Here is a 57,671-nt window from a genome sequence, read left to right as displayed (position 1 = left end):
GTTGGTGAAGATGCATTACGCGATCTTGATGAGCGTGGAATTATCCGTGTCGGTGCTGAAGTCGAAGATGGCGATTTATTAGTAGGTAAAGTAACACCTAAAGGGGTAACAGAACTTTCTGCTGAAGAGCGATTGTTACATGCTATTTTTGGTGAAAAAGCTCGTGAAGTTCGTGATACATCCTTACGTGTTCCGCATGGTGCAGGTGGAATAGTTCATGACGTGAAGATCTTTAACCGTGAAGACGGCGATGAATTACCACCGGGTGTAAATCAGCTTGTTCGTGTTTATATCGTTCAAAAACGTAAAATCCACGAAGGAGATAAGATGGCTGGTAGACACGGAAACAAAGGTGTTATCTCAAAAATACTTCCTGAAGAAGATATGCCATTTTTACCAGACGGTACTCCGATTGACATTATGTTGAATCCGCTAGGGGTTCCTTCACGTATGAACATCGGTCAAGTACTAGAGTTGCATTTAGGTATGGCTGCTAGACAGCTAGGCATTCATGTGGCTTCACCAGTATTTGATGGTGCTAGTGAGGAAGATGTTTGGGAAACAATCGAAGAAGCTGGAATGGCTAGAGATGCTAAAACAGTTCTTTATGATGGTAGAACAGGTGAACCGTTTGATAACCGTGTATCTGTAGGTGTCATGTATATGATTAAGCTTGCGCACATGGTTGATGATAAACTACACGCGCGTTCTACTGGACCGTACTCACTTGTAACGCAGCAACCATTAGGTGGTAAAGCGCAATTTGGTGGACAGCGTTTTGGTGAAATGGAAGTTTGGGCACTGGAAGCTTATGGTGCTGCTTATACTTTACAAGAAATTTTAACGGTTAAGTCGGATGATGTAGTAGGTCGTGTGAAGACGTATGAAGCGATTGTTAAAGGCGAAAGCGTCCCTGAACCAGGTATTCCAGAGTCGTTCAAAGTATTGATCAAGGAATTACAAAGTCTTGGTATGGACGTGAAAATGTTATCAGCTGATGAAGAAGAAATTGAATTGCGCGATATAGAGGAAGAAGAAAATCAATCTGCTGATCAATTTAATTTAGAATTAGAAGAAAGATAAATAAAGTATTATTGCTTTATTTTAAGTGAATCATTTAAAAATCAGTTGCCAAATGAAAGATGTTAACATCTTTCATTTGGTTGCTATTGGAACACATACTAAAAGGGAGGTAGGCCCCTTGCTAGATGTAAATAATTTTGAATATATGAAAATTGGGCTAGCATCACCAGACAAAATTCGTTCTTGGTCATATGGAGAGGTTAAAAAACCGGAAACCATTAATTATCGAACACTTAAGCCGGAAAAAGACGGTTTGTTTTGCGAAAGAATTTTCGGTCCGCAAAAAGATTGGGAATGTCATTGCGGTAAATACAAACGTGTACGTTACAAAGGTGTTGTCTGTGACCGTTGTGGTGTAGAGGTAACAAAATCAAAAGTACGTCGTGAGCGTATGGGTCACATAGAATTAGCCGCTCCAGTTTCGCACATATGGTATTTTAAAGGGATCCCAAGTCGAATGGGCTTAGTGTTAGATATGTCTCCTAGAGCGCTAGAAGAAGTCATTTATTTCGCTGCTTATATCGTAATAGAGCCAGGTGAGACAGCTCTTGAGAAGAAACAGCTTTTATCAGAGAAAGAATATCGTGCATACCGTGAAAAATACGGCAAAGGTTTTCAAGCCGACATGGGTGCAGAGGCAATTAAACGAATTTTAGAAGATGTCGACCTAGAGAAGGAAGTAGAAATTTTACGCGAAGAATTAAAAACTGCACAAGGTCAACGTAGAACAAGAGCGATTAAACGCTTAGAAGTATTGGAAGCATTTCGTAATTCAGGGAACCACCCTGCATGGATGATTTTAGACGTGTTACCGATTATTCCTCCTGAGCTAAGACCTATGGTTCAATTAGATGGTGGACGTTTTGCAACGTCCGATTTAAATGATCTATATCGTCGTGTTATTAATCGTAACAACCGTTTGAAGCGACTATTAGACCTTGGTGCGCCAAGTATTATCGTTCAAAACGAAAAGCGTATGCTTCAAGAAGCTGTTGATGCATTGATTGATAATGGTCGTCGTGGCCGTCCAGTGACTGGACCAGGTAACCGTCCGCTTAAATCTCTTTCACACATGTTGAAAGGTAAGCAGGGACGTTTCCGTCAAAACTTGTTAGGTAAACGTGTGGATTACTCAGGTCGTTCTGTAATTATCGTTGGTCCTAACTTGAAGATGTATCAATGTGGCCTGCCAAAAGAAATGGCTGTGGAATTATTTAAACCTTTCATTATGAAAGAGTTGGTTGAAAGAGGCTTAGCGCATAACATTAAGTCTGCTAAAAGAAAAATTGAAAGATTACACCCAGAAGTTTGGGATGTATTAGAGGACGTAATTAAGGAGCACCCAGTACTCTTAAACCGTGCACCAACACTACACCGTTTAGGAATCCAAGCGTTTGAGCCTACATTAGTAGAAGGGCGTGCAATCCGCTTGCACCCACTTGTTTGTACAGCTTATAACGCTGACTTCGATGGTGACCAAATGGCGGTTCACGTACCATTGTCTGCAGAAGCGCAAGCAGAAGCTAGAATTCTTATGCTAGCAGCGCAGAACATCTTGAATCCGAAAGATGGAAAGCCAGTAGTTACACCGTCTCAGGATATGGTATTAGGAAACTACTACTTAACAATGGAACGTAAAGGTGCTATAGGTGAAGGGATGGTCTTTAAAGATCTATCCGAGGCGTTAGTAGCATATCAAAACGGTTATGTTCACCTGCACACTCGTGTTGCTGTTCAAGCATCATCACTAAATAAAGAGAGTTTAACAGATGAACAAAAAAATCAATTATTAGTTACAACAGTAGGTAAATTAATTTTTAATGATATGTTACCAGAGTCATTCCCTTATATGAATGAACCAACACAAGAAAACCTGGAAGTTCAAACACCTGAGAAATACTTTATTGAAAAAGGTGTGAATGTGAAGGAATTCATCTCTGAGCGTGAGATTATTCTTCCATTCAAAAAAGGTATTCTAGGAAACATTATCGCAGAAGTCTTTAAGAAGTTTAAAATCAGTGAAACATCTAAAATGCTTGACCGTATGAAGGATCTTGGTTTTAAATATTCTACTAAAGCAGGAATAACTGTTGGTGTGGCTGATATTGTTGTGTTGGCTGAAAAAGAAGAAATTCTTGAAGAAGCTCAAGCTAAAGTAGATAAAGTTCTTAAAAACTTCCGTCGTGGTTTGATTACTGATGAAGAACGTTATGACCGTGTTATTTCAATTTGGTCCCAAGCTAAAGATGTTATTCAAGAGAAGTTGATGAAGACTCTTGATCCAAGAAACCCTATCTTCATGATGAGTGATTCCGGAGCTCGTGGTAACGCATCTAACTTCACCCAGTTAGCTGGTATGCGTGGTTTGATGGCTAACCCGGCAGGTAGAATTATTGAATTACCAATTAAGTCTAGCTTCCGTGAAGGGTTAACAGTATTAGAATACTTTATCTCTACCCACGGTGCGCGTAAAGGTTTAGCTGATACAGCGCTTAAGACAGCAGACTCAGGTTACTTAACTCGTCGTCTAGTTGATGTAGCACAAGATGTAATTATTCGTGAGGAAGATTGTGGAACAGATAAAGGTCTAACGGTTAGCGCGATCACAGAAGGTACTGAGTTAATTGAACCATTAGTTGACCGACTAATTGGTCGGACAGCATTCCAAACTGTGCGTCATCCGGAGACGAAAGCTCTGTTAATAGATAAAAATGAAGTGATCACAGAAGATATAGCAAAACAAATAGTTGAAGCTGGCATCGAAGAAGTGATTATACGAACAGTATTTACATGTAATACAAAACACGGCGCTTGTAAAAAGTGTTATGGCCGTAACTTAGCAACAGGCGATGAGGTTGAAGTAGGAGAAGCAGTAGGAATTATCGCTGCTCAATCCATTGGTGAGCCTGGTACACAGTTAACGATGCGTACATTCCACACGGGTGGGGTTGCCGGAAGTGATATTACACAAGGTTTACCTCGTATTCAAGAGATATTTGAAGCGAGAAATCCAAAAGGGCAAGCTGTTATCTCTGAGATTTCAGGCGTTGTTGAGGATATTACCGAAGTGAAAGACAAGAAAGAAATTGTTGTACAAGGAGCGGTAGAAAAACGCTCTTATACTACACCGTATGGCGCTCGTATAAAGATAAGCATTGGTGATAAAGTTGATGCTGGTCAAGCGCTAACTGAAGGTTCTATTGATCCGAAAGAATTATTGAAAATTCAAGGTGTAGACGGCGTTCAATCCTACTTGCTTAAAGAAGTGCAAAAAGTATACCGTATGCAAGGTGTTGAGATTGGTGATAAGCACGTCGAAGTAATGGTAAGACAAATGCTTCGTAAAGTTCGTATCGGTGATGCTGGTGATACTGATGTGTTGCCTGGTTCATTGCTAGAAATTCACCAATTCAGAGATGCAAACAAGAAGGTGCTTTCAGAAGGAAGTCAGCCTGCGGTAGGAAGACCAGTTCTACTTGGTATTACAAAAGCATCACTTGAAACAGATTCATTCTTATCTGCAGCATCTTTCCAAGAAACAACTCGTGTCTTGACTGATGCAGCAATTAAAGGTAAGAGAGATGAACTATTAGGACTTAAAGAAAATGTTATCATTGGTAAGCTGGTTCCTGCTGGTACAGGAATGCAAAAGTATCGCAAAATAAAAGCAGAAACAGAAGAGCCGATGGACCAAATCACAGAAGAAATTGAGGAAGAAGTTACACCTTAATCATTCTAGTCTGTTGAAGAGATAACAAGGTAAAAAAGAAGCGCCTGTATATAAGAAACAAACAATAAATTATTGAATATTTTATTGACATCAAGTTTCTAGAGTGGTACTATATTCAAGGTGCTTCTGTTATCCTTGTTGCTTTGGAGGATATGTAAATGTCTTATGAAAAAGTAGCTCAGGTAAAAGAACAGTTAATTATAGGCACGAAACAAACACTGAAAGCCATCCGAGATGGAGAAGTGACTGAAGTTGTTATAGCTGTTGATGCAGATCAGCAGATAACAAACAAGGTGTCGCAACTCGCAAAGGAAATGAACATACCCTGTATTCAAGTAGACTCCAAAAAGAAACTTGGTAAAGCATGTGGTATTGATGTGGGTACGGCGACTGTAGCAATAAAGCAATAAAGTTTTGATAAGTGGATCAGTCCATTTGTGAAGACTTTGTTTTTTGCTTATAAATGAACCACCTGGATGTGTGGGATTACAACTGATAGAAGAGAGGAGGAAAATTCATGCCAACTATTAACCAATTAGTGCGTAAAGGCCGTGTGAGTAAAGGCAAAAAGTCAGACTCACCAGCTTTAAATAAAGGGTATAATAGCTTTAAAAAATCTTTAACAGACCAATCTTCACCACAAAAACGTGGTGTATGTACACGTGTAGGTACACTAACTCCAAAGAAACCGAACTCTGCATTGCGTAAATATGCTCGTGTTCGTTTAACTAACGGAATTGAAGTAACTGCATATATTCCTGGAATTGGTCACAACCTTCAAGAACACAGTGTTGTACTTATCCGTGGAGGACGTGTAAAAGACTTACCTGGTGTACGTTATCACATTGTACGTGGAGCGTTAGATACAGCAGGAGTAGAAGGTCGTGCACAAGGTCGTTCTAAATATGGAACTAAAAAGCCAAAAGCTAAAAAATAAAAAAATAGTAGTATAAGAAAGGAGGTTAGACAATGCCACGTAAAGGTCCAGTAACAAAACGTGATGTCTTACCAGATCCGTTATATAACTCAAAGCTTGTTACTCGCTTAATTAACCAAATTATGGTTGATGGTAAGAGAGGTAAAGCACAAAAAATTCTTTATAAAGCATTTGAACTTGTTCAAGAGCGTAGTGGTCAACCATCTATTGATGTCTTTGACCAAGCTATGAAAAATGTAATGCCAGTTCTTGAAGTTCGTGCTCGTCGTGTTGGTGGTTCAAACTACCAAGTACCTGTTGAGGTTCGTCCAGAACGTCGTCAAGCACTAGGACTTCGATATATTGTTAATTATTCTCGCTTGCGCGGTGAAAAAACAATGGAAGAACGTCTTGCAAATGAAATTTTAGATGCTTCTAACAACACAGGTGCGTCTGTTAAAAAACGCGAAGATATGCACAAAATGGCAGAAGCAAACAAAGCATTTGCTCACTACCGTTGGTAATTTAAAAATAAAGATGATCGCTTAATCAGCGTAGTTTTTGTTTTAAGTCTATGCATAATAACATGCAAAAAATGACAAATTAAAATAGAACTCACAATCAGGAAGGAGAAAGAAATATGCCTAGAGAATTCTCCTTGGAAAAGACACGTAATATTGGGATTATGGCCCATATCGATGCGGGTAAAACAACTTGTACCGAGCGTATTCTTTTCTACACAGGACGTATCCATAAGATTGGTGAAACACACGAAGGTGCTTCCCAAATGGACTGGATGGAGCAGGAGCAAGAGCGTGGTATTACAATCACATCTGCTGCAACAACTGCTCAATGGAAAGGTCATCGTATTAACATTATTGATACTCCAGGACACGTGGACTTCACAGTTGAGGTTGAACGTTCCCTGCGCGTACTTGATGGTTCGGTAGCTGTACTTGATGCACAATCAGGGGTAGAGCCACAAACAGAAACTGTTTGGCGTCAAGCTACTACTTACGGTGTGCCAAGAGTTGTTTTTGTTAACAAAATGGATAAAACAGGTGCTGATTTCCTATATTCTGTAGGAACACTTAAAGATCGTCTGGGTGCAAATGCACATCCAGTACAACTTCCAATCGGTGCAGAAGATAATTTCGATGGAATTATCGATCTAATTGAAATGGAAGCACACTACTATATGGATGATTTAGGAACTCGTGATGAAGCGCGTGAAATTCCTGAAGAATACAAAGAGCAAGCTGAAGAATACCGTACAAACCTAATTGAGGCTGTTGCTGAAACAGATGAAGAATTAATGATGAAATATCTTGAAGGTGAAGAGATTTCTAAAGACGAATTAAAAGCTGCTGTACGTAAAGCGACTTTAAGCGTTGAATTCTATCCTGTATTCTGTGGATCAGCTTTCAAAAACAAAGGTGTACAGTTACTAATTGATGGTGTTATTGATTATTTACCAGCACCAACAGATGTACCTCCGATTGAAGGTCATGTACCACAAACAAATGAAGAAGTTACTCGTAAACCTGGAGATGATGAACCTTTCGCGGCTCTAGCGTTTAAAGTAGCAACTGACCCGTTTGTTGGTAAATTAACTTTCTTCCGTGTATATTCTGGTAAATTAGACGCTGGTTCTTATGTTAAGAACTCTACAAAAGATAAGCGTGAACGTGTAGGGCGTATCTTGCAGATGCACGCAAATTCAAGAGAAGAAATCTCTACCGTTTATTCCGGTGATATTGCAGGTGCTGTAGGTTTGAAAGATACATCTACAGGGGATACACTATGTGATGAGAAGAACCTAGTTATTCTTGAATCAATGGAGTTCCCAGAGCCGGTAATTTCAGTAGCGATCGAACCAAAATCTAAAGCAGACCAAGATAAAATGTCAATTGCTTTAGGAAAACTTGCTGAAGAAGATCCTACGTTCAAAACTGAAACTAATGTTGAAACTGGACAAACAATCATCTCTGGTATGGGTGAACTTCACCTAGACATCATTGTTGACCGTTTGAGACGTGAATTCAAAGTAGAAGCAAACGTAGGTGCTCCACAAGTATCTTACCGTGAAACATTCCGTGCTGAAGCGGAAGTTGAAGGTAAATTTGTGCGTCAGTCTGGTGGTCGTGGACAATACGGTCACGTTTGGGTTAAATTTGAACCTAACGAAGAAGGCGCTGGTTTTGAATTTGTTAACAAAATTGTCGGTGGTGCTGTACCGCGTGAATACATTGCTCCTGTTGAAGCAGGGATTAAAGAAGCAATGGAAAACGGTGTTGTTGCAGGTTATCCATTGATTGATGTTAAAGCAACATTGTTTGACGGAAGCTATCACGATGTCGATTCAAACGAAACTGCATTTAAAGTTGCGGCTTCAATGGCATTGAAAGCTGCGAAAAACAAATGTAATCCAGCCCTATTAGAACCGATGATGAAAGTGGAAGTTGTTATTCCAGAAGAGTACATGGGTGACATTATGGGTGACGTTACTTCTCGTCGTGGTCGTGTAGAAGGTATGGAAGCAAGAGGATCTGCTCAAGTTGTTAAAGCATTTGTTCCACTTGCAGAAATGTTTGGTTATGCAACTGCATTGCGTTCAAATACGCAAGGTCGTGGTGTATATACAATGCATTTTGATCACTATGAAGAAGTACCAAAGAGTATTTCAGAAGAAATTGTTAAGAAAAATACTGGAGAATAATTGATTTTTTTCTCATTCTAACGTATAACTTGTAATGTGAGCTTAGAAATAGAATGCTAATTTTGTTTCTGAGCGAACATACATGTCATATAAACACATTTTTTTAAAATTAAAGGAGGAACTATAAATGGGTAAAGAAAAATTTGACCGCTCCAAAGACCACGTTAATATTGGTACTATTGGACACGTTGACCATGGTAAAACTACACTAACTGCTGCTATTTCAACAGTACTTCACAATCGTTCTGGTTCAGGTACTGCAATGGCATATGATCAAATCGATGGTGCTCCGGAAGAGCGTGAGCGTGGAATCACTATTTCAACTGCACACGTTGAGTATGAAACTGAGAACCGTCACTATGCACACGTTGACTGCCCAGGACACGCAGACTACGTTAAAAACATGATTACAGGTGCTGCACAAATGGATGGAGCTATCCTAGTAGTATCTGCTGCTGATGGCCCAATGCCACAAACTCGTGAGCACATCTTGCTTTCTCGTCAAGTTGGTGTACCTGCAATTGTTGTATTCTTGAACAAATGTGATATGGTAGACGACGAAGAATTACTTGAACTTGTAGAAATGGAAGTTCGTGATCTTCTTTCTGAGTACGATTTCCCTGGAGACGACGTACCAGTAATTAAAGGTTCTGCTCTTAAAGCACTTGAAGGCGAAGAAAACTATGTTAATGCAATCTATGAATTAATGGATGCTGTTGACGAATATATTCCTCGTCCTGACCGTGATACTGAAAAAGATTTCATGATGCCAGTTGAGGATGTATTCTCAATCACTGGTCGTGGTACTGTTGCTACTGGACGTGTTGAGCGTGGAGTAGTTAAAGTAGGAGACGAAATTGAAATCATCGGTTTAGCTGAAGAACCATCAAAAACTACTGTTACTGGTGTTGAAATGTTCCGTAAGCTTCTTGACTATGCTGAAGCTGGAGATAACATTGGTGCACTTCTTCGTGGGGTTTCTCGTGAAGATATTAACCGTGGACAAGTACTTGCTAAGCCAGGTTCAATTACTCCACACACAAACTTCAAAGCAGAAGTTTATGTACTATCCAAAGAAGAAGGTGGACGTCACACTCCATTCTTCAACAACTACCGCCCACAGTTCTACTTCCGTACTACGGATGTAACTGGTATCATTCAACTTCCTGAAGGCGTAGAAATGGTTATGCCTGGAGATAACGTTGAAATGACTGTTGAACTTATTTCTCCAATCGCGATTGAAGATGGAACTAAGTTCTCTATCCGTGAAGGTGGACGTACAGTAGGCGCTGGTGTTGTAGCGACTATCCAAAAATAATATATTTATATAGAAAGAACAGATGGCCTAGCTATCTGTTCTTTTTTATGAATATTTGTTAAACATAAAAAAATAAAATAAATACGATAAAACCTTGCAATTTAACATACTTTTATTATATAATGAACGATGTTGGTCATAAAAGGCGATGATGCGGAAGGTTGTTGGCACACCCGGCCCCTTTGCCATGGCGGGGTGCGAAGGAATTTTCGCGGAGAATGTCTATTAAAAAATGGGCGAAAAAGGAGGGAAAGTAATGGCAAAAGAAAAAATTAGAATTCGTTTGAAAGCATACGATCACCGTATTCTTGATCAGTCTGCTGAAAAAATTGTGGATACTGCAAAACGTTCTGGTGCAGGTGTATCGGGTCCAATCCCATTACCTACTGAGAAATCAGTGTATACAGTTCTACGTGCGGTTCACAAGTACAAAGATTCACGTGAGCAATTTGAAATGCGCACACATAAACGTCTGATTGATATTGTTAGTCCTACACCACAAACAGTTGATGCTTTAATGCGTTTAGACTTACCATCAGGTGTAGATATTGAAATCAAACTATAATAGATAACATTTTAGGAGGTGTAACGGATGACGAAAGGAATCTTAGGTCGCAAAATCGGCATGACACAACTTTTCTCTGAAAACGGAGAGTTAACGCCGGTAACAGTAATTCAAGCAGAACCAAACGTAGTTCTACAAAAAAGAACTGAAGATAACGATGGCTATGAAGCTATTCAACTAGGTTTCGCTGATAAGAAAGAATCTCGTTCTAACAAACCAGCCAAAGGGCATGCTGCAAAAGCGAGCACGAACCCTAAGCGCTTCATTCGTGAATTCCGTAACGTTAACCTTGATAACTATGAAGTTGGTCAAGAAATTAGCGTAGAGGTTTTCCAAGCTGGAGATATTATTGATGTAACAGGAACTTCTAAAGGTAAAGGGTTCCAAGGTTCTATCAAACGCCACAACCAATCACGTGGTCCAATGAGTCACGGTTCTCACTATCATAGAGGCCCGGGTGCAATGGGTGTTATAGATCCAATGCATGTATTTAAAGGCAAAAAACTACCTGGACAAATGGGTGGAGAGCAAATCACTATTCAAAATCTAGAAGTAGTTAAAGTCGATGCGGAACGTAATCTTCTATTAATTAAAGGAAATGTTCCTGGAGCGAAAAAATCATTCGTAAAAATTACGGGTGCAATAAAGGCTAACTAATTATTTATTGAAGGGAGGATATGTCATGCCTAAAGTAGCACTATATAACCAAAGCGGTTCACAAGTAGGTGATGTAGAATTGAACGACGTGGTATTTGGTATTGAACCAAATGAACATGTATTACATGATGCTGTTCTTATGCAACAAGCTTCTCGTCGTCAAGGTACACACGCTGTTAAAAATCGTTCAGCAGTACGCGGTGGAGGACGTAAACCATGGCGTCAGAAAGGTACAGGCCGTGCACGTCAAGGTTCTATTCGTTCACCACAATGGGTTGGCGGTGGAGTAGTATTTGGACCGACACCACGTAGCTATAGCTATAAGTTACCTAAAAAAGTACGTCGTTTAGCTCTTCTTTCTGCACTTTCTAGTAAGGTGAAAGAAGACAATATTATTGCATTAGAAACATTAGCGTTTGATGCGCCAAAAACTAAAGAAGTGGTTAAATTATTTGATGCACTTCATGTAGATACAAAAGCGTTGATCGTTACTGCGGAAAGAGATGAAGTAATAGCTCGTTCTGCAAACAACTTACCAAACGCAAAAGTATTACCAGTAAGTGAAGTTAACGTTATTGACTTGCTTACGCATGACAAGCTGATTATTACAAAAGAAGCAGCTGAAAAAGCAGGGGAGGTGCTTTCATAATGAAAGACACACGTGATATTATTAAGCGCCCGATTATTACGGAACACTCTGCAGACCTAATGGTTGATAAGAAATATACATTTGAGGTAGATCCGAGAGCAAACAAAACAGAGATTAAACATGCTGTTGAATTAATCTTTGGAGTCAAAGTGGTTAAAGTGAACACTTTAAACCTTAAAGGTAAATTTAAGCGTATGGGTCGACACGGAGGATTTCGTCCGGACCGCAAAAAAGCTGTCGTTCAACTTTCTGAAGACAGTAAAGAACTAGAATTTTTTGAAAGTGTATAATATAACTTTATAAAAGAAGGAGGGAAACAAGATGGCGATTAAGAAGTATAAACCAACTTCAAATGGTAGACGTGGTATGTCAGGATCTGATTTTGCTGAAATCACAACTACACAACCAGAAAAAACTTTGCTTGCTCCAATTCACAAACGTGGAGGACGTAACAACCAAGGGAAATTGACTGTTCGTCATCAAGGCGGTGGACATAAGCGTCAATATCGTGTCATTGATTTTAAACGTGACAAAGATGGAATACCAGGACGCGTTGCTACAATTGAATATGATCCAAACCGTTCGGCTAACATTGCGTTAATTCACTATGCAGATGGTGAGAAGCGTTATATCTTAGCTCCAAAAGGAATTGAAGTAGGTCAAGAAATCTTATCAGGTGAAAATGCAGATATTAAATTAGGTAATGCATTACCACTTGTAAATATTCCTGTAGGTACAATCATTCATAATGTTGAACTAAAACCAGGTCGTGGAGGACAACTTGCTCGTTCTGCAGGTTCACAGGCTCAAATCCTTGGACGTGAAGATAAATATGTGCTAGTTCGTTTGACATCAGGTGAGGTTCGTTTAGTGTTAGGAACTTGCCGTGCAACAATCGGTCAAGTAGGTAACGTTGAACACGAATTAATCACTGTAGGTAAAGCTGGACGTTCTCGTTGGAAAGGTATTCGCCCAACTGTACGTGGTTCTGTAATGAACCCTAACGATCACCCTCACGGTGGTGGTGAAGGACGTGCACCAATTGGTCGTAAATCACCAATGTCTCCATGGGGTAAACCAACTCTTGGATACAAGACACGTCAACGTAATAAACCATCAGATAAATTTATTGTACGTAAACGTAAAAAATAACGGGGTTGTAAGACGAACGATTATGTTCGTCCAACAATCACGAAGGGAGGTTTATGCATGGGTCGTAGTTTAAAAAAGGGACCTTTCGTAGATGACCATTTGATGAAGAAAGTTGAAAAAATGAACGAAAGTGACAAGAAGCAAGTTGTAAAAACTTGGTCTCGTCGTTCTACTATCTTCCCTAATTTCGTAGGCCAAACAATCGCTGTATATGATGGACGTAAACACGTACCTGTTTATATTACAGAAGATATGGTTGGACATAAATTGGGTGAATTCGCGCCAACACGCTCATTTAGAGGGCACGCAGGCGATGACAAGAAAACAAAACGCTAATTATGAGAGGAGGCACTCTTGATGCAAGCAAAAGCTGTTGCAAAAACTGTTCGAATTGCTCCTCGTAAAGTTCGTTTGGTAATTGATTTAATTCGAGGAAAAAACGTTGGAGAAGCAATTGCAATTTTAAAACATACACAACGTGGTGCATCACCAGTTGTTGAAAAAGTTTTAAACTCTGCAATCGCAAATGCAGAACATAACTATGAAATGAACCCAGATGATTTATATATATCTGAAGCTTACGTGAACGAAGGCGTGACGTTGAAACGTTTCCGCCCACGCGCACAAGGTCGTGCTAGTCAAATTAACAAAAGAACAAGCCACATTACAGTGGTTGTATCAGAAAAGAAGGAGGGATAATCTGTGGGTCAAAAAGTTAATCCGATAGGACTTCGTGTCGGTGTCATCCGCGATTGGGAATCAAAGTGGTACGCTGGCAAAGATTATGCAGACTTATTACATGAAGATATTAAAATTCGTGAATATGTTGAACAACGCCTAAAAGACGCTGCTGTTTCTAAGATTGAAATTGAACGTGCAGCAAATCGCGTGAACATCTCTATTTCTACTGCAAAGCCTGGAATGGTTATTGGTAAAGGCGGTTCAGAAGTTGAAGCACTACGTAAATCACTGAACGCTCTAACTGGTAAGAAAGTTCATATCAACATTATCGAAATTAAAAAAGCTGATATTGATGCGAAATTAGTAGCTGAAAATATTGCACGTCAATTGGAGAATCGTATCTCTTTCCGTCGTGCGCAAAAACAAGTTATTCAACGTGCTATGCGAGCAGGAGCGAAAGGTATTCGCACACAAGTATCTGGTCGTCTAGGCGGAGCGGATATTGCTCGTGCAGAAAGCTATAGCGAAGGGACTGTACCACTTCATACTTTACGTGCTGATATCGATTATGGTACTGCTGAGGCAGATACAACATACGGTAAGCTTGGTGTTAAAGTGTGGATCTATCGTGGAGAAGTCCTTCCAACTAAAAACAATAAGTAAGGAAGGGGGCACGCATTATGTTAATGCCTAAACGTGTAAAACATCGTAAGCAACATCGTGGTAAAATGAGAGGTAAAGCAAAAGGCGGTACGTCTGTTGCTTTTGGTGAATATGGATTACAAGCTGTTGAAGCTTCTTGGATTACAAGCCGTCAAATCGAGTCAGCTCGTATTGCTATGACTCGTTATATGAAACGTGGCGGTAAAGTTTGGATTAAAATTTTCCCAGACAAACCTTACACTGCAAAGCCTCTAGAAGTTCGTATGGGTTCTGGTAAAGGTGCACCCGAAGGTTGGGTAGCAGTTGTAAAGCCTGGAAAAATCATGTTTGAAATTGCAGGAGTATCTGAAGAAGTAGCGCGCGAAGCACTTCGCCTTGCTTCTCACAAACTACCTATTAAAACTAAGTTTGTAAAACGTGAAGAAATTGGTGGTGAAATCAATGAAGGCTAATGAAATCAGAGAACTAACCACTGCCGAAATTGAACAAAAAATTAAGTCTTTAAAAGAAGAGCTTTTTAACTTGCGTTTTCAGTTAGCGACTGGTCAATTGGAAAACACTGCACGTCTTCGTGAAGTTCGTAAATCCATTGCACGCATGAAAACTGTTGTACGTGAAAGAGAGCTTAGTGTAAATAACTAGTTAAACCGAGAGGAGGTTAACCTCAAATGACTGAGCGTAATGATCGTAAAGTTTACACAGGTCGTGTTGTTTCAGATAAGATGGACAAAACGATTACTGTACTAGTAGAAACTTATAAGTTCCATAAGCTTTATGGAAAACGTGTTAAATATTCAAAGAAATTCAAAACGCATGATGAAAATAACCAAGCTAAGATCGGTGATATTGTTTCAATCATGGAAACTCGCCCGCTATCAGCAACAAAGCGTTTCCGTCTTGTTGAAGTAGTGGAAGAGGCAGTAATTATTTAATTTAAGTAAAGTTCACTCGGATTGATTCCGAAGGGAGGTAACGACAGTATGATTCAGCAAGAGACTCGTTTGAAAGTTGCAGATAACTCTGGTGCACGTGAAGTACAAGCTATTAAAGTACTAGGTGGATCTGGACGTAAAACTGCTAATATTGGTGATGTAATTGTGTGTTCGGTGAAACAAGCAACACCTGGTGGCGTTGTCAAAAAAGGTGAAGTGGTAAGAGCTGTTATCGTACGTACGAAAAGCGGTGCGCGTCGTAAAGACGGTTCATATATCCGCTTCGACGAAAACGCAGCAGTAATTATACGTGAAGATAAAAGCCCAAGAGGTACTCGTATCTTTGGTCCAGTAGCACGTGAATTACGTGATGCGAAATTTATGAAAATTGTATCTCTGGCTCCAGAGGTACTATAATAAAACATTTAAAACAGTAGCGGTATGATCTGTTATTACTCAGAGAAATAATAAATCAACCTTACTAGTTTTAATGTTAACAAGATCGTAATGATTAGCCTTGTAAGGAGGTGCGTTTAGCATGCATGTAAAAAAAGGTGATAAAGTACAAGTAATCTCTGGTAAAGATAAAGGGAAACAAGGCACAATTTTAGTTGCTTACCCTAAAAAAGATCGAGTGCTTGTAGAAGGTGTGAACATGGTTAAAAAACACGCAAAACCTTCTCAAGACAATCCGCAAGGCGGAATTATAGAACAAGAAGCATCAATTCATGTTTCTAATGTATTGCCGATTGATCCGAAGTCTGGCGAACCAACTCGTGTAGGATATGAAGACCGTGATGGTAAAAAAGTCCGTATCGCTAAAAAATCCGGTGAAGCGTTAGATAAATAACTTGTGCTGTGAAAGGAGGGCTACTCGATGAATGAACTAAAGAATAGATATCAAAATGACATTGCTTCATCATTAGTTGAGAAATTCAATTATGATTCAGTAATGCAAGTACCAAAAGTTGAAAAAATCGTAATTAACATGGGTGTTGGAGATGCAGTGCAAAATTCAAAAGCATTAGATAGTGCGGTTGAAGAATTAGCATTAATCTCAGGTCAACAACCTTTAATAACTAAAGCGAAAAAATCAATTGCAGGCTTTCGTTTACGTGAGGGGATGCCTATTGGGGCAAAAGTAACCCTTCGTGGTGAGCGTATGTATGAATTCTTGCAAAAGCTTGTTGATGTATCACTTCCACGTGTTCGTGATTTCCGTGGTATTTCAAAGAAAGCTTTTGATGGAAGAGGAAACTACACACTAGGTGTGAAAGAACAATTGATTTTCCCAGAAATAAATTATGACCAAGTAAATAAAGTTCGCGGTATGGATATTGTTATTGTTACAACTGCTAACAGTGATGAAGAAGCACGTGAATTATTATCTCAACTTGGCATGCCTTTCCAAAAATAAGCTATAAAGCTAATACAAGGAGGGAAAATAGTGGCTAAAAAATCAATGATTGCGAAACAAAAACGCACACCGAAGTATAAGGTGCAAGAATATACACGTTGTGAGCGTTGTGGACGTCCACACTCTGTAATTCGTAAATTTAAACTTTGCCGTATTTGTTTCCGTGAACTTGCCTATAAAGGTCAAATTCCTGGTGTCAAAAAAGCAAGCTGGTAAACCCCGATCAGGGAAGGAGGTAATATTTAATGGTTATGACAGATCCAATTGCAGATATGTTAACGCGTATTCGTAACGCAAACATGGTTCGCCATGAGAAGCTAGAACTTCCTGCATCAAAGCTAAAGGCTGAAGTTGCAGATATCCTTAAGCGTGAGGGCTTTGTTCGTGATTATGAATACATTGCAGATAATAAACAAGGTGTACTTCGTATTTTCTTAAAATATGGTACAAATGAAGAGCGTGTAATTTCTGGGCTGAAACGTATAAGTAAGCCAGGACTACGTGTTTATGCTAAATCAGATGAAATTCCTAAAGTATTAAACGGTTTAGGAATTGCGATCATTTCTACTTCAAAAGGTGTACTATCAGATAAAGAAGCACGTGAGCAAGCTATTGGCGGCGAAGTGCTAGCATACGTTTGGTAATAAATAGTTAACAAGATAGGAGGTGCACAATAAATGTCTCGTATAGGTTTAAAGATTATTGAAATCCCTGCAGGCGTTGAAATCAAAAATGATAACAACAAAATAACTGTAAAAGGGCCTAAAGGTGAGTTAACTCGTCAATTTCATGAAGATATGAAGATTAATATAGAAGACAACACAGTAACAGTTGCAAGACCAAGTGATCATAAGGAACACCGTGCGTTACATGGAACAACACGTAGCCTTATTAACAACATGGTTGAGGGAGTACACAAAGGTTTTGAGAAAGCTCTTGAAATTCAAGGTGTAGGTTACCGTGCGCAAAAGCAAGGTAAGAAACTTGTTGTTAACGCTGGGTATTCTCATCCGGTTGAAATCGATGAGGAAGACGGTATTGAAATCGAAGTACCTTCAAACACACGTGTTGTTGTAAAAGGTATTGACAAAGAATTAGTTGGAGCAATCTCTGCAAACATTCGTGCTATTCGTCCACCTGAACCATACAAAGGTAAAGGTATTCGTTACGAAAATGAATATGTACGTCGTAAAGAAGGTAAAACAGCTAAGTAAGGTTAGTTAACCGAAAACAGGTTAGTTAGGTAACAGAAAGGAGTGACCTAGATGATCACAAAACCAGACAAAAATGTCGTACGTAAAAAGAGACATCGTCGTGTGCGTAGAACACTTTTTGGAACGGCTGAGCGTCCTCGTTTAAACGTATACCGTTCTAACAAACACATTTATGCTCAATTAATTGATGATGTTGCTGGTGTAACACTAGTAAGTGCATCAACTGTAGATAAAGATTTCAGTTTAGATACAACTGGAAACATTGAAGCAGCGAAAAAAGTTGGAGAACTTGTCGCTACTCGTGCAACAGAAAAAGGCCACAAAAACGTGGTATTTGACCGTGGAGGATACCTATATCACGGACGTGTAAAAGCTTTAGCAGATGCTGCCCGTGAGGCAGGTCTTGAATTTTAATTGTAAAAGGAGGGACATACATTGCGTACTAATATTGACCCAAACAAATTAGACTTAGAAGAACGCGTAGTTACAATTAATCGTGTAGCAAAAGTTGTAAAAGGTGGACGTCGTTTCCGTTTTGCAGCATTAGTTGTTGTCGGTGATAAGAATGGACACGTTGGTTTCGGTACCGGTAAAGCACAAGAAGTACCAGAAGCAATTAAGAAAGCCATTGACGATGCGAAGAAAAACTTAGTTACTGTACCAATCGTAGGTACTACAATTCCACACGAAACAATTGGTGAATTTGGTGCAGGAAGCATTTTAATGAAACCTGCAGCAGAAGGTACTGGAGTTATCTCTGGTGGACCTGTTCGTGCGGTACTAGAACTTGCGGGTGTTGGTGATATTCTATCTAAATCATTAGGATCAAACACACCAATTAACATGGTTCGTGCAACAATCAGTGGTCTTGCAGGTTTAAAACGTGCAGAAGATGTAGCGAAATTACGTGGTAAATCAGTAGAAGAACTGTTAGGATAAGGAGGGAAATCACATGGCTAAAAAGTTAGAAATTACCCTCACGCGCAGTGTCATCGGCAGATCTGAAGTGCAAAAAGCAACGGTTCAAACATTAGGATTAAAAAAAATCCATCAATCTGTAGTCCGTGAAGATACGCCTGCGGTAAGAGGCATGATAAACAAAGTATCACATTTAGTAGCGGTTAAAGAAGTATAAAACATTAGCGCAAAGAGGAGGTGCTCGCATGAAACTTCATGAATTAGAGCCATCACAAGCTCGTAAAAAGCGAAATCGTGTAGGTCGTGGAATGTCCTCCGGTAACGGAAAAACATCAGGACGTGGTCATAAAGGTCAAAAAGCACGTTCAGGTGGAGGCGTTCGCCTTGGATTTGAAGGTGGACAAATGCCATTATTCCAACGATTACCAAAACGTGGATTTACAAATATTCACCGTAAGGAATTCGCGATCGTTAATCTTGACACTTTAAATAAATTTGAAGAAGGTACAGAAGTAACACCTGAGCTTTTGCTTGAAACAGGATTAGTTAGCAAGTTAAAAGCCGGCATTAAAGTTCTTGGAAATGGTACTATGGAAAAGAAACTTACTGTAAAAGCTCACAAGTTCTCTGCTTCAGCTAAAGAAGCAATAGAAGCAGCGGGCGGTAAAATAGAGGTGATCTAATGTTCCGTACAATCTCCAATTTTGTGCGTGTGAAGGATATCAGAAATAAAATTGTTTTTACACTTTTAATGCTGATTGTTTTTCGGTTAGGGACGTTTATTCCGGTTCCTTTTTCTAACCGAGACGTGATCAGTTTTATGGATGATCAACAGAGCGTTTTTGGTTTCTTAAACACATTTGGAGGCGGGGCATTACAGAATTTTTCCATTTTTGCAATGGGGATTATGCCGTATATTACCGCTTCTATCATTATGCAATTATTGCAAATGGACGTTGTGCCAAAGTTTACTGAATGGAAGAAGCAAGGGGAAGTTGGTCGACGTAAGCTAGCGCAATTCACTAGATACGCAACTATTGTTCTTGCCTTTATTCAAGCAATTGCTATGTCTATTGGTTTCAACGCTATGGCTGGAGGTCAACTAATCTCTAATCCTGGTATTGGAAAATATATTGTCATTGCGATTGTATTAACAAGTGGAACGGCTTTTCTTATGTGGCTAGGAGAGCAAATTACTGCGCATGGAGTTGGTAATGGAATATCTATTATCATCTTCGCAGGTATCGTTGCTGCGATACCAAATGGCGTAAATCAATTATTTGAACAATATTTCGGTGCGAATACCGGTGATGATTTGTTCATTAATATTGTTATTGTTTCTCTAATTGTATTGGTTGTACTAGCGGTGGTAGTGGGTGTTATTTTCATCCAGCAAGCCCTACGTAAAATACCGATTCAATATGCTAAACGTCTAGTAAATCGTTCTCCGGTAGGTGGGCATTCTACTCACCTTCCACTAAAAGTGAATGCAGCCGGTGTTATACCAGTTATTTTTGCTGTATCATTTATCATGGCACCTAGAACAATTGCTAGCTTTTTCGATGGAAAAGTGGCAAACACCATTGAAGCGATTTTTGATTATACACAGCCAATTGGCATGGTTATATATGTAGCGTTAATTATTGCATTTACCTATTTTTATACATTTGTGCAGGTTAATCCTGAGCAGATGGCTGAAAATCTTAAAAAGCAAGGTGGATATATTCCTGGGATACGTCCTGGACAAAAAACAGAAACGTATCTTACCCGTGTAATGTATCGCTTAACTTTTGTTGGCTCCATATTCTTAGCTGCTGTAGCTGTGCTACCATTAGTACTAGGCAGTATGGCTAATTTACCACAATCGGTTCAAATTGGCGGAACTAGCTTACTAATTGTAGTAGGGGTTGCATTGCAAACGATGAAACAATTGGAAAGCCAACTAGTGAAACGACATTATAAAGGATTTATCAAATAATTTGTGATTGGTTTAGCTTAATTACAAATAAGAGCGAGGGGAATTGAAGTGAATTTAATTCTAATGGGTCTTCCTGGTGCAGGAAAAGGCACACAGGCTGAAAAGATAGTAGAAAAATATCAGATCCCTCATATATCAACTGGAGATATGTTCCGACTTGCTATTAAAGAAGGAACAGATCTTGGAAAAAAAGCGAAAGCATTTATGGATCAGGGCGATTTAGTACCTGATGAAGTAACAATTGGAATTGTGCGTGAACGATTAAGTAAAGCAGACTGTAAAAGTGGATTTTTACTTGATGGTTTCCCAAGAACAATCGCACAAGCTGAATCGTTAGAGAACCTCCTTCAGGAGATGGAGCGCTCATTAGATTTTGTCTTACATGTGGATGTTCCTCAAGAGCAATTGATGGAACGTTTGACAGGTCGTCGTATCTGTCCAACATGTGGTGCAACCTACCATGTCGTATTTAACCCACCAAAACAGGATGGTATTTGCGACAATGATGGTACGGAGCTAATACAGCGTGAGGATGATTCTGAAGAAACGGTAGCAAGACGATTAGAAGTAAATGTGAAACAAACACAACCAATGTTAGACTTTTATCATGACAAAGGATACCTTGTCTCCATAAATGGTTCACAAGATATTGATAAGGTTTTTGAAGATATTGATCAAAAACTTCAAACGTTAGTGTAGGTAATTTGTGCAAATACGATAGAAGATGTTGATGTGAAACGGTTCTGTGTGTTTGCACATCAATACCAATTAATGTATAAATAACTTATGAACTGTTTTAAGCATATGTAACGCTTTGAAAATTTAATGTGCATATACTAATAGTGAATAAAGTTATTTCATTTTCAAATCAAGCAAAACCAGGTGCCCGCCTTTCCAATATATCGCATCTAATGATTACAAGTTGTGTAATTGAAGATTACACATAGTAATTTAATCATGGATAATTACATTTTTCATGATTAAAAGCGGGATATGTCAGATAGCAGCTTTTGCGGATAGTTGGACGGTAGTCACAAAACATGGTAGAATATCTGTTTGTTTTCAATATATTTTAGAACAATAATAGGATTTGTTATTATTAGCAAATCGGTAAGTGAAGGTGATCATGTTTGAATGATGCGGATTCGTATCCCCAGATAGGTCAAGTTGTTCAAATTTTACAAGGGCGAGAAGCTGGTCAATATGCTATTGTTATTGGTATAGTTGATGATCGCTTTGCTTTACTTGCTGACGGAGAGAAACGGAAGTATGATCGACCAAAGAAAAAGAATTTAAATCATGTTCTGCCGATAAACTTTATTTCTCCCGAGGTTCAAAATAGCCTTCTAGAAACTGGTCGCGTTACAAATGGTAAGCTGCGTTTTGCTATATCAAAATTTGTCAATGAAGTAGTGACTGATTTGAAGAAGGGAGATCAACTCGATGGCGAAAGACGATGCAATTGAAGTAGAAGGTACTGTTACTGACACATTACCGAATGCAATGTTTAAAGTTGAATTAGAGAATGGTCACACCGTTTTAGCTCATGTTTCTGGTAAGATTCGTATGCACTACATCCGAATTCTTCCGGGAGATAAGGTTACGGTTGAACTTTCTCCATATGATTTAACAAGAGGACGTATTACGTACCGTTATAAATAATGATAAGCTCCGATACAAGAGGAGGTATGGATGATGAAGGTAAGACCATCTGTAAAACCAATATGCGAAAAATGTAAGGTTATTCGTCGTAAAGGGAAAGTTATGGTAATCTGCGAAAACCCGAAGCATAAACAAAAACAAGGTTAATCAATAAGGAGGTGCACAACAAGTATGGCACGTATTGCAGGTATTGATATTCCACGTGAAAAACGTATAGTAATTTCTTTAACTTATATCTACGGCATTGGTAAATCTGCTGCTAAAGAAGTTTTGGCAGAAGCTGGTGTTTCTGAAGATACTCGTGTTCGTGATTTAACTGAAGATGAATTAGCAAAAATTCGTACTGCAGTTGATAAACGTACTGTAGAAGGAGATCTTCGTCGTGAAGTTTCTTTAAACATTAAACGTCTAATTGAAATTGGATCATATAGAGGTCTTCGTCACCGTAGAGGTCTACCGGTTCGTGGACAAAAGACAAAGAATAACTCTCGTACTCGTAAAGGCCCACGTAAGACAATGGCTAACAAAAAGAAATAAGTACTAAAGGAGGTTTGTAAAGCTAATGGCTCGTAAAACTAATACGCGTAAAAAACGTGTCAAAAAGAATATAGACACTGGTATAGCACACATTCGTTCTACTTTTAACAACACAATCGTTACGATTACAGATGTTCAAGGTAATGCGATCAGCTGGAGCAGTGCTGGTGCACTAGGCTTTAAAGGCTCACGTAAATCAACTCCATTTGCTGCACAAATGGCTGCTGAAGCGGCTGCAAAGGCTGCACAAGAACATGGAATTAAAACTTTAGAAGTAACTGTTAAAGGACCAGGTGCTGGTCGTGAAGCGGCGATCCGTTCACTACAAGCAGTTGGTATCGAAGTTACTGCCATTGTTGATGTAACACCAGTTCCTCACAATGGTTGTCGCCCACCGAAACGTCGTCGTGTATAATTAACTTATCCGTATAGAATTTGTCAGACTGTCTATAATGATTGATAATGCTCTAAAGTTAGAATGAACGATTAAACTGATGATTTATCATCATACTGAAAATCACCATTGTTTGAGACAGATTTGAAGTATACGAATGAACATAGTGCAGAAGCGGGAACTGCCTACATGAGGAATTTCGGTTAGACAAAAAGTCTAGCCGAGGTTTCGACGTTTGAAGGAGGGTTTTATTAATGATCGAAATTGAAAAGCCAAAGATTGAAACGGTAGAAATCAGTGATGATGCTACATTTGGAAAATTCGTCGTAGAACCACTAGAACGTGGATATGGGACTACACTAGGAAACTCCTTACGTCGTATTCTATTATCCTCACTTCCTGGTGCTGCTGTAACATCCGTGCAAATTGATGGCGCGTTACATGAATTTTCGACAATTGATGGCGTTATAGAAGACGTTACAACAATTATCCTAAATCTTAAAAAACTAGCTCTAAAAATTTACTCTGAAGAAGAGAAAACATTAGAAATAGATGTACAAGGTGAAGGTGTTGTTACTGCTGCGGATATTACGTATGATAGTGATGTTGAAATTCTAAATCCAGAGCTTCACATTGCTACATTAGGAAGTAATGCAGCACTGCATATGAAAATGACTGCTGAACGCGGGCGTGGATACCGTCCTGCGGATGCTAACAATCATGATGATCAACCAATTGGAGTTATTCCAGTTGATTCGATCTTTACTCCAGTATCACGCGTTACTTATCAAGTGGAAAACACTCGTGTTGGACAAATTACGAATTTTGATAAATTAACGTTAGATGTTTGGACTGATGGAAGCATACGTCCAGAGGAAGCAGTATCATTAGGTGCTAAAATCTATACTGAACATTTAAACATTTTTGTTAGTTTAACAGATGAAGCGCAAAATGCAGAAATCATGATCGAAAAAGAAGAAGATCAAAAAGAAAAAGTACTTGAAATGACAATCGAAGAGCTTGATTTATCCGTACGTTCTTATAACTGTTTAAAACGAGCAGGAATTAACACGGTACAAGAGCTTGCAAACAAATCTGAAGAAGATATGATGAAGGTTCGTAATCTAGGACGTAAATCACTAGAAGAAGTAAAGCATAAACTAGAGGATTTAGGATTAGGTTTACGTAAGGAAGATTAATCATATGAAACATCTTGAGATATTCCGAAAAAGGGAGGGATAATCGATGGCTAGAAAACTAGGTCGTACGACAGATGCGCGTTTAGCACTACTTCGAAACCTTGCTACTGACTTGATTATTCATGAACGTTTAGAAACAACTGAAGCAAAGGCAAAGGACCTTCGTTCTGTTGTGGATAAAATGATCACGTTAGGTAAACGTGGTGACATTCATGCACGCCGTCAAGCAGCAGCATTTTTATATAACGTAGAAACTGCAGAAAATGAAGATGCGGTACAAAAGTTATTCTCAGATATCGCTACTCGTTATGAAGATCGTCAAGGCGGTTATACACGTGTGTTGAAATTAGGACCACGTCGCGGAGACGGTGCTCCAATGGCAGTTATCGAATTAGTGTAAGAGTTTAATACATGAAGGTCGGGGCTTAGACAGAATCTCTTTAAGAGGTGAATCGAAGCCCTTTTTGCTTTGATCCAAGTAAGATGATTGAATAGAAAGCCGTTTGCTTATTTCGCTGAGCTAAACGGCTTTTTTTAAAACTTGTATCTAATTGTAGGATAACTCCAAACAACTTTAGTTAAAAACTTTAAATCAGCTATATGAACAAAGTGAAATTATGATAGAATAATCAATTAGAAGCATGACTGTATGGAAATACAAATTACAATGTGCAATAGATAGATGACATGTCCCGACAATATATAATTATTTCCGGGGAAATATATCGTTGTTTTGGAGGAATATATATGAAAGATGGGTACATAGAATTTCGCAATGTTTCATTTCGTTATAGTGAAGAGCAACCATGGGTTTTGAACAACGTGAGCTTTTGTATACCGGTTAATCAATGGGTGGCAATAATCGGGCATAACGGTTCTGGAAAATCAACGATAGCTAAGCTTATGAATGGTTTGTTATTTCCTGTCGAAGGAGAAATTATTGTTAACGGCTTGACTGTATCAGAAGAAACGATTTGGGAAGTAAGGAAATCAATAGGTATGGTTTTTCAAAACCCTGATAATCAATTCGTTGGAACTACTGTTCGAGATGATGTTGCTTTTGGGTTGGAAAATAGAGGGGTAGAACGTCAAGAAATGATTGCTAGAATTAAGAACAGCTTGCAGGCTGTATCTATGTGGGATTATCAGCTTCACGAACCACATCGACTATCTGGAGGACAGAAGCAGCGTGTTGCAATAGCAGGGGTGTTGGCTGTTTCTCCGCAAGTCATTATACTAGATGAGGCGACAGCAATGTTGGATCCAAAAGGTAGAAAAGAAATTATGCAAACTGTTAACAACGTCAGACACCAGCAAGGTATCTCGCTTATATCGATTACACATGATTTGAATGAAATAACACAAGCAGATCAAGTAATTGTTATGAATAAAGGTGAAGTATGGCTAGAAGCAAATCCAAGAGAAGTCTTTCAGAAAGAGAAGATACTACAAGAAATTGGTTTAGATATACCGTTTGTGGCTAAATTAGCAAATGAATTAAATAAGGATCAAATGATTTTACAAAAACAACCATTAAACCAAGAGGAGCTAATAGAAGGATTATGGACATATCATTCAAAAATGTAAGTTATACGTATCAACCGAATACACCTTTTGAACATCGTGCATTAACTGATCTTTCATTCACTATTCCTTCAGGTTCTTTTGTTGCGGTTGTAGGACATACTGGTTCAGGGAAGTCCACTTTAATTCAACATTTAAATGGTTTACTGCGTCCCACTGCAGGTGAAGTACAAATAGGTGAATTCAAACTGACTGCTAATGAGAAACCAAAAGACATGAAAGCATTACGGAAAAATGTAGGGGTAGTATTTCAATATCCAGAACATCAATTATTTGATGAAACAGTAGAAAAAGATATTCGCTTTGGTCCAAGTAATTTTGATGTTCCTGACAACGAAATTGACAAGCGTATACCAGAAGTAATGGATGCTGTTCATTTATCTACAGCTATGCTAGAGAGATCCCCGTTTGATTTGAGTGGAGGGCAAATGCGTCGAGTTGCTATTGCTGGTGTACTAGCAATGGATCCTTCTGTAGTAGTGCTTGATGAGCCTACAGCAGGATTAGATCCAAAAGGGCAAAAACAAATCATGGATATGTTCCATCAACTTCATAAAGAGAAAGGGCTAACAACCGTTTTAGTAACTCATAGTATGGAAGATGCGCTTCATTATGCAGACCATGTTATTATTATGGATCACGGTACAAAATATATGGAAGGTAATCCAACTGAAGTCTTTACACAAAAAGAGAAATTGCAAGCGGCTCAATTAGACTTACCCGAAATCATTCAATTTTTACGTAAAATAGAAGAAACCTTTCATATCTCACTTCCATATAAAGGACAAACGATCCCAGAACTAGCTGCTGAATTAAGTCTATTATTGAAAGGTGCTGATGGATATGAGTAATTCACTATTAATTGGACAATATGTACCGAGTAATTCATTTATTCATCGTTTAGATCCACGCACCAAAATAATGATCATATTCTTTTTTGTTGTTTTTGTTTTTTTTGCTAATTCAGCTCCTAGCTATGCATGGCTTACTGTCTTTGCAATCGGTACAGCTCTAGCAACAAAGATAAAATTAACTTTTATATTAAAAGGCTTAACACCTGTGTGGTTTTTAATTATTTTTACATTTCTTCTTCACTTAATTGTGACGAAAGAAGGAGAAGTATTAGTGGAGTTCGTTTCATTTTCTATCTATTCCGATGCAATTCAACAAGGTATCGCTATTTCATTTAGATTCTTTTTGTTAATATTAGTCACATCTTTATTAACGTTGACAACGACTCCAATTGAGATTACAGATGCAATTGAAAGTCTTTTACAACCATTGAAAAAAATTAAGTTTCCAGTTCATGAACTAGCTTTAATGATGTCTATTTCGTTAAGATTCATTCCGACATTAATGCAAGAAACAGAAAAGATATCAAAAGCCCAAGCTTCACGTGGTGTAGATTTTCGAACGGGACCGTTAAAAGACAGGATTCAAGCGGTTGTTCCGTTGTTAGTTCCGTTATTTGTTAGTGCATTTAAACGAGCGGAAGAGTTAGCAATGGCAATGGAAGCTAGAGGATATCAAGGTGGAGAAGGGCGTACAAAGCTAAGGGAACTAAAGATAGCGAAAATAGATGTTCTTTCATTTATTGTATTCGCCCTAGTAATCATTATATTATTCTTCTTGCGAGCATAAAGGAGATAAAAGAGTATGCGCATGTTAGCAATAGTAAGCTATGATGGCACAGCATATGCTGGCTATCAAGTACAACCGAACGGCATGACAATTCAAGCGAAAATCGAGCAGGCATTAGCCAAAATTCATAAAGGACAAGACATACGAATTACAGCCTCAGGACGTACGGATTCAGGAGTCCATGCGATCGGTCAGGCGTTTCACTTTGACACGAATTTAACCATCCCTGAAGATAATTGGAAACGGGCGTTAAATGCTCTCTTGCCAAAAGATATTCAGATTAAGTCTGTTCAATGCGTGTCTGATGATTTTCATGCTCGATTTGACGTGAAAGCTAAAACATATCAATATTACGTATGGAGCACGGAAGACAATCATCTTTTCCAACGAAACTATAGTTATTTAGTAAGAGGGTCACTTGATCTGAATGCGATGCAACAAGCATGTGCAATGATCGAAGGTGAGCATGACTTTACTGCGTTTTGTTCAGCTAATGATGGTGTGAAAGGTACAAAGGTAAGAACGATTTATCGAGCTACTTGTGAACAGAAGGAAGACCAATACATCTTTACGTTTACGGGTAGTGGTTTTCTATATAACATGGTTCGCATTTTGGTCGGTACGTTGATAGAAATAGGAAAAGGAAAGCGAAAACCAGAAGAGATACAAAAAATTATAAAAAGTAAGGATCGTGCACAAGCAGGAAAGACTGCTCCGCCGCAAGGATTGTTTTTAGCTTCGGTTACGTATGAATAAACAAAGAAACAAAACTTTTTAATAAAAAACAACGGAACCAGGTGAATCTCTATTGACATTAGGCGTGACTTGATGTATGATGATCTATGGCATTTTATTTATATACCACGATTGGCCCCGGAAAGTTAATTGTGTAAAATATAAAAGCGAATGAAGCTAGAAATAGCGAATGAAACGTAAGATATTAGGTGAATTTTCATATACAGGAGGTTAAGAATCATGCGCACAACTTTCATGGCGAATGAAGCAAACATTGAACGTAAATGGCTTGTAGTTGATGCAGAAGGCCAAACACTAGGTCGTCTATCTAGTGAAGTAGCTGCTATTCTTCGTGGCAAGCACAAAGTAACGTACACACCGCATGTAGATACTGGTGATCATGTGATCATTATCAATGCGGACAAAATTGAGTTAACTGGTAACAAGTTAAATGACAAACTTTACTACCGTCACTCTAACCACCCAGGTGGATTGAAATCTCGTACAGCAGACGAAATGCGTACAAAATACCCTGAGCAAATGCTAGAATTAACTATTAAAGGTATGCTTCCAAAAGGCAGCCTTGGTCGTAAAATGGGTAAAAAATTACATGTATTCAGAGGACCTGAACACAATCATCAAGCACAAAAACCAGAAGCATACGAACTTCGTGGCTAATTTAAAAGGAGGTAACGAATAGTGGCACAAGTACAATACTACGGTACCGGACGCCGTAAAAAATCAACTGCTCGTGTACGTTTAGTTCCTGGAACTGGGCGTATCCTTGTAAATAAACGTGATGCGGAAGATTACTTCCCATACGAAACTCTTCGTACAATTATTAAGCAACCTTTAGTATCAACAGAAACAGAAGGTAGCTATGATGTATTAGTAAACGTTGATGGTGGAGGATTCACTGGACAAGCTGGTGCAATTCGTCACGGCGTTGCTCGTGCATTGTTAGAAGCTGATCCAGAATACCGCGCAGTTCTTAAGAGCGCAGGATTCTTGACTCGTGACGCTCGTGCTAAAGAACGTAAGAAATACGGTCTTAAAGGCGCGCGTAGAGCTCCTCAGTTCTCAAAACGTTAATTATCGCATTCAAAGACCCTTTTCACATTTGTGGAAAGGGTCTTTTGTATGTTTAAGAAAGAAGTAACTTACTGCTCCATCTGTTGACTTCGAGTAACTCGAAGGTGATATACTTATCGTAATAAGGAGTGGATATTGTTAAAGAATGGAATGGAGGGCATCTATATGAAGAGCATACCGATATTTAACCGTGACAAGACGAATGAAGTGGAAGGTACTGCTATCATTGTGGGAGCATCACTTTCAGGTTTGATGGCAGGAATTGCTCTTTCGCGTGAAGGATTGAATGTTACGATATTGGAGAGAGCAAAAGAGGGACGTCCAGGAGGAGCGGGTCTTCAAGTAGATGGCTCTAGATTTGGAGCAAGTAAGACGGAAAACTTATTACGAAATCTTGCTTCAGGTGGAAGAAACATGATACAGTTATGGACTACAATTGAGCGGAATTTACGTGAAGAGGCGAAGAAAAGCACAAGAATTAATCTTCGTTATGAAACACGTGTGAAAAAAGTAGATCAAGACGATACTTCATCATGGGCTGATCTTGATAATGGAGAAAGAATACATGCTGATCTTTTAATAGGAGCAGATGGACATCGCAGTCTTGTTCGACGCTATGTTGCACCAGAAAAACCAGATGCTACATTTGCTGGATATATGGTATGGATGGCGTCCATGGATGAAGAAAATTTGCCTCCAGAAGACAGACCAAGTGCCAATCAACCACGTGTGCGTATGCTAGGTAGTCATAATGGTTTTTTATTTGGATCGGTCATTAATCGTGAGGATAGCTCAGGTTATCGTAGACTCGGAACTACATGGTATGATAATTCCCGAAATGATTTGTTGCGCCAACTTGGGTGTGTCGAAGGTGATGTTGTTATTCATTCGCTTAGTGGACAAGATGTACCTGAACAAACATTGAAGGAGTTAGCTACACAAGCGACTAGCCTTTGGGATGAACCATTTGCTTCCGTAATGCGCTATGCAGCAAAGAATCGTACCGTGATGGGAATACCTATTAAAGAATATGTACCTGAAAGATTGGTAAGAGGAAGAGTTGCCTTAATCGGTGATGCGGCTCATGTTCCTGCACCTGTTACGGCAAGTGGCTTTAACCAATCAATCATAGATGCTTCAATTTTAGGAGAATGTACTGGAAAAGGTGTACAAGGCTCTAAAGCAATGGAAGTATTGAAGGATTATGAATCACGACGTTTGCAGAGCGTGAGAAGAATGGTGAAGTCCGGTCAATCTTATAGTCGTTCACTTGGCCGTGCATAAGAATAGGGGGCAACATATTATGTATAGTGTGAAAGAAGTTTCGTCTATACTTCAGTTAACAGAGCATACGATACGTTATTATACGGATCAGAAGCTTGTTCCGAACCTGCAAAGAGACAAGCACAATAATCGCATCTTTAACGATGAATCTATAAATTGGCTACAATGTATTAAGCATTTAAGAAAATGTGGGATGTCAGTTGAAAATATAAAAGCATATATTGATTTATGTCTAAAAGGCGATTCAACGATTCGAGCAAGATATGAGATTATGAAAAAACAAAGAAGTATTGCCTTTGCTCAATTAGAAGAAGCGCAACAAAGGGCACAATATATCGATAATAAGGCAAACAATTATCTTGATTTCATAAATAACGTAATATCAGATGATAACAAGGCCAATTAGTTTAAATAAGACCCATTTCCTGTTGTGAAATGGGTCCTATTTCTATTGAAAACTATAAATATTAAAGCTGTACCTGTTTAAATATAGTTTTTCTTGGAGGTTAGATTGTCAATTTCAATGATTTCAGAACGCTTTTAAAAATATCCAATAGGAGCTAAGCCGAAATTTGAAATAATTTGTACATCATCTTCTTTAATGTCTAGGTAGCTTGAGATATCATTTTTTAATTGCGTTTCTGAAAATTGAGAAGATAAACGATAATAGTGGGAATTTTTTTTACTGGTTGAATATCGCCATGAACCTAAGTAACTTAAATCAGATTCAATTTCAGGCCGTTCTTTTTCATATGTTATAATTACTGTTCTTTCGGGAGATATAGACTTCTCGTTGTTTGTAAATGAATTAATTCTTTTCGTGAATTTCCAAGTACCAATTGTAAGGACACCCCATGTTAGAAACATTAAGAAAATCGGTATAAGAAAGAAATCAAATGTACGTTCATTCATCCCTAACATGAACGACAGCAACACGAATACTACGGTAGAAATTTGATAAAGTAGAATGAATTTTTTTCTAATTTCCCTTAAATAGTTTTCCTCCATATCTTTTGTGTCATTTAAAACATTTAAATCATCAACGTTATTTTCATTTAGATAACTGTATATGATTTTATAATTGGAAGACACCAGATCTTTCTCAACGATTTTTTTAATTAAATTGTTATTCGCTAAACCTTTTGTCTCCATATCTGCTTCAAAAAACTCAACCTGCAAGGAAGAATTGTTTAATTGATCATTTTTGCTAAATTGATATACACCACGATCGACACTATCTAAGATGAACCCCTTATCTTTCTGTTTTGTTAAATAATTTTTTTCTGATTGACTCCCTTTAAAAAAGAATTTGAATTTTTTCATAAAATTACATCCTTTCTTGATTTGTCATATCATACAGTAAAGTAAAAAAATCAATCTGTTTATTGAGAAGCTCCTTCCCATTAGCAGTTAACGTATACTTTTTTTTATTATCTATTTCAGAGACCAACTCGATATAACCGTTTTTTTGATAATAAGATAAACTTCTATACATTGTTGCTGGTCCAATCGTGACAATATTATTAGTCTTGCTTGTAATGTTTTTCATAATCTCATAGCCATGAGTAGGTGTTTGTAAAATCCATAAAATCAAAAAGTTAGCATAGCTCAATGGTAAAGTATCCATTGTTTTCCTCCTTTCATTTACATTTATTATATATCCGAAATGAATATATCGCAAGTGGATATACCTATTTAGGATATATATTTTTTATTGCAAAATAAAAACAGTAGTAGCTGTATGTTTGCTACTACTGTATAAAATGAAGTCTAATAGATTTTTACATAGTTACTTCTTCCTCCGTTGTTTGTTCGGTTTTCAATTGTTCTCTGTGGTAAAGCACGTTAACGATTGCACCTACCATTAGGATCAATCCCGTTAAGAAGAACCAAATCATTAGAATAATCACTCCACCAAGGCTTCCGTATGTTGCTGAATAATTTCCGAAATTACTTACATAGAATGAGAATCCCAGTGAAACGAGCATCCATAATACACTTGCCGCAACCGCTCCTGGTATAACATGCTTAAATGGAAATTTCTTAGCTGGAGCTGTTTTGTAGAGAACAGCTAGAATAAGTGTGATCACGGCGATACTAACTACCCAACGAAGCACTTGGAATAGTAAAGTCATTGTAGCGGATAACCCAAGAAAGGAATCAACGAAATTTAAGATGACATCTCCAAACACAGGTAAAAGGATAGAAACACCTAATGCAAGAATCATACCAAGTGTTAATCCTAAAGCAATTAAGCGGACAACAATGAAATTACGCGTTTCATCTACTTCATATGCTTGATTTGTAGCTTTGATAAATGCGTTGATTGCTGCTGAAGAAGACCACAATGCACCAATAATACCAACAGTTAAAAGTCCGCCTCTAGGTGTATTAACTAGACTAATGATATTTTCTTGTAGTATAGATCCGATTTCACTAGGTAATACTTTCTCCATAAATTCGATAGCATCATCGGGACTAATATTTAAGTACGGAATAATTGCGAAACAGACAATGAGTAACGGTACAATTGCTAATAAATAATAATAAGCTTGTGCTGCAGCTAAGAGAGGAACATTATCCTCTTGGAATTTTTGAAAAAAAGCTTGGCCATAAGCTTTAATTTTAGACATAGGTACACCTCCAACAATAAGTTATTAGATGTATACCCTTTTGATGAGGCTTCTAACCAATTTTTACATGTACACGTTAGAAAAGGTTCCTAATGAATGGAACTTCTACTTTTTTTAAAACGTTTTGTTACATTAAGGTGGTGGTATAGTAGCATTAAAGGAGGAGTGTGAATTGCTTACATTTGTATATATATCTGTATTTATCATATCGATCGCGTTTGCAATTACAGCGGCATATATTTCAGTGGTGCTCTATCGTATTAAAAAGATGTTAATTACCGTCAGTAAATCGGTTGACGAAGCGGATGAAGAAATAAACACCCTAATTCCTAGACTACAAGCAATGATTCGAGAAACAGATAGAACAATAGATGATGCAACTGTGAAGATGAAAACTACTGATAACGTAATTAAAACCGCGGAGCATGTAGGAGAAACGATTCACACACTTCATGGAACGGTACAAGATTATACAACTAATTTGTCAGAGCAAGAGGTGGAGGAAAAAACAAAACCATTTGTTAAAGGAATTAAGTTTAGTGAAATTAGCTTATATTTATACAAACGGTGGAAATGCATGGATAAAAATTGATAAATAAAATAAAGAGAAGAGGGATCAATCATGTTAACAGGTGTTGGTGTATTATTAATAGGAATTGCTTTTTTGATTATATCTATATTTCTAGCTCGTGCATTAAATAATGTTGCAGGCGTGCTCAAAGGGGTAGAGAAGACAGTAGATCAATTGCCAAATCATTTTAATGGAGTTTTGGAAGAGACAGGGAATCTTATACATGAAAGTAATCGAACGCTAGCGGATTTAAACAATAAGTTAGAACAATTAAATCCATTATTTTATATTATAGAGGATACAGGTAACATGACTCGCAAAGTGTCTTCTTCCATGTTAGACTTTGCGACATCTGTAAAAAAGAAGTCCAATTCAATCGAACACGCTACAAAGAAAAATAATGTCGGGGGTTTATACGGATCCTTTGCCTTTGGATACTATTTATGGAAAAAGCGAAAAAATTAATTATTAAAAATAAATCATCTTTAAAATATAAATATAGAAAAGTGTCAGTGGAAATTCACTGACACTTTTTTAGTTTTTTTAGTGAAGCGGTTCTTAGCGATTAATAAACCAGATGCATATAGAGATTATCTCCAATATTTATTTACACTAAAAAAACAAAAAAGTGAAGTATGTATAGTTATTGTAAAGAATTGCTTGCTAAAATGTTACATATAATGACTGTTTATTTTTAAATTCTTGTTATTTCTATTTTTTGTGAGCGCTTTATAATGAAACGTAATTTAAAAGGAATAAGGGGGCGGTAATTATGAAGTGAGAGATTATAACCATAGACCATTTTCATTTAGACAAATTATATTATTAACAGCAAGGATGTGGACTTTATGCAAAGAATATTCGCAATGTTTTCGATATTTATTTTATTACTTATGCAAAGTGCTCCGTCCATACACTATATTTCTGCTGCAACAGATACAAAGGATTTTAAAGTGGACGTGAATGCTGAGTCAACGCAAGAAAGTACAGAATTAAATCTCACATCTTCTGAAACTGTGTATGAGGAAATAAACATTTCCTTACCAGAAGGGTCAAGTTTTGATGCTACAGCAACAGAAGAAGTAAATGATAAATCAACAGAGTTTATTTATGATCAAGCTAAGAATGTACTCAAAGTAAAAGGGATTGAACCTAAGCAGCTTTTTAAAATTGTATTAAAGGAATTGTCGAAATTAGATAACGTAATTAGTATTCAAGGGATTACGTCTGGTGAAGTACAAGTCGAAGAAAAACATCAGTTTGTATTAATTAAAAATGATATACAAGATGACGAAGCGGCTACTGATGTAATAGTCGATCAAGAAAAAGAAGAAGAAGCATCTTCACAGGAAGAAGGGGTGAACGAGGAAACAATAAACCCTGAAGAGGAATCAAGTCATGAAGCTGTAACATCCGAAGAAGGATCAAGCGAAGAAACTACAAAACAAGAGTCTGACACAGATACCAATACAGATCAAACTCAGAAAAACCTTGCTCCTCTAGCAGAAGAACCAACAGGAGAAGTTGGTGATTTAAACACGTATATTGGCATAGGACCGATATATAAAACTGCCTTAACTGGAGCAGATGCTAACTTTAGATTAACTGTTAAATTAACAGGGTCAAAACGAGTATATAAGAATGTAGATATAGTTGTTACCCTACCAATTTCTGAAACCATCATATTTGATGATAGTCAAGATGAATTAGATCATCTGGCTATCAACGGTGTCTCACCTACTTTTGATAGTCAAACAAAGCAACTCACCTACCATTTTGATGAAATTAAAAGAGGTCAAATGTATGAGAAGATCATTTCTTTAAATACAAAAAACGGCTATATACCAAATGACACTTCTGTCGATGTTACCGCATCGCTTACTGGTGAAATTCATTATACTGAAAATGATGAAAAAGAAGAAGGGCAAGCCGGAACAGTTGTTCCAGTTAATTTAGAAGATAGTGGCACAATGACCCTTAAAGCAACGGGTGGAATAAGCATTAAGAAATCTATTGTGTCGCCAATGACTGGAGTAGCAGAGAGAGGAGATATTGTCACTTGGCAAATAGACGTAGCTATTCCTAAAAAAGATAGAGGTCAATTGTTTTTGCAACCAGGTGAAAATATTGTGATAACTGATACCTTACCAAATGATCTTACTTTTCAACAAATGATAAGTGGGGACTCTTATACAAGTATACAAGGAAACGTAATAACTTGGGAATTCCCCACAGAATCGTTTGCAGAACAAGAAGCTCGTGGAGATAATCTATTTTCAAAAACGTTCCAGTTTGAAACAAAAGTTGGAGATAGTGCACCAGAGTATCAAAATTTAACAAATCAATCAGTGCTTCAAACTCAATTTATTGGCAATACAACCAAAAATGCTAGTTCTAATAAGAATGTATATATCACAGCAGGACAGCCGGGTGCTGGGGATATACAAGGTAGTGTCTATGTTCCAGCTCATCTAGGGCCGTCAGATGATGCTGGCGGTATTGCTGAAAATGATAATAAAAATCCAGTTCCGCAAGTGAATGATGATGCTAAATTGACATTTGGTTTTTACACACCACCATTACATGAATCACGACCATCAAATAACTTTAATGCAGATGGCGGTATGATTCCTGGAAACGATATAATGGATTTTAATGATTATAAAGTAAAATATGATATTGATAAGAATTTGAATATCGAATCAATAAAAATACCTTCTAAACTTTATTATAAACCGACGACTGAAACACCGTCAGAAGATTTTTTAGTTCCACCAACATTTCAAGTGTTAGGAACTGTTGACGGTATTGAACGTGTATTAATACAAGAGAGTGATGTTGCGTGGGGGAAAACATATACACGTGAAGAAATGGGAATATTATCAGGAGAGTATGTATCGGATATCACAATAGACTTTTTATATGCGCCGGGTGGTATGCAAAGCTATAGATGGGATTTCAATTTTTCTGTTAAGCAAGGTTACACTGGACTAGTTGAAAATGTGTTCAATATAGTAGGAGTAGATGGATTAAATAGACCTTTTGATTTAACACAAAGATACCCCGATTATTTCACTAATGGAAATCCGAAAGATTTAGCCGGGCCACGACAAGCAGTGATTAATCCTTGGCCGGCAGAGCCAGAACCGGTTGGTCGTGTCGGTGTTAAATTACTAAACCATGTCGGAGGAGTAGTGACTCTTGGTAATAACCGGATGCAAGTTGAACTAGAAAATGCTAATAACTCGCTTGCACCAATGAATAGCCAATTAGAAACAACCGTGTTACTTCCACCAGGTGTAGTACTAAATGATGTGGTAAACCCTTCATATACTGATGCGAATGATGAACCAACAACTGGGGGATCTTATGAACTTGTCAATCCAGATTACAATGGCAGTGGTCGTCAACTTGTAAAAGTGCAATGGGATGACTCCCGTATTACAAAAGGACAGAAGTTAACAGCGCAGCTGGATGTGGAAATATTAAATTATGCTCCAAATCAACTTCGATTTGATGTATATGGATTTAGTAGTGACAGCCAATTACAAGCACCTGTTGTTGCAGAACCGGGTATTACAGATACAGTACTACAAACCGATAGTGAAGATTTAAATGGTAACGGAGATGTGGATCACCCACGCTTGAAGTCTGGCAATCTTTATGTGCTGGCTGGAAAGTATGATATTAAAACAGAAAAATTAATTAAAGGTCCGAATGATACAGAGTATAGTAAATTTACCGTTGCTCCATTTGACGGACTAGTTGATTACAAGCTAAAAATGACAAACACAACTGGAAAAGACTTATCCATTATGACATTGATTGATGTTTTGCCTTCTTTAGGAGATTTGGGGATTACTGATAATATAAATCGAGGAAGTACGTTTGAACCGATATTAAACGGTCCAATCACTCTTCCAGCAGAATGGCAAGGAAAAGTAAGTGTGTTTTATAGTACAGCTAAAAATCCCGAACGAGATGATTTGACACGTCACACAGATTATTTACCAAACACTACACAATTAACGAACCCGGCAGGTGCAGAAGCCCCTAACTGGATGGACGAGTCTAGTGTGACGGATTGGAGTGACATTCACTCGTTTAAAATTGAATTAAAAAAAGGAGATACCTGGATAAAAGGCCAAGACATTGAAATTGATTTCTCAATGAAAATGCCTTTAGAAGCAAATGTTACTGAAGAAGTAAAAGATTTGACTCTTGCTCCTCAACAGCGTGCTGCATGGAACTCTTTCGCAGTCGCTACTGATACTGGTCAACCAGTAGAACCAGAAAGAGTCGGAGTCGCGATAGAACATTTTGTCGATATTCCAGTGGAAAAAGTATGGGTGGGCGAAGCACAAGATAGCATCACAGTTAAATTACTTGCGGATGGTCAAGTAGTAGATACAGTAGAGTTAACAAACGCTAACAACTGGAAGCATGTGTTTGAAAATAAGCCGGCTTTAAGTGATGCAGGCACAATTATTAAATACACGATAGAAGAAGTTACTCTACCAGGCTATGAATCAGTTATTACAGGTAATAAAGACGATGGCTTCGTTGTCACAAACACAGTTAAACCGCCAGAAACACCAGAAGTAGAAAAAGAAGTAGAAGGAAATGACGGCACATACGGCAAAGATTTAATAGAAAAAGAATTTGAGAAAGAATATAACTATCAAGTCAACACCGTTGTACCAGAAAATTTACTAGGTTATGAGCACATCACTCTAACGGATACACTAGACAGCAGACTAGATGTCGTCAGTGCGCAAGCGCTAGTGGATGGCGTGGCTGTCGATTATGAAGTAGTCATAGCTGGACAGTTAGTTACCCTGAAAGTGGATCGTGCAACGCTTGATCAAATCGCAGGTCAAACATTAACATTAGAGATTACAGCGAAGATCAAAGCGGGTACAGAAGTAGCGATTATAGACAACAAAGCAGAAATCCAAGTAAACGATAATCCAAGTAAAGATTCAAATATCGTACCAGTTATGCCACCACCAGAAAAACCAACAATTGAAAAGGATATTGATGGTGAAAAGGCAGAAGAAGCAGTGGAGAAAGTCAGAGGCGAATCATATGAATACAATGTCACGTCTCAATTACCAGCAAATGTAACGGGGTATCAGACGGTGACCATCTCCGATGAATTAGATAGTCGTCTAACAATTGAAGGTACACAAGTACTAGTAGATGGCGAAGCATCTGATTTAGAGGCAGTAACGACCGGTCAATTGGTTACCGTGATTTTAGATGAAACGCAAATCCAAGCACTTGCAGGGAAAGAGATTAAGTTAGTGATTACCGCAAAAATCAATGCAGACGTTGAAATTGAAGTAATCAATAACCAAGCAAGTATTCAAGTGAACGATAATCCGAACATTGATTCCAATATCGTGCCAGTAATTCCACCACAACCACCAACTCCAGAAGTGGAGAAGGAAGTAGAAGGAAATGACGGCACATACGGCAAAGATTTAGTAGAAAAAGAATTGGAGAAAGAGTATAACTACCAAGTCAACACGGTTGTACCAGAAGATTTAGTAGGCTATGAGCACATTACTTTAACAGATACACTAGACAGCAGACTAGACATCGTAAATGCGCAAGCACTAGTGGATGGAGTGGCTGTCGATTATGAAGTAGTCGTAGCTGGACAGTTAGTTACCCTGAAAGTGGATCGTGCAACGCTTGATCAAATCGCAGGTCAAACATTAACATTAGAAATTACCGCGAAGATTAAAGACGGCACAGAAGTAGCGATTATCGACAACAAGGCAGAAATCCAAGTGAACGATAATCCAAGTGTAGATTCAAATATTGTACCAGTAAATCCGCCGCCAGAAAAACCAATGATTGAAAAAGACATTGATGGTGAAAAGGCTCAAGAAGCAGTTGTTAAATTAAGAGGAGAAGAATATAACTATAATGTCATTTCTAACCTTCCAGAAAATGTTACAGGATACAAAACAGTAACAATTTCTGATGAGTTAGATTCAAGATTGAGTATTCAATCAACAAACATTTTAGTTAATGGTGTTAATTCTGAACTGGAAGCAACAATAGATGGACAACTCGTTACTTTAACGTTAAATGAAAGTCAAATTAAAGAATTAGCTGGAAGTGAGATAAAGCTAGTTATCACTGCAACAATTAATGCTGATACAGAAATTGAAGTAATTGATAACCAAGCAAGTATTCAAGTCAACGATGACCCAAATATTGACTCAAATATCGTTCCGGTTATTCCTCCGACAAAACCTAATATAGACAAGGATGTAGAAGGCGTTGAACATCTAAATATAGATTATAACAAGGAATATAATTACAATGTAATTACGGAACTGCCAACTAATATTGAAGACTATGAAAAATATATTGTTACAGATAAAGTTGATCTTGGTCTTGTTGTCAATGCTGCTGGTGTTAAGGCCACTGTTGATGGTCAGGAATATGCAGGATTAACTGTAACAGTCAATGGAAATGATGTGAAAGTCGAAGTAACAGATTTTGCTGGTTTACAAGGGAAAGGACAAATAGAACTTGTAATACCTGCTAAAATTCATCCTGATACAAATATGGATGATTATGTGAACAATCAGATTCCAAATACAGCTGACTTAGATTTTACAAATGAATCAGGTCAAGATAGTAAGATAACAACACCACCTGTTACTGTTACTCCTCCACCAACACCTGATGTGGAAAAAGAGGTGGAAGGTAATGATGGGGAATTTGGAAAAGATCTAGTTGAAAAAGAACTAGACAAAGAGTACAAATATCATGTAAAAACCGTTATTCCTACAGACTTAACTGGATTCACTTATTTAACACTAACAGATACACTAGATGATCGTTTAGACATCGTAAGTGCGCAAGCGCTAGTGGATGGCGTGGCTGTCGATTATGAAGTAGTCATAGCTGGACAGTTAGTTACCCTGAAAGTGGATCGTGCAACGCTTGATCAAATCGCAGGTCAAACATTAACATTAGAAATTACAGCGAAGATCAAAGCGGGTACAGAAGTAGCGATTATAGACAACAAGGCAGAAATCCAAGTGAACGATAATCCAAGCAAAGATTCTAATATCGTACCAGTTATGCCACCACCAGAAAAACCAACGATTGAAAAGGATATTGATGGTGAGAAGGCAGAAGAAGCAGTGGAGAAGGTCAGAGGAGAAGCATATGAATACAATGTCACGTCTCCATTACCAGTAAATGTAACCGGGTATCAGACGGTGACCATCTCCGATGAATTAGACAGCCGCCTAACAATCGAAGGTACTCAAGTACTTGTTGATGGCGAATTGTCTGATTTAGAAGCTGTAACGACAGGCCAACTGGTTACGGTAGAGTTAAACAAGGAACAGATCCAAACTTACGCTGGCAAAGAGATCAAACTTGTCATTACCGCAAAAATCAATGCAGACGTTGAAATTGAAGTAATAAATAACCAAGCAAGTATTCAAGTAAACGATGATCCGACGATTGATTCAAATATCGTACCAGTTATTCCTCCAGGTCCACCAACTCCAGAAGTGGAGAAGGAAGTGGAAGGAAACGATGGAACGTACGGTAAAGAAATGGTAGAAAAAGAATTTGATAAGGAATATAACTACCAAGTCAACACAGTCGTGCCAGAAGATTTGACAGGATTTGAGTACCTGACATTGACAGACACGTTAGACGATCGTCTAGATGTAGTGAGTGCAAAAGCATTAGTCGATGGTGCCGCTGTTGATTATGAAGTTGTCACTGATGGACAGTTAGTTACGCTGAAAGTGGATCGTGCAACGCTTGATCAAATCGCAGGTCAAACATTAACATTAGAAATTACAGCGAAGATCAAAGCGGGTATAGAAGTAGCGATTATCGACAACAAAGCAGAAATCCAAGTAAACGATAATCCAAGAGAAGATTCAAATACTGTTCCAGTTGTACCATTCGATCCACCGAATCCGGTTGAACCAGAGAAACCGGAGAAACCAGAAACACCAGAAGGTCCAAAACAACCGAATGATCCTGGTCAAAAATTGCCTAACACAGCTACTGATATGTTTAATTACCAACTTATTGGTATCGTGTTAACTTTATTAGGATTAATTTCGCTAATCTTAATTAGAAGAAAAAAAGAATAGTAATTAAAAAACTTCCGTAGCACATCTCTTATGTGCAACGGAAGTTTTTTTATTCAGTAAGAAATTAATTAAGAGAAAAGAGTAGTATTTTCTTTTTCCCATTCACTGTACCACTGGCGAATTTCGTCACTCACTTTAATTCCCATGTCAGCACAAATAGTAGTAAAGGTATTGTATTGGGTTTTTACCAAATTAATTTCTTTTAATTGACTGTAAAGCTTTAATAATGAAAAGTGTGCCATTTCATGGTCCGATTTTGTGTTAACTATACGTTGGAGCCAAGTAATTGCATTATGGATCTTTCCTTTTTCTTGATACCACATGGCGATATTCCATGCATAATTAAGCCATAATTGCTCCAAACGAAATCTATCTGACTCAGCCCAGACATAATTGTATGTTTCTAGGTAAGCGTGTTTATATAACTTCATTGTTTTCTCGAAAGTATCGCTATTTTCATTAGTTAATGGTAGTAGTTGTTTCATTCTTTTTTCCCATTCAAAAAGGTCAACTTTTGTATTTGTTAATAGCAATTGATAGTAATCATTTTTGTTATCAATCTGAATATAATTCTTGAATTCCGCCAGACTTTTTCGAATATGATAAATAGTTGTATAGAGCTGAGCGAAGGGATCTTTGCTTTCTGGCCAAAATAACTCAACCAGCTCTGCTTTATGAATCGATTTTCCCCGATGGTGTAATAAGTATAGAAGTAATTCTCTAGATTTCTTTGTACGCCATTTGATTGATATTGTTTGTTGACTTAATTCAAAAGATAATTCGTGACTAACGTTAATAATAAGTTCTTCTTCGGTGGGAGCTTCCATTTTTCTTTTTGATTCATTTTGGAAAATTCTATCTATTGTTTTCTTTAATCGATCAGCTTTTATTGGTTTCAGTAAGTAATCTAATGCATCTAATTCAAATGCTTTAATCGCAAATTCATCATAAGCAGTTACGAAAACTATTGATATAGAAGGATTTATAGCTGTTATTTTTTCGGCTAAGTCTAATCCATTATTATTGGGCATGTCTATATCTAAGAACACGATATTAGTATTTTGTAAAAGTTCTGCTGATTGAGTTACATCAAACTCAGTAAAACACCCAATAATATTAACTGTAGTAAACTTTTTAAGTTGATGAGATAGCAAATCCAATGCTAAATGTTCGTCGTCAACCAAAATTGCTTGCATAAAGATTACCACCTTTCCAATAAATTAAATAATTATTCCAATAATTATATCATATTAAGTGAAAAAATGGCGTTCTTATGTATAGTTTTTGTACAGATTTTTGATGTGTAAAGAATTTGTATAGTTAATTTTAATATAGTTTCATTGATTGTCTAGAACAAATAAAAGGGAATGTTTGGATGGAAACTTGAAAAAAGAGTTGATTCAGCATTTATGAAAAATCATTACATTTAGATTTTAATACTACATAAATCAATACTTTTATTGTGGTGAAAGTAGAAATTGCTACTTGCTAGGATCATTAATTATTAAAAGAGAGGGGAAAATGCAGTGAAAAAGAATGCAAGTTTATTTTTGGTATTTCTAATTCTATTGCAAACCATTACTTCTAGTGTTGTTTCTCCACAAATAACACAAGCAAAAGAAATGGAAGGTACTATTTTTAAAGAAGTAACTGTGATGGATGGAGAGGAAGGACAATTTTTACAGGTTAATTGGTCTATTGTTGATCAACTAGTAGAAGCAAATGATTCATATACTTTGGAAGCACCAATAGATATAGAACCAAATAATGGTGCAGTCACGTATGAAAGAACAGATATTGGAAACTATGAAACAAAAAATAATATGATTACTTTTACATTTAATGAAGAAGTAATTAAAAACCCAGATGCACACGGCGTATTAGATCTTAAGGTTGTTGGTTCTAGTCAAGATCAACAAAACGACGGTGTAGAAACGTCTGAAGAGGACAAATCGACACAAAATAAAGATCTAAATGTTACGAAAGAATCAAGGGATAGCGATTTAGAAAAAAATAAAAAAGTGACAGAGGTAGTGAAGACTCAAGTTACGAATCAAGTAATCAGTGAAAGTATTATTGATGATGTAACTCTGAAAATTCAAAAGAAAGATAGTGAACCTCAAATTGTTAATCCAAATGAGGTTATTAATGTTGTAGCGCCATTTGAAGAATTTAAAGCAATATTTAACTACGAATTTTCATTACCAGATAATCATTCCTATACGGGTGGATCGAGTTATACTATAGATTTACCGGAATTCTTAACGGTATCACCCAATCCCGATCCTATACCGCTCACAAATGAGTTGGGAGTAGAGTTTGGCAGCTTTGTTGTAACAAATGATAATAAGATTGTAATCACTTTTAACGAAGAAATAGAAAATAACTCCAATGTAGTTGGGTGGATCGAGTTAGAGTCACTCTTTGATGAACACTTTGCCGAAGAAGCTGATCAACAAATTTCTATCCCGGTCAAAGGAGAGGGATCGATTGATTTTCCTGTTCGTTTTCAGCCATCTGTAAATGGAATTGATAAGCGTGTACAGAATGTAGATCGTCCTTATAATACGGAAACAATAACTTGGGAAGTAGATTTTAATAAAAGTTTAGAAGATATTCAGAATGGTATATTAAAAGACAACTTAAGTGCTGGACAGTCTTTTGTACCTGGTTCGTTAAAAGTTTATAAGCTGACAATGAATGCGGATGGTACAGTTGCAAGTGTTGGAGAAGAGATTACGGACCATACATTTGGTGATCAATTCGACTTACAACTTGGGAATATTTCTGATGCATATCGTATTGTATATGATACTGCTGTTGATCCGGATGATACTGCAACAAAGTATAAGAACACAGCACTGTTATCAGGCGATAACTTAGAAGAAATATCTGCTACAGCTAGCCAAACAGTGAAGCGTGGTAAGCCCCTTGAAAAATCGAACAGTAATTATAATGGGGTAGAACAAACGATTGATTGGGAAATTAAATATAATTTCAACCAAAAGAACATTCAACAAGCAAATGCACATATTAAAGATATTTTTGGTCAAAATCAAGAGTTAAAAGGTGATGTGGCTGTTTACTATGCTTCCATTGATCCAAATACCGGTGAGGCGACAAAAGGAGACCCTGTTCCTGCTGGTAATTATACGTTTACTCCTGTTCAGGAAAACGTAGATAGTGAGTTGCGAAACGGTTTCAAAATTAATATGAATAGTGATATTGAGGGACAGCCGTTTATTATTGATTATCAAACAACTGTAAGTGATCGAGTAGAAAGTGATTTCAGCGTAACGAATAAAGTAGTAGATGGTAACAATAATGAAGTGACTAGTACCGGTAATATTAAGCAAGGGGTTTTAATTAAAACGGGAAAAGCCGCTGATTATAAGGCGAAAACAAAAGATTGGTCGATTTCGCTTAACAAAGATCAGTATGAAATGAATAACCTTATTATTGAGGACACGATGCCTGATGGTTTTACACCTCGAGTAGACGATATCGTTATCAAACATGGTGGCACTCTGCTGTCAAATGCGGAATATGAAGCAACATTTGATCAAGCATCTAAAGCTTTTAAAATAACTTTCTTAACGCAAATAACAAAACGTGTTGATATTAGTTATACGACAGATATAGATTTTGACGTCGCTGGTTATGGTGCTTCATACAAGAATATTGTGGATGCTACTTGGCAAACAACAGACAATATTGATCAAACACAGACAGGAAGCGCTACGTTTGATCCTGGTAGTTATACAAAGGAAAATGGTTTTAAAGGCGGAACGTATAATGTTGTCAACAAGACAGTTACTTGGGAAATTGGCATAAACTATAATGACACAACACTTGTAAACCCAGTAGTGCGTGATATCATTGAGAAAAACCAAAACTTTGATATCAATACGGTCAAAGTGTATGCAATGAATCGCGGGTCAGAAGCTAATTCCTTTACACGAGGAGAAGAGATTGACTCAAGTCAGTACGATATTATAGAAGTTGTAGAAAATGGCCAACCAGGTTTTGAAGTGCATTTCAAAAACACTATAACCGAAGCATATCTTATCGAATTTGAAACTGATTTGAACGGTGAAATGGTAGAAGGTACGTATAATAACACTGCAACAATCAAAGATGATACAGGTCAGCAATTTGATTTAACTGGAACGGTGTCACCGCATGAGGGTGGTACGTTAGTTGACAAGTCAGCTAATCAAAATAATGACAATCCTCGTATTGTCAATTGGACAGTAGATATTAATTTTTCACAATCTAAAGTGAATGATGTTGAGATTACGGATACTTTAGGTGTAAATCAATCACTATATCCAGACTCTTTTGTTATTTATGGTACAAAAGTAGAGAATAATAAAATTGTAAAAGATCTATCAACGAAGCTAAGTGAAGGAACAGACTATACAATTGAATACACACAAACAGAAGACCAACGTGATCGTTTTGTTCTTGAATTTGTTAATTCTGTAGAAAAAGGCTATGTACTTGAATATGATTCGCGAATCATGTTTGTTGATGACACGAATAAAAACATAACGAATGAGATTAAGTTGGGTGGTATTACAGCAGAAGGATTTAAGCACTCTGACTCTGTAAACAAAGCAATAGATATGAGTAGTATTGGTGGAGGAATTGATGGTAATGTTGGTAGTTTAATAGTTACCAAAGTGAATAAAGATGATTCTTCAGAAAAATTATCAGGAGCAACATTTGAATTATGGAATGCAGATAATACAGAATTTATTAAGAAAGAGACGACAGGTGCAGATGGTACGGTAACTTTTAATAAACTAATTTACGGAGACTATATATTAAAAGAAACCAATGCTCCAGAAGGTTATGTTGTCGGTATCAATGATCAGCAAATAGTAAAAGTAGACGCTGATACGATTAACGAAACAATAACCAATGCCAAAATCATTCGTGATGTAGAGCTAATAAAAACAGACGCAGAGACTGGAGAGGCTTTACAAGGGGTAATCTTTGAATTGCAAGATGAGAATGATGAAGTTGTTCCTGGATATGAAAGTCTGGAAACAGATGAAAACGGGAAAATTAAAATTTCAAATCTTGAACCAGGAAACTATCGTTTTGTCGAAACTAAACCATTGTTCGGTTACGAAAACATGGATAAATCCGTTTCGTTCACTATTGAAACGGATCAAACAAAAGTATTAGAAAAAACAGCAAAAAATAATATTATTTTAGGCTCTGTTGAGCTAACAAAAGTAGATGCAGATAACAATAATGCACCACTGGCAGGGGCTGAATTTAACCTCGTCGATGATCAAGGCAATAATGTTATACGTGATAAAAGTGATATATTCACAACAAATGAACATGGGAAAATTGTTGTAAATGATCTAAGACCAGGAACATATAAATTCATTGAAACGAAAGCACCTGAACACTATCAACTAGACAGTACACCAATTGAAGTAGTGGTCGTAAAAGGGCAAACAGAAACTGCTACTAAAGTAGCAAACAATAAATTGATTACTGGATCCGTTCGGTTAGAAAAGCTAGGTGAAGATGGAAAGCCTCTAGAGGGGGTTACATTTGAGATACAAGATCAAGAAGGTAATACCATTTTTGATAATTTAAAAACAAACAAAGATGGAAAGCTTGAAAAGGTTGGACTAAGCCCAGGAAAGTACCAGTTTGTTGAGACGGCTTCTATACCAGGTTATGAGTTAAATCCAGACGTGAAAAAATTTGAAATTGTTAAAAGTCAAACAGAATCACAAATTTCAACAATTGATTTTACGAATGAATTGACACCTGGATCGGTTCAGTTAACAAAAGTTGGAGAAGAAGAAGAAACTCTAGAAGGTGCGGTATTTAAATTAGTTAATGATACAGGCGAAGATCTGCAAACTGGTTTAACAACAAATGAAAATGGCGTAATAGTAGTTAATAATCTAAAGCCAGGCGATTATCAGTTTATTGAAACGAAAGCGCCATTTGGCCATGATCTAGATCAAAAGCCGGTGGACTTCACTATTGAATTTAATCAACAAGAAATAAAAGAAGTTTCAAAAGTAAATGAGCGTTCGGTGAGTTCTGTTGAGTTAACAAAAATCGGGGAAGGTGGAGATGCTTTAGCCGGTGTAACTTTTGATTTGCTTTCGGATAAGGGAGAAGAGGTTGAAACTGGTTTAACAACAAATGATGAAGGAAAAATAGTTGTGAACAACTTAAAACCTGGTAGCTATCAATTTGTTGAAAAAGCTTCAATTCCTGGTTATCAATTAGATGAGATACCTACTTCATTTAAGATTGAATTAGGGCAAACGGAAAGTACTTTAGTTGAAATTACAAATGAATGGACAACGGGTTCTGCTTCTTTAACTAAGTTCGGTGAAGAAGGAGAAACATTAGAAGGTGCAGTTTACCAATTAACAGATGAAGAAGGAAATGAGCTTGCTAAAGACTTAGTAACCAATGAAGCTGGGGTTCTCGTTATCGATGAACTTAAACCAGGCAATTATCAGCTGATTGAGACGACGGCGCCGTTTGGTCATGAACTAGATGCGACACCATTACCATTTACCATTGCATTTAATCAACAAGAAGTATTAGAGCTTGAACATGAAAACGCACGTTCAACAAATGCAGTCGAGGTAATGAAAAAAGGAGAAGATGGTGTACCGTTGGAGGGTGTAGTATTTGATTTGGTTGACGCGGAAGGAACCGTCTTACAAGCAGATATTAGAACTGACAAAAATGGTAGATTTTCTATTTCCAAATTAAAGCCAGGCGATTATCAGCTTGTGGAAATAAAAACAGTTAATGGTTATGTATTAAATGAAGAGCCAGTCTCATTTGAGATTGAGTTAGGGCAAACAGATCCAACATTAATTGAAATTACAAATGAGTTATCCACTGGTTCTGTCCGTATAACGAAAGTAAATATGAATGGAGAGGTGCTAGCAGGAGCGGTGTTTGAGTTGCGAAATAGTGATGGTGAAACATTACAGCGCGACTTAACAACAAACAGTGACGGAGAGCTTACAATAACTGATTTAAAACCAGGTAAATATCAACTGGTAGAAACAAAAGCACCGTCTGGTTATCAATTAGATGAAACGCCTATTCCATTTACTATTGAAAAGGGACAAAAAGAAATCTTAGAACTTGAAGTGCAAAATAAAAAAATACCTGAATCTAATGAATTACCAAACACAGCCACAAATATGTTCAACTTTATGTTAATTGGGTTGGTCATGTTGCTATTAAGTTTTGCGATTTACATGGTTGCTAATCGTAGAACGAAAAAAGAATAGTCATTAAAAAACAACCGTCTGTATAACGTCTACAGACGGTTGTTTGCATTATTTATTAGAATTTTTAGGGATGGAAAAGCTAATTGTTGTTCCTTTATTCAGTTCACTCACAATGATCAATTCTTGATTATATAGCTGCTTCAACCTTCGATTCGTGTTAGAAACGCCTAGTCCCTCTGAAGTATTGTAATCTAATATTTGCTTCACATATTCTTTATCCATTCCGACCCCATTATCGCTAATGCTTACTGAATAATGGTCATTATTTTCTGTAATTGTAATAGACACTGTCCCATCACTTCGATGGTTTAAGATCCCATGATTAATCGCATTCTCGACAAGCGGTTGAATCGTTAATGGAGGGATAAGTCCTTCTAAATCTGTTGGAACATCCCAAACGACATTTAGCTTTTGAAAGCGTGTCTCCATTATGTTTGCATATGACTTTGCAAGTGAAAGTTCTTCGTTCATTGACACTAGTTCCGAACTGTTGGAAAAATGAAAGCTTCGTCTTAGAAAATCGGTAAATGATTCAAGTAAGTCTATCATTCTGCTTTGATCAATCTCACTAAGGGAGATAATAGCGTTTAAAGTATTAAATAGAAAATGTGGCTGCATTTGCGCTTGATACCAAGCAGCTTCTGTTTGTAATTGCTTGTTTACTGAATTTTTTAGCATAATTAAAGCATCTATTCGGGCTTCTAATTCTACATAGTTTACGGGTTTTGTTATATAATCATTTGCTCCTACTTGAAAGCCATGTTCAATGTCTTCGATTTCATGTAATGCGGTTAGTAATAATATGGGTAACTGTGAGATTGTATATTGTTCTCTAATTTTTTCTGTTAACTCATAACCTGACATGGCAGGCATCATAATATCTGAAATAACTAAATCGAATGTTTGTCCTTTCAAATTTTCTAAAGCTTTCTTTCCATCTACAGCTGTAACAACATCATATTTATTTTCTAATAAATAGGTTAGTGTGTGTAGATTAATATGATCATCATCGACAATTAAGATTCGTCCTAAGAACTTAATAGCAGCCCTTTTTCTTGTTAGCACATTTTCTTGAAAGTTAAAGCTAGAGATTATTTCCTCATTCCCTTGATTTACCTCTGTTAAGGAGTATGGAGATACAGGCAAGGTAAATATTACTGAAGTACCCTTGCCAAGTGTTGACTCAATCTTAATACTACCATTGTTTAATTTAATTAACTCCTTACATAGATACAAGCCCAAGCCGATTCCACTTGTGGTAAAGGAACGTTCATTAGATGTTTCATAAGGCTTAAATAATTTGCTTAGCTTTTCGTCGCTAATTCCGATTCCTGTGTCTTGAATAGTAATGTAAGCTATGCCTTCCTTTATATCGGATGATACATAAATAGAACCTTCTTCAGTATATTTCACTGCATTATCAAGTAGGTTGAAAAAAATACGAGTGATTAAAATTTCATCTGCATAAACACAAGGAAAATTTTCTCTATTGTCTACATGGATCGTAACGTTTTTAGCTGCAGCTTGGTATTTGATCAGCCCAATTGTGCTAGTTGCCACCCGATACAGATCCACATTTATTCTATTAATTTTTATTTTGTTTTCTTTAATTCTCGAAATGTTTAGCATGTCGTTCAATGTGTGTGTGAGCTGATTTCCTGTATTTATAAGTGCTTTTAGCTTTTCTTTTTCTTCGCTAGTCATATGATTAGATTCTCTTAATAGTACTTGAGCAATATTAATAATTGCATAAAGTGGGTTTCTAATTTCATGAGATGTATGTGCTAAAAAGGCATCTTTTTTCTTATCTTGGTGTTGTAATTCAATTTTTTGTTCTTTATTCGTACGCATCATAACTATCTGTTGCTTAAATAACCATAGGGTAATGAATACAACAACTAGTAAGAAATCGAACGGGTAATAAGGTATTGTGGCAATATCCATCTTAATAAGGAAGCCCCAAACCGAATTCGATGTATAACTACATATAAATAATAAGATAAAGATACTACCTTCTTTTCCAATTAAGATATAACGGAAAGATTGAATAAATAGATAAATTGTTGCAATTGCATAAAAAGGAAAAATAATCAAACCTAAATATGTGTATAGGTGAAAGGGAGCAAACACGATACCTAATACAATTAAAATATAAGTAATAGTGAAAAAATGAAAAGACCGATGTGTAATGGCATATATTTTTTTTACAAATAGAAGTAACGCCATTAGTGTGTTAATAAAAATTAATAACAGTAGTTTATATGAAATTTCCATAGGTATGGGTAGTTGAACTACTACATTATCATCTATTAAGTTCCCAGTTCCATAGAAGAGTAACATTAAACCATAATAGATAATGGCGGTACGGAACTCGCCTTTACCTATAATTAATAAGATAATTGCATACACCGCATGTAAAAAAATCATGATACTAATAATTGCTTGTAAAGTAGCTGATTCATTGTGATGCTTAAAAACGTCTTCTTCTAATCCAAAGGTAACGGGTTCGGTTAATCCTTTGAAAAAAGGAATGTTGAAATTTGATAGATGAATAACGACATCAAGAGTCTGTTCCTCGGTGTAGAAGTTTCCAAAAAACGGACCTCTATCCGTAATGTTAGCTACTGGCGAACGTGATGGCTCATTTATACTACTGACTAGTTCTCCATTTATAAACACATTCGCTGCTGCGATTGCATTGCTAACACGTATACCATAGATGTTTGAATCTCGATTAGGTAAATTTATTTGTAATCGATAGGTTCCGTATCCATAAGCTAATTGTTCTTCATCAGTACTTAGTTGATACTCCCAATTACTTGGTACAGAAGAATATATGGATTCTGCCACATAATTTCCTGTCTCTTTTGGTGTGAGAAATGTATTAGGGTAATACTCCCAATCTCCATTTAAAGCAACAACCCCATGATCTGAAAAAGACCAATCAGTTAGATCTAATACACCGTTTTGTATTTCTGGCGTACTTGGTAATTTGTGAGAATAAATCCACCCTACTCTTGCTGCAGATAACACAACCATGACTATGAGAATAAATAATATAATTGTTTTTTTAGAATTTTTTTTGTTAGCCATTCCATACTCCTTGTTGTGTAGTAGTACATCTAGTATGCAATAGATTAACAGGAGCAACAAGATAAATTTACTTTAGTATGTGCTTTTAATCATCACCTTACATTAGTTGTGCTCAACCTTTTCCACCAATGCTTCCGTATTATTCATTCCCGGAGGCAGAAAGGTCTTTTATTTGGTATATTTCAAAGCCTTGTCCCATATAGTGAAGCATAGGCTTCGGTTTGGGAGGGAAATAAATGAATCAAATTACCAAAGTAGCGCTATGGGTTAGTGGTGCCATTTTATTAGTTATCCTTATTCAATATCCAATTCAAAAGACTACTGATTCTTGGGATTCCTGGTCTTTACCATTGGCGGGTCAGGTCATTGTCTTAGATCCGGGTCATGGTGGTGTGGACGGTGGGGCAGAGGGTAGTGATGATACAAAAGAAAAGGAAATTGCCTTAGAAGTCACGAATAAACTAAGGGATTATTTACAGCAATCAGGTGCTTTAGTTTATATGACAAGAGAAAGTGATCGAGATTTAGCTAGCGAGAGCACTAACGGTTTATCCAAACGTAAAACCGAGGATTTAAAGCAAAGGGTTGCTTTTATTAAAGAAAAAGGGCCTGATTTTTTTCTTAGTATTCATTTAAATGCGGTGCCTTCTTCGCGTTGGAGTGGTGCGCAGACTTTTTATTATCCATCATTAAAAGAAAGTGAACATTTATCAAAAGCGTTACAGTATGAGATAAAACGTAACTTAGAGAATACGAATAGAGAAGCTTTGGCGATTAATGGCGTTTATTTATTAAAATATTCGGAAGTTCCTGGTGCTTTAGTTGAACTTGGCTTTTTATCCAACACACATGAACGAGATTTATTAAAATCAACAGATTATCAATCAAAAATGGCTGCAAGCTTATATGAAGGTATTTTACGTTATGTGACAGAAGAAGCGGAATAGAAAGAGTTGCTTTAATATCCAACGTATTTGATCAAAATATGCTATACTACTTCTAACAAATTTTGTTGAACTAAGAAGGAAGGTGTCATTTTGCTTACAAAAGAAGAGGTAGTAGAACGGTTAAATGAAGTAAAGGATCCTTTTTTACATAAAACTTTAGCAGAAACAGATGGCTTAGTCGAAGTAATTGTTAAAGAAGAAAAGCAGCACGTCAGCGTAAAGATAGCAATTGCTAAGTTAAATACGGCCGAACAAATGCAATTGCAGCAAGAAATCGTTAATATATTAAAGCAAGCAGGTGTACCAACTGTTGGTTTACGATTTACTCAATTACCAGAGGAAGTATTGGAAAAATTTCAAGCGGCCACTGATAGTGGAAAACAAACATTGTTAAGCGGCCGTTCAAAAACGAAATTTTTAGCGATAGCAAGCGGTAAAGGCGGGGTTGGAAAATCTACTGTTACTGTGAATACAGCAGTCGCCCTTGCAAGATTGGGTAAGAAAGTTGGAATAATTGACGCGGATATTTATGGGTTTAGTATACCAGATATGATGGGTGTAACGAATCGTCCTAGATTAAAGGGAAACCGAATCGTTCCAGTAGAGCGATATGGTGTACAGATGATTTCGATGGGTTTCTTTGTAGAGGATAATTCTCCTGTCGTATGGAGAGGACCTCGTCTTGGTAAAATGCTAAAAAGCTTTTTTACCGAAGTGGAATGGGATGAATTGGATTATTTATTATTGGATTTGCCTCCGGGAACGGGTGACATGGCGTTATCTGTACATAATTTGATTCCATCATCAAAAGAGTTAATTGTGACTACTCCACATCCTACTGCAGCATTTGTAGCGGCTAGGGCAGGACAAATGGCGATAAATACAAATCATGAAATAATCGGCGTAGTTGAGAATATGTCTTATTTTGAAAGTAAGGTTACTGGTGAACGTGAGTATGTATTTGGGCAAGGTGGCGGTAAGAAACTAGCGGAAGAACTAGAAACTGAACTTCTTGCACAATTGCCTTTAGCACAACCCTATGAAGAAGAAGGTTCTCATGCTTCTATTTATCAAGAGAATCATCCAATAGCAAATGCTTATGAAGAAATTGCTTCCTACGTGATTGAGCACTTTTAATAGTATATATGATATGTTGAGTGTAAAACCTGCAAAGTAGACTTTTTTAAGAAAGCTATTTTTCAGGTTTTTTTGTTATAAAAATCCAAAAACATATTTAACTTTTATATTACATATAGTAAAATATAGGTAATTAGAATTTTCCGAAAAATAACGGGGTGTGATATGCGTAATGGAAGATAGAAACGAAGGAAAAGAGATGGGGAACAAAAAGTTCTCTTTACGGTTCGTTTTACTCGGCATAGGGCTAGTTGTCCTGTTGCTTATTGTTGGTTTCTTCTTATTAAGTAAAAATCAAGAGCAACAAGAAGTGATTGAGCATGTGTTGACTGCACAATTTTCAGAGGTCGATCCCGAATTAATTCGTTTACTAGAATCAACAGAAAATATTAGTGTTATCGGTAATAACGAGAACTTTACACCCAAAGAAGACAAAGAACTAGAGCAATACCTGGAGCAAGAATATAAACCGTATTTAACCGAAGCGGTGTATGAAAAATATATTACAGCATATTTTTTACCTTTCAAAGCATTTTCGTACTACGCTAATGTTAACTTTGAAATAAAAGATTTGGTTCTCAAAAAGAGCGATCATGCTGATGGTACCTATCGATTTACTATTCATTTATCTTACGCAGAACAAGAGGAACTAGAAGTTTTAGGTCTTGTTAATGTAAATGAGGAAAATAAAATTAGTTATTTAGAATTTACACAAGACGCTGGTCTTTTTGAGTCGATAGACCGTTAATTCTGAGTGCATATGAAAAACACAGCCTTTTATATGTAAAGGTCTGTGTTTTTTATATGGGAGTGGATGCATTACCCACTCTGCTCATTTGATTGTTCGGGTTTCTGACTGTTTTCCCCTCCAGAATCGGAGGAATCTTTTTGTTCTGCTTGGTCGGAACCAGCTTGATCAGATTTCATTTCTTGCGCGGCTTTTAAAATCACATCGGTCATTTCAGCTTTAAATAAAGGGGAGTTCATCGTTTCCTGGATTGTTTTTTCTAAGTGCTCGCGAAATTTCTGTCCCTTTAAGGTTGTTACTATCTGTTGCTCCATTTCAGGGTTAGCTAATAGCTCCATCATCTTTCCTTGATATTCCGAATCGCTCATTAATCCCTTTTGAATCTCTTTTTGTTGCTCCATTAATGATTCAGAAAATCCTTTGATAAATTTAGGATCAGCAAACATCTTATCCCAAAAAGCTTTTCCTTCTTCAGACGACAAAGCTTTTGTGACAGCTTCCTTTACGATATTTGATTCAATAACATACGTTTTTTGCATTTCTTCGTCTGCCAGCACATCTGTAATGGCTTTTTTTCCTTCATCTGTTTTTAAAATATCTGTAACCATTTTTTTAGTGGTATCATATGTTTCTTGATTTCCGCCGGATTGTTCACCACCGCCATTACATCCGGAGAGAAGAAGTAAGCAACTACATATAATGATATATAATTTTTTCATTTCGTTGTTTCCTTTCTTCTTTCTTTCTTATTGTTTAATATGATGAAAAATCGCTTTTTTTATGTATGAAAAAGAAGGAATGAGAAAGGATATTGTTTACATAGGATTAATCTGCTACTTCTTTATTTTTTGCTTTTGCGTGTGAGATTAGCTCTGAAATGGTTACAAAAGATAAGCCTTTTTCTTTTAAAGTAGGTAAGATAGTCTCTAAAGCTTTTGGTGTTTGCTTTACTGAGTCAGATGCATGCAATAAAATAATATCGCCGTTATCGGTATTTTTGAGAACGTGATCAACAATTGCTTCTTCACCTGGGTTTTTCCAGTCATTGGGGTTGACGTTCCATTGAATCACATCGTATCCCTGGCTCTCCACAAGCTTCATCACATCATCATTCAAGTGTCCACTAGGTGTGCGAAGTAGAGTCAAGTCAGCATAACCTAATGAAGAAAAGACATCTCGTGCTTTTGCCAAATCTTTTCTAACCTGTTCAATTTCTTGAGTGACATAGCTTTTATATCGATAACCCATCATGCCAATCTCATGTCCGTCTGCTTCAATTTTTTCTACTAAGTCAGGATGATGCTCAGCCCATTCGCCGACTAAAAAGAAAGTAGTTGTAACGTTGTGTTCTTTTAATACCTTTAATGTAGGCTCGACCATTTCTGTTCCCCAACTAATATTGAAGGTTAGTGCAATGGAAGAATCTTTAGGATTCCCTTGACTTAATGCAGCCGGGTTCTCTTTATTGGAGAAAACAGAAAAATCACTTTCCGATTCAATCCAGATAAATAAAGCGGTACACAAAGACAACAATAATAATAATGCGATCGATTTAGTTTTTTTAAGTTTAAATACAAAAAAGTGTGTCATTATACGAGCTCCTTTTCGTGGACTTGCTATATTGTATGAATTAATTTTTTCATTATGATTAAAAAAGGTTTAATGATAGATAAAAAAGAGAATTATAAAAAGTAAGTTATCAAAGTTAAGAGTCATGATAGGCTATGAGGAAATGAGGCGTGCATATGTTAGGTATGTTAATAAATAATGTAGAAAAAAATGAAATAGAGTATTTAATCAAACGGGAATTAGAAGAACTGCTATTTGATATGGAAGATAATCGTTTAGATAAATTAGTAAGAACAGCAATGTTCGATCGATATAAAGTATTATTTAACCTGTTTCGCCGTGTAGCTAATGAGGAAGAAATAATGAAATATATACCGGCAAATACAAAGCATATGAATTAAGAGTTTTTTTGTTATAATGTAAAAAAACTTATTGCAAAATGTATTTTCCTATGCTATATTATGTCTTGTTGTCAAAACAAATCGAACAAAATAAATAATGATTTTATTTTTTGAAATATGTTATTGACACTTATTTAAAAGCGTGATATATTATATTTCGTCGTCAAAACAGACGGCACAAAATTGATCTTTGAAAACTGAACAAAACAACCAATATGTTAAGAAGTAACATGCTAGTCAAGTAATGAGTGAGCATTAAGCGCACTTCATAATTTTATGGAGAGTTTGATCTTGGCTCAGGACGAACGCTGGCGGCGTGCCTAATACATGCAAGTCGAGCGCGGGAAGCAAACAATCACCCTTCGGGGTGTGCGTTTGTGGAACGAGCGGCGGACGGG

General features: G+C 37.1%; 60 protein-coding genes and 1 rRNA gene (1 of these 61 running past the window's edge). 54 read left to right on the top strand and 7 right to left on the bottom strand.

Annotated elements, in window-relative coordinates; translation table 11 throughout:
* The 45 genes from rpoB to HP569_RS10620 form a co-directional block, all read left to right on the top strand.
* Positions 1-1,083, top strand: partial view of a DNA-directed RNA polymerase subunit beta gene (rpoB, locus tag HP569_RS10840; RefSeq protein ID WP_182201196.1) — the 3' portion only. It extends 2,463 nt beyond the left edge of the window; the window shows 1,083 of its 3,546 coding nt (coding positions 2,464-3,546); the start codon falls outside the window, past its left edge; its stop codon occupies positions 1,081-1,083.
* A gap of 118 nt (positions 1,084-1,201) precedes the next feature.
* A complete protein-coding gene (gene rpoC / locus HP569_RS10835) occupies positions 1,202-4,813 on the top strand; it encodes a DNA-directed RNA polymerase subunit beta' (RefSeq protein ID WP_182201195.1) in 3,612 nt (1,203 codons plus the stop codon).
* Positions 4,814-4,971: 158 nt separating this feature from the next.
* On the top strand, positions 4,972-5,223 hold the full coding sequence (locus HP569_RS10830; RefSeq protein WP_182201194.1) for a 50S ribosomal protein L7ae-like protein: 252 nt from the start codon (positions 4,972-4,974) through the stop codon (positions 5,221-5,223).
* A 107-nt stretch (positions 5,224-5,330) separates the two neighbouring features.
* Positions 5,331-5,750: a 30S ribosomal protein S12 gene (gene rpsL / locus HP569_RS10825; protein ID WP_182201193.1), complete on the top strand. Its 420-nt coding sequence runs from the start codon at positions 5,331-5,333 to the stop codon at positions 5,748-5,750.
* 32 nt (positions 5,751-5,782) lie between these two features.
* Positions 5,783-6,253, top strand: coding sequence for a 30S ribosomal protein S7 (rpsG, locus tag HP569_RS10820; protein WP_182201192.1), 471 nt, complete (start codon positions 5,783-5,785; stop codon positions 6,251-6,253).
* A gap of 116 nt (positions 6,254-6,369) precedes the next feature.
* On the top strand, positions 6,370-8,448 hold the full coding sequence (gene fusA, locus HP569_RS10815) for an elongation factor G (protein ID WP_182201191.1): 2,079 nt from the start codon (positions 6,370-6,372) through the stop codon (positions 8,446-8,448).
* Between the two features lie 127 nt (positions 8,449-8,575).
* Entirely contained in the window at positions 8,576-9,766 is a 1,191-nt protein-coding gene (gene tuf / locus HP569_RS10810) for an elongation factor Tu (protein ID WP_182201190.1), read from the top strand.
* 256 nt (positions 9,767-10,022) lie between these two features.
* Positions 10,023-10,331, top strand: coding sequence for a 30S ribosomal protein S10 (gene rpsJ, locus HP569_RS10805; protein WP_182201189.1), 309 nt, complete (start codon positions 10,023-10,025; stop codon positions 10,329-10,331).
* Between the two features lie 27 nt (positions 10,332-10,358).
* Complete coding sequence (gene rplC, locus HP569_RS10800) at positions 10,359-10,988, top strand: 50S ribosomal protein L3 (RefSeq protein WP_182201188.1); 630 nt, start codon at positions 10,359-10,361, stop codon at positions 10,986-10,988.
* 25 nt (positions 10,989-11,013) lie between these two features.
* Positions 11,014-11,637, top strand: coding sequence for a 50S ribosomal protein L4 (gene rplD / locus HP569_RS10795; protein WP_182201187.1), 624 nt, complete (start codon positions 11,014-11,016; stop codon positions 11,635-11,637).
* Entirely contained in the window at positions 11,637-11,927 is a 291-nt protein-coding gene (gene rplW, locus HP569_RS10790; protein WP_182201186.1) for a 50S ribosomal protein L23, read from the top strand. Before rplD ends, rplW begins: the two co-directional genes overlap by 1 nt.
* A 31-nt stretch (positions 11,928-11,958) precedes the next feature.
* Positions 11,959-12,789: a 50S ribosomal protein L2 gene (rplB, locus tag HP569_RS10785; RefSeq protein ID WP_182201185.1), complete on the top strand. Its 831-nt coding sequence runs from the start codon at positions 11,959-11,961 to the stop codon at positions 12,787-12,789.
* A 57-nt stretch (positions 12,790-12,846) separates the two neighbouring features.
* Entirely contained in the window at positions 12,847-13,125 is a 279-nt protein-coding gene (gene rpsS, locus HP569_RS10780; RefSeq protein WP_182201184.1) for a 30S ribosomal protein S19, read from the top strand.
* Positions 13,126-13,146: 21 nt separating this feature from the next.
* Entirely contained in the window at positions 13,147-13,488 is a 342-nt protein-coding gene (rplV, locus tag HP569_RS10775; protein WP_182201183.1) for a 50S ribosomal protein L22, read from the top strand.
* Between the two features lie 3 nt (positions 13,489-13,491).
* Positions 13,492-14,133: a 30S ribosomal protein S3 gene (gene rpsC / locus HP569_RS10770; protein WP_182201182.1), complete on the top strand. Its 642-nt coding sequence runs from the start codon at positions 13,492-13,494 to the stop codon at positions 14,131-14,133.
* A gap of 17 nt (positions 14,134-14,150) precedes the next feature.
* Positions 14,151-14,585 carry a 50S ribosomal protein L16 gene (gene rplP, locus HP569_RS10765; RefSeq protein WP_182201181.1) on the top strand — a complete coding sequence of 145 codons (435 nt, stop codon included), beginning with the start codon at positions 14,151-14,153 and terminating at the stop codon, positions 14,583-14,585.
* Positions 14,575-14,775 carry a 50S ribosomal protein L29 gene (gene rpmC / locus HP569_RS10760; RefSeq protein ID WP_018934219.1) on the top strand — a complete coding sequence of 67 codons (201 nt, stop codon included), beginning with the start codon at positions 14,575-14,577 and terminating at the stop codon, positions 14,773-14,775. Before rplP ends, rpmC begins: the two co-directional genes overlap by 11 nt.
* A gap of 26 nt (positions 14,776-14,801) precedes the next feature.
* A complete protein-coding gene (gene rpsQ, locus HP569_RS10755) occupies positions 14,802-15,065 on the top strand; it encodes a 30S ribosomal protein S17 (protein ID WP_182201180.1) in 264 nt (87 codons plus the stop codon).
* Positions 15,066-15,113: 48 nt separating this feature from the next.
* Positions 15,114-15,482 carry a 50S ribosomal protein L14 gene (gene rplN, locus HP569_RS10750; RefSeq protein ID WP_182201179.1) on the top strand — a complete coding sequence of 123 codons (369 nt, stop codon included), beginning with the start codon at positions 15,114-15,116 and terminating at the stop codon, positions 15,480-15,482.
* A 121-nt stretch (positions 15,483-15,603) separates the two neighbouring features.
* Positions 15,604-15,915 (top strand): 50S ribosomal protein L24, encoded by a 312-nt coding sequence (rplX, locus tag HP569_RS10745; protein WP_182201178.1) that lies wholly within the window; start codon positions 15,604-15,606, stop codon positions 15,913-15,915.
* A 27-nt stretch (positions 15,916-15,942) separates the two neighbouring features.
* On the top strand, positions 15,943-16,482 hold the full coding sequence (gene rplE / locus HP569_RS10740) for a 50S ribosomal protein L5 (protein ID WP_182201177.1): 540 nt from the start codon (positions 15,943-15,945) through the stop codon (positions 16,480-16,482).
* Between the two features lie 30 nt (positions 16,483-16,512).
* Positions 16,513-16,698, top strand: coding sequence for a 30S ribosomal protein S14 (rpsN, locus tag HP569_RS10735; protein ID WP_090776246.1), 186 nt, complete (start codon positions 16,513-16,515; stop codon positions 16,696-16,698).
* A gap of 29 nt (positions 16,699-16,727) precedes the next feature.
* On the top strand, positions 16,728-17,126 hold the full coding sequence (gene rpsH / locus HP569_RS10730; protein WP_182201176.1) for a 30S ribosomal protein S8: 399 nt from the start codon (positions 16,728-16,730) through the stop codon (positions 17,124-17,126).
* A 33-nt stretch (positions 17,127-17,159) separates the two neighbouring features.
* Positions 17,160-17,696, top strand: coding sequence for a 50S ribosomal protein L6 (gene rplF, locus HP569_RS10725; RefSeq protein WP_182201175.1), 537 nt, complete (start codon positions 17,160-17,162; stop codon positions 17,694-17,696).
* Positions 17,697-17,747: 51 nt separating this feature from the next.
* Positions 17,748-18,110, top strand: a complete 363-nt coding sequence (rplR, locus tag HP569_RS10720; RefSeq protein ID WP_182201174.1) for a 50S ribosomal protein L18 — start codon at positions 17,748-17,750, stop codon at positions 18,108-18,110.
* Positions 18,111-18,131: 21 nt separating this feature from the next.
* A complete protein-coding gene (gene rpsE / locus HP569_RS10715) occupies positions 18,132-18,635 on the top strand; it encodes a 30S ribosomal protein S5 (protein WP_182201173.1) in 504 nt (167 codons plus the stop codon).
* 13 nt (positions 18,636-18,648) lie between these two features.
* A complete protein-coding gene (gene rpmD, locus HP569_RS10710; RefSeq protein ID WP_182201172.1) occupies positions 18,649-18,831 on the top strand; it encodes a 50S ribosomal protein L30 in 183 nt (60 codons plus the stop codon).
* 28 nt (positions 18,832-18,859) lie between these two features.
* A complete protein-coding gene (rplO, locus tag HP569_RS10705) occupies positions 18,860-19,297 on the top strand; it encodes a 50S ribosomal protein L15 (protein ID WP_182201171.1) in 438 nt (145 codons plus the stop codon).
* The gene (secY, locus tag HP569_RS10700; protein ID WP_182201170.1) at positions 19,297-20,592 is read left to right on the top strand and encodes a preprotein translocase subunit SecY; all 1,296 of its coding nucleotides are present in this window, start codon (positions 19,297-19,299) and stop codon (positions 20,590-20,592) included. Before rplO ends, secY begins: the two co-directional genes overlap by 1 nt.
* A gap of 48 nt (positions 20,593-20,640) precedes the next feature.
* Positions 20,641-21,291, top strand: a complete 651-nt coding sequence (locus tag HP569_RS10695; protein WP_182201169.1) for an adenylate kinase — start codon at positions 20,641-20,643, stop codon at positions 21,289-21,291.
* 431 nt (positions 21,292-21,722) lie between these two features.
* Positions 21,723-22,058: a KOW domain-containing RNA-binding protein gene (locus HP569_RS10690; RefSeq protein WP_182201168.1), complete on the top strand. Its 336-nt coding sequence runs from the start codon at positions 21,723-21,725 to the stop codon at positions 22,056-22,058.
* Positions 22,036-22,254 carry a translation initiation factor IF-1 gene (infA, locus tag HP569_RS10685; RefSeq protein WP_182201167.1) on the top strand — a complete coding sequence of 73 codons (219 nt, stop codon included), beginning with the start codon at positions 22,036-22,038 and terminating at the stop codon, positions 22,252-22,254. The genes HP569_RS10690 and infA overlap by 23 nt, the downstream gene beginning before the upstream one ends.
* A gap of 33 nt (positions 22,255-22,287) precedes the next feature.
* Entirely contained in the window at positions 22,288-22,401 is a 114-nt protein-coding gene (gene rpmJ / locus HP569_RS10680) for a 50S ribosomal protein L36 (RefSeq protein ID WP_003156543.1), read from the top strand.
* 24 nt (positions 22,402-22,425) lie between these two features.
* On the top strand, positions 22,426-22,791 hold the full coding sequence (rpsM, locus tag HP569_RS10675) for a 30S ribosomal protein S13 (protein ID WP_182201166.1): 366 nt from the start codon (positions 22,426-22,428) through the stop codon (positions 22,789-22,791).
* Positions 22,792-22,816: 25 nt separating this feature from the next.
* On the top strand, positions 22,817-23,206 hold the full coding sequence (gene rpsK, locus HP569_RS10670; protein WP_182201165.1) for a 30S ribosomal protein S11: 390 nt from the start codon (positions 22,817-22,819) through the stop codon (positions 23,204-23,206).
* A 233-nt stretch (positions 23,207-23,439) separates the two neighbouring features.
* Positions 23,440-24,384 (top strand): DNA-directed RNA polymerase subunit alpha, encoded by a 945-nt coding sequence (locus HP569_RS10665; protein WP_182201164.1) that lies wholly within the window; start codon positions 23,440-23,442, stop codon positions 24,382-24,384.
* 46 nt (positions 24,385-24,430) lie between these two features.
* Entirely contained in the window at positions 24,431-24,784 is a 354-nt protein-coding gene (gene rplQ, locus HP569_RS10660; RefSeq protein ID WP_182201163.1) for a 50S ribosomal protein L17, read from the top strand.
* A gap of 347 nt (positions 24,785-25,131) precedes the next feature.
* Positions 25,132-25,971, top strand: a complete 840-nt coding sequence (locus HP569_RS10655) for an energy-coupling factor ABC transporter ATP-binding protein (RefSeq protein WP_182201162.1) — start codon at positions 25,132-25,134, stop codon at positions 25,969-25,971.
* Positions 25,947-26,819, top strand: coding sequence for an energy-coupling factor ABC transporter ATP-binding protein (locus HP569_RS10650; protein ID WP_182201161.1), 873 nt, complete (start codon positions 25,947-25,949; stop codon positions 26,817-26,819). Before HP569_RS10655 ends, HP569_RS10650 begins: the two co-directional genes overlap by 25 nt.
* Entirely contained in the window at positions 26,812-27,609 is a 798-nt protein-coding gene (locus HP569_RS10645; RefSeq protein WP_182201160.1) for an energy-coupling factor transporter transmembrane component T family protein, read from the top strand. Before HP569_RS10650 ends, HP569_RS10645 begins: the two co-directional genes overlap by 8 nt.
* A gap of 15 nt (positions 27,610-27,624) precedes the next feature.
* Positions 27,625-28,365: a tRNA pseudouridine(38-40) synthase TruA gene (gene truA, locus HP569_RS10640; RefSeq protein WP_182201159.1), complete on the top strand. Its 741-nt coding sequence runs from the start codon at positions 27,625-27,627 to the stop codon at positions 28,363-28,365.
* 219 nt (positions 28,366-28,584) lie between these two features.
* Positions 28,585-29,022, top strand: a complete 438-nt coding sequence (gene rplM / locus HP569_RS10635; RefSeq protein ID WP_182201158.1) for a 50S ribosomal protein L13 — start codon at positions 28,585-28,587, stop codon at positions 29,020-29,022.
* Positions 29,023-29,043: 21 nt separating this feature from the next.
* Positions 29,044-29,436, top strand: a complete 393-nt coding sequence (rpsI, locus tag HP569_RS10630) for a 30S ribosomal protein S9 (protein WP_182201157.1) — start codon at positions 29,044-29,046, stop codon at positions 29,434-29,436.
* Between the two features lie 165 nt (positions 29,437-29,601).
* Complete coding sequence (locus HP569_RS10625) at positions 29,602-30,720, top strand: FAD-dependent oxidoreductase (protein WP_182201156.1); 1,119 nt, start codon at positions 29,602-29,604, stop codon at positions 30,718-30,720.
* 19 nt (positions 30,721-30,739) lie between these two features.
* Positions 30,740-31,126: a MerR family transcriptional regulator gene (locus tag HP569_RS10620; RefSeq protein WP_182201155.1), complete on the top strand. Its 387-nt coding sequence runs from the start codon at positions 30,740-30,742 to the stop codon at positions 31,124-31,126.
* A gap of 134 nt (positions 31,127-31,260) precedes the next feature.
* Here HP569_RS10620 and HP569_RS10615 read toward each other — a convergent pair whose 3' ends face one another.
* The 3 genes from HP569_RS10615 to HP569_RS10605 all read right to left on the bottom strand — a co-directional run bounded on the left by HP569_RS10615 (position 31,261) and on the right by HP569_RS10605 (position 33,353).
* Positions 31,261-32,043, bottom strand: coding sequence for a hypothetical protein (locus tag HP569_RS10615; RefSeq protein WP_182201154.1), 783 nt, complete (start codon positions 32,041-32,043; stop codon positions 31,261-31,263).
* 4 nt (positions 32,044-32,047) lie between these two features.
* A complete protein-coding gene (locus HP569_RS10610; RefSeq protein ID WP_182201153.1) occupies positions 32,048-32,347 on the bottom strand; it encodes a PadR family transcriptional regulator in 300 nt (99 codons plus the stop codon).
* Between the two features lie 154 nt (positions 32,348-32,501).
* Positions 32,502-33,353: a YihY/virulence factor BrkB family protein gene (locus tag HP569_RS10605; protein WP_182201152.1), complete on the bottom strand. Its 852-nt coding sequence runs from the start codon at positions 33,351-33,353 to the stop codon at positions 32,502-32,504.
* A gap of 172 nt (positions 33,354-33,525) precedes the next feature.
* Here HP569_RS10605 and HP569_RS10600 point away from each other — a divergent pair, with 172 nt between their 5' ends.
* The 3 genes from HP569_RS10600 to HP569_RS10590 all read left to right on the top strand — a co-directional run bounded on the left by HP569_RS10600 (position 33,526) and on the right by HP569_RS10590 (position 42,074).
* Positions 33,526-33,945, top strand: a complete 420-nt coding sequence (locus tag HP569_RS10600) for a DUF948 domain-containing protein (RefSeq protein WP_182201151.1) — start codon at positions 33,526-33,528, stop codon at positions 33,943-33,945.
* 30 nt (positions 33,946-33,975) lie between these two features.
* Positions 33,976-34,389: a DUF948 domain-containing protein gene (locus HP569_RS10595; protein WP_246367109.1), complete on the top strand. Its 414-nt coding sequence runs from the start codon at positions 33,976-33,978 to the stop codon at positions 34,387-34,389.
* A 383-nt stretch (positions 34,390-34,772) separates the two neighbouring features.
* On the top strand, positions 34,773-42,074 hold the full coding sequence (locus tag HP569_RS10590) for an isopeptide-forming domain-containing fimbrial protein (protein ID WP_182201150.1): 7,302 nt from the start codon (positions 34,773-34,775) through the stop codon (positions 42,072-42,074).
* Between the two features lie 68 nt (positions 42,075-42,142).
* Here HP569_RS10590 and HP569_RS10585 read toward each other — a convergent pair whose 3' ends face one another.
* Positions 42,143-43,270: a response regulator gene (locus HP569_RS10585; RefSeq protein WP_182201149.1), complete on the bottom strand. Its 1,128-nt coding sequence runs from the start codon at positions 43,268-43,270 to the stop codon at positions 42,143-42,145.
* A 330-nt stretch (positions 43,271-43,600) separates the two neighbouring features.
* Between HP569_RS10585 and HP569_RS10580 the strand changes: the two genes are divergently transcribed.
* Positions 43,601-49,378, top strand: coding sequence for a SpaA isopeptide-forming pilin-related protein (locus HP569_RS10580; RefSeq protein WP_182201148.1), 5,778 nt, complete (start codon positions 43,601-43,603; stop codon positions 49,376-49,378).
* Between the two features lie 48 nt (positions 49,379-49,426).
* Here the strand turns inward: HP569_RS10580 and HP569_RS10575 are convergent, their stop codons facing one another.
* Positions 49,427-52,471 carry a hybrid sensor histidine kinase/response regulator gene (locus tag HP569_RS10575; RefSeq protein ID WP_182201147.1) on the bottom strand — a complete coding sequence of 1,015 codons (3,045 nt, stop codon included), beginning with the start codon at positions 52,469-52,471 and terminating at the stop codon, positions 49,427-49,429.
* A gap of 236 nt (positions 52,472-52,707) precedes the next feature.
* Between HP569_RS10575 and cwlD the strand changes: the two genes are divergently transcribed.
* From cwlD to HP569_RS10560, 3 genes are all read left to right on the top strand, one after another.
* A complete protein-coding gene (gene cwlD, locus HP569_RS10570; protein ID WP_182201146.1) occupies positions 52,708-53,418 on the top strand; it encodes an N-acetylmuramoyl-L-alanine amidase CwlD in 711 nt (236 codons plus the stop codon).
* A gap of 90 nt (positions 53,419-53,508) precedes the next feature.
* Complete coding sequence (locus tag HP569_RS10565; protein ID WP_182201145.1) at positions 53,509-54,555, top strand: P-loop NTPase; 1,047 nt, start codon at positions 53,509-53,511, stop codon at positions 54,553-54,555.
* A gap of 172 nt (positions 54,556-54,727) precedes the next feature.
* Positions 54,728-55,303 (top strand): hypothetical protein, encoded by a 576-nt coding sequence (locus HP569_RS10560; RefSeq protein ID WP_182201144.1) that lies wholly within the window; start codon positions 54,728-54,730, stop codon positions 55,301-55,303.
* Positions 55,304-55,374: 71 nt separating this feature from the next.
* On the opposite strand, the gene gerD is transcribed toward HP569_RS10560, so the two are convergent.
* Together gerD and pdaB are read right to left on the bottom strand one after the other, a co-directional pair.
* On the bottom strand, positions 55,375-56,022 hold the full coding sequence (gene gerD, locus HP569_RS10555; RefSeq protein WP_182201143.1) for a spore germination lipoprotein GerD: 648 nt from the start codon (positions 56,020-56,022) through the stop codon (positions 55,375-55,377).
* Between the two features lie 106 nt (positions 56,023-56,128).
* Positions 56,129-56,893 carry a polysaccharide deacetylase family sporulation protein PdaB gene (gene pdaB / locus HP569_RS10550; protein WP_182201142.1) on the bottom strand — a complete coding sequence of 255 codons (765 nt, stop codon included), beginning with the start codon at positions 56,891-56,893 and terminating at the stop codon, positions 56,129-56,131.
* 155 nt (positions 56,894-57,048) lie between these two features.
* Between pdaB and HP569_RS10545 the strand changes: the two genes are divergently transcribed.
* Positions 57,049-57,273 carry a hypothetical protein gene (locus HP569_RS10545; RefSeq protein WP_182201141.1) on the top strand — a complete coding sequence of 75 codons (225 nt, stop codon included), beginning with the start codon at positions 57,049-57,051 and terminating at the stop codon, positions 57,271-57,273.
* 273 nt (positions 57,274-57,546) lie between these two features.
* Positions 57,547-57,671 (top strand): 16S ribosomal RNA (locus tag HP569_RS10540); the annotation flags it as partial.

The sequence above is a fragment of the Paraliobacillus salinarum genome (genome assembly GCF_014083865.1).
Taxonomy (GTDB): Bacteria; Bacillota; Bacilli; order Bacillales; family Amphibacillaceae; genus Paraliobacillus; species Paraliobacillus salinarum.
The sequence above is the reverse complement of the archived record's forward strand: the minus strand, read 5'-3'. Positions and strand labels throughout refer to the sequence as shown.

Bases quoted from the DNA above. Each gene is read 5' to 3' on its own strand.
- HP569_RS10585 (WP_182201149.1), bottom strand. From the start codon at position 43,270: ATGCAAGCAATTTTGGTTGACGACGAACATTTAGCATTGGATTTGCTA.
- HP569_RS10650 (WP_182201161.1), top strand. From the start codon at position 25,947: ATGGACATATCATTCAAAAATGTAAGTTATACGTATCAACCGAATACA.
- rpsL (WP_182201193.1), top strand. From the start codon at position 5,331: ATGCCAACTATTAACCAATTAGTGCGTAAAGGCCGTGTGAGTAAAGGC.
- rplP (WP_182201181.1), top strand. From the start codon at position 14,151: ATGTTAATGCCTAAACGTGTAAAACATCGTAAGCAACATCGTGGTAAA.
- HP569_RS10545 (WP_182201141.1), top strand. From the start codon at position 57,049: ATGTTAGGTATGTTAATAAATAATGTAGAAAAAAATGAAATAGAGTAT.
- HP569_RS10595 (WP_246367109.1), top strand. From the start codon at position 33,976: ATGTTAACAGGTGTTGGTGTATTATTAATAGGAATTGCTTTTTTGATT.
- truA (WP_182201159.1), top strand. From the start codon at position 27,625: ATGCGCATGTTAGCAATAGTAAGCTATGATGGCACAGCATATGCTGGC.
- HP569_RS10665 (WP_182201164.1), top strand. From the start codon at position 23,440: ATGATCGAAATTGAAAAGCCAAAGATTGAAACGGTAGAAATCAGTGAT.
- tuf (WP_182201190.1), top strand. From the start codon at position 8,576: ATGGGTAAAGAAAAATTTGACCGCTCCAAAGACCACGTTAATATTGGT.
- HP569_RS10655 (WP_182201162.1), top strand. From the start codon at position 25,132: ATGAAAGATGGGTACATAGAATTTCGCAATGTTTCATTTCGTTATAGT.
- rplM (WP_182201158.1), top strand. From the start codon at position 28,585: ATGCGCACAACTTTCATGGCGAATGAAGCAAACATTGAACGTAAATGG.
- rpmJ (WP_003156543.1), top strand. From the start codon at position 22,288: ATGAAGGTAAGACCATCTGTAAAACCAATATGCGAAAAATGTAAGGTT.
- rplE (WP_182201177.1), top strand. From the start codon at position 15,943: ATGAATGAACTAAAGAATAGATATCAAAATGACATTGCTTCATCATTA.
- rplV (WP_182201183.1), top strand. From the start codon at position 13,147: ATGCAAGCAAAAGCTGTTGCAAAAACTGTTCGAATTGCTCCTCGTAAA.
- rplQ (WP_182201163.1), top strand. From the start codon at position 24,431: ATGGCTAGAAAACTAGGTCGTACGACAGATGCGCGTTTAGCACTACTT.
- HP569_RS10560 (WP_182201144.1), top strand. From the start codon at position 54,728: ATGGAAGATAGAAACGAAGGAAAAGAGATGGGGAACAAAAAGTTCTCT.
- rpsS (WP_182201184.1), top strand. From the start codon at position 12,847: ATGGGTCGTAGTTTAAAAAAGGGACCTTTCGTAGATGACCATTTGATG.
- HP569_RS10590 (WP_182201150.1), top strand. From the start codon at position 34,773: ATGCAAAGAATATTCGCAATGTTTTCGATATTTATTTTATTACTTATG.
- HP569_RS10615 (WP_182201154.1), bottom strand. From the start codon at position 32,043: ATGAAAAAATTCAAATTCTTTTTTAAAGGGAGTCAATCAGAAAAAAAT.
- HP569_RS10625 (WP_182201156.1), top strand. From the start codon at position 29,602: ATGAAGAGCATACCGATATTTAACCGTGACAAGACGAATGAAGTGGAA.
- rplO (WP_182201171.1), top strand. From the start codon at position 18,860: ATGAAACTTCATGAATTAGAGCCATCACAAGCTCGTAAAAAGCGAAAT.
- rplR (WP_182201174.1), top strand. From the start codon at position 17,748: ATGATCACAAAACCAGACAAAAATGTCGTACGTAAAAAGAGACATCGT.
- cwlD (WP_182201146.1), top strand. From the start codon at position 52,708: ATGAATCAAATTACCAAAGTAGCGCTATGGGTTAGTGGTGCCATTTTA.
- rplX (WP_182201178.1), top strand. From the start codon at position 15,604: ATGCATGTAAAAAAAGGTGATAAAGTACAAGTAATCTCTGGTAAAGAT.
- rplD (WP_182201187.1), top strand. From the start codon at position 11,014: ATGCCTAAAGTAGCACTATATAACCAAAGCGGTTCACAAGTAGGTGAT.
- rpsH (WP_182201176.1), top strand. From the start codon at position 16,728: ATGGTTATGACAGATCCAATTGCAGATATGTTAACGCGTATTCGTAAC.
- rpmD (WP_182201172.1), top strand. From the start codon at position 18,649: ATGGCTAAAAAGTTAGAAATTACCCTCACGCGCAGTGTCATCGGCAGA.
- rpsM (WP_182201166.1), top strand. From the start codon at position 22,426: ATGGCACGTATTGCAGGTATTGATATTCCACGTGAAAAACGTATAGTA.
- rplB (WP_182201185.1), top strand. From the start codon at position 11,959: ATGGCGATTAAGAAGTATAAACCAACTTCAAATGGTAGACGTGGTATG.
- rpsG (WP_182201192.1), top strand. From the start codon at position 5,783: ATGCCACGTAAAGGTCCAGTAACAAAACGTGATGTCTTACCAGATCCG.
- rpsJ (WP_182201189.1), top strand. From the start codon at position 10,023: ATGGCAAAAGAAAAAATTAGAATTCGTTTGAAAGCATACGATCACCGT.
- rplC (WP_182201188.1), top strand. From the start codon at position 10,359: ATGACGAAAGGAATCTTAGGTCGCAAAATCGGCATGACACAACTTTTC.
- rpsK (WP_182201165.1), top strand. From the start codon at position 22,817: ATGGCTCGTAAAACTAATACGCGTAAAAAACGTGTCAAAAAGAATATA.
- pdaB (WP_182201142.1), bottom strand. From the start codon at position 56,893: ATGACACACTTTTTTGTATTTAAACTTAAAAAAACTAAATCGATCGCA.
- rpsQ (WP_182201180.1), top strand. From the start codon at position 14,802: ATGACTGAGCGTAATGATCGTAAAGTTTACACAGGTCGTGTTGTTTCA.
- HP569_RS10605 (WP_182201152.1), bottom strand. From the start codon at position 33,353: ATGTCTAAAATTAAAGCTTATGGCCAAGCTTTTTTTCAAAAATTCCAA.
- infA (WP_182201167.1), top strand. From the start codon at position 22,036: ATGGCGAAAGACGATGCAATTGAAGTAGAAGGTACTGTTACTGACACA.
- HP569_RS10830 (WP_182201194.1), top strand. From the start codon at position 4,972: ATGTCTTATGAAAAAGTAGCTCAGGTAAAAGAACAGTTAATTATAGGC.
- HP569_RS10575 (WP_182201147.1), bottom strand. From the start codon at position 52,471: ATGGCTAACAAAAAAAATTCTAAAAAAACAATTATATTATTTATTCTC.
- secY (WP_182201170.1), top strand. From the start codon at position 19,297: ATGTTCCGTACAATCTCCAATTTTGTGCGTGTGAAGGATATCAGAAAT.
- HP569_RS10610 (WP_182201153.1), bottom strand. From the start codon at position 32,347: ATGGATACTTTACCATTGAGCTATGCTAACTTTTTGATTTTATGGATT.
- gerD (WP_182201143.1), bottom strand. From the start codon at position 56,022: ATGAAAAAATTATATATCATTATATGTAGTTGCTTACTTCTTCTCTCC.
- rplF (WP_182201175.1), top strand. From the start codon at position 17,160: ATGTCTCGTATAGGTTTAAAGATTATTGAAATCCCTGCAGGCGTTGAA.
- HP569_RS10620 (WP_182201155.1), top strand. From the start codon at position 30,740: ATGTATAGTGTGAAAGAAGTTTCGTCTATACTTCAGTTAACAGAGCAT.
- rplW (WP_182201186.1), top strand. From the start codon at position 11,637: ATGAAAGACACACGTGATATTATTAAGCGCCCGATTATTACGGAACAC.
- rplN (WP_182201179.1), top strand. From the start codon at position 15,114: ATGATTCAGCAAGAGACTCGTTTGAAAGTTGCAGATAACTCTGGTGCA.
- fusA (WP_182201191.1), top strand. From the start codon at position 6,370: ATGCCTAGAGAATTCTCCTTGGAAAAGACACGTAATATTGGGATTATG.
- HP569_RS10645 (WP_182201160.1), top strand. From the start codon at position 26,812: ATGAGTAATTCACTATTAATTGGACAATATGTACCGAGTAATTCATTT.
- rpmC (WP_018934219.1), top strand. From the start codon at position 14,575: ATGAAGGCTAATGAAATCAGAGAACTAACCACTGCCGAAATTGAACAA.